The sequence below is a fragment of the Sphaerospermopsis sp. LEGE 00249 genome, from assembly GCF_014299995.1.
Lineage (GTDB): Bacteria > Cyanobacteriota > Cyanobacteriia > Cyanobacteriales > Nostocaceae > Sphaerospermopsis > Sphaerospermopsis kisseleviana.
Map to the genome: position 1 here is coordinate 1 of NZ_JACJUZ010000044.1, position 42,198 is coordinate 42,198.

Annotated in this window: 36 protein-coding genes; 19 read left to right on the top strand and 17 right to left on the bottom strand. The window is 37.8% G+C overall.

Annotated features, from left to right (window positions below; genetic code table 11):
- Positions 1–18: 18 nt before the first annotated feature.
- On the bottom strand, positions 19–987 hold the full coding sequence (gene glsA, locus H5968_RS15590; RefSeq protein WP_370569778.1) for a glutaminase A: 969 nt from the start codon (positions 985–987) through the stop codon (positions 19–21).
- Positions 988–1,794: 807 nt separating this feature from the next.
- Between glsA and H5968_RS15595 the strand changes: the two genes are divergently transcribed.
- The 3 genes from H5968_RS15595 (at position 1,795) to H5968_RS15605 (ending at position 5,538) form a co-directional block, all read left to right on the top strand.
- The gene (locus H5968_RS15595) at positions 1,795–2,901 is read left to right on the top strand and encodes a septal ring lytic transglycosylase RlpA family protein (protein WP_187040680.1); all 1,107 of its coding nucleotides are present in this window, start codon (positions 1,795–1,797) and stop codon (positions 2,899–2,901) included.
- Between the two features lie 129 nt (positions 2,902–3,030).
- Positions 3,031–4,650, top strand: a complete 1,620-nt coding sequence (locus H5968_RS15600; RefSeq protein ID WP_187040681.1) for a bifunctional pantoate--beta-alanine ligase/(d)CMP kinase — start codon at positions 3,031–3,033, stop codon at positions 4,648–4,650.
- A gap of 288 nt (positions 4,651–4,938) precedes the next feature.
- Positions 4,939–5,538: a superoxide dismutase gene (locus tag H5968_RS15605; RefSeq protein ID WP_187040682.1), complete on the top strand. Its 600-nt coding sequence runs from the start codon at positions 4,939–4,941 to the stop codon at positions 5,536–5,538.
- A gap of 158 nt (positions 5,539–5,696) precedes the next feature.
- Here the strand turns inward: H5968_RS15605 and H5968_RS15610 are convergent, their stop codons facing one another.
- Positions 5,697–5,849, bottom strand: coding sequence for a hypothetical protein (locus H5968_RS15610; protein ID WP_187040683.1), 153 nt, complete (start codon positions 5,847–5,849; stop codon positions 5,697–5,699).
- Positions 5,850–6,110: 261 nt separating this feature from the next.
- Between H5968_RS15610 and H5968_RS15615 the strand changes: the two genes are divergently transcribed.
- Entirely contained in the window at positions 6,111–8,882 is a 2,772-nt protein-coding gene (locus H5968_RS15615) for an efflux RND transporter permease subunit (RefSeq protein ID WP_187040684.1), read from the top strand.
- Positions 8,883–9,426: 544 nt separating this feature from the next.
- Entirely contained in the window at positions 9,427–12,885 is a 3,459-nt protein-coding gene (locus H5968_RS15620) for a class I SAM-dependent DNA methyltransferase (protein WP_187040685.1), read from the top strand.
- A 388-nt stretch (positions 12,886–13,273) separates the two neighbouring features.
- Here H5968_RS15620 and H5968_RS15625 read toward each other — a convergent pair whose 3' ends face one another.
- Together H5968_RS15625 and H5968_RS15630 are read right to left on the bottom strand one after the other, a co-directional pair.
- Positions 13,274–13,921 (bottom strand): MAE_28990/MAE_18760 family HEPN-like nuclease, encoded by a 648-nt coding sequence (locus H5968_RS15625; protein WP_187040686.1) that lies wholly within the window; start codon positions 13,919–13,921, stop codon positions 13,274–13,276.
- On the bottom strand, positions 13,918–15,027 hold the full coding sequence (locus tag H5968_RS15630; RefSeq protein WP_187040687.1) for a DUF262 domain-containing protein: 1,110 nt from the start codon (positions 15,025–15,027) through the stop codon (positions 13,918–13,920). The genes H5968_RS15625 and H5968_RS15630 overlap by 4 nt, the downstream gene beginning before the upstream one ends.
- Before the next feature lie 155 nt (positions 15,028–15,182).
- Between H5968_RS15630 and hpnA the strand changes: the two genes are divergently transcribed.
- From hpnA to H5968_RS15650, 4 genes are all read left to right on the top strand, one after another.
- The gene (hpnA, locus tag H5968_RS15635; RefSeq protein ID WP_187040688.1) at positions 15,183–16,166 is read left to right on the top strand and encodes a hopanoid-associated sugar epimerase; all 984 of its coding nucleotides are present in this window, start codon (positions 15,183–15,185) and stop codon (positions 16,164–16,166) included.
- Positions 16,167–16,233: 67 nt separating this feature from the next.
- Entirely contained in the window at positions 16,234–17,250 is a 1,017-nt protein-coding gene (hpnH, locus tag H5968_RS15640) for an adenosyl-hopene transferase HpnH (RefSeq protein WP_187040689.1), read from the top strand.
- 219 nt (positions 17,251–17,469) lie between these two features.
- A complete protein-coding gene (locus H5968_RS15645; RefSeq protein ID WP_096571866.1) occupies positions 17,470–17,940 on the top strand; it encodes a DUF29 domain-containing protein in 471 nt (156 codons plus the stop codon).
- 53 nt (positions 17,941–17,993) lie between these two features.
- On the top strand, positions 17,994–18,365 hold the full coding sequence (locus H5968_RS15650) for a DUF2237 family protein (protein WP_187040690.1): 372 nt from the start codon (positions 17,994–17,996) through the stop codon (positions 18,363–18,365).
- A gap of 450 nt (positions 18,366–18,815) precedes the next feature.
- Here H5968_RS15650 and crtO read toward each other — a convergent pair whose 3' ends face one another.
- Together crtO and H5968_RS15660 are read right to left on the bottom strand one after the other, a co-directional pair.
- Entirely contained in the window at positions 18,816–20,519 is a 1,704-nt protein-coding gene (crtO, locus tag H5968_RS15655; RefSeq protein ID WP_187040704.1) for a beta-carotene ketolase CrtO, read from the bottom strand.
- A 109-nt stretch (positions 20,520–20,628) separates the two neighbouring features.
- A complete protein-coding gene (locus H5968_RS15660; RefSeq protein ID WP_187040691.1) occupies positions 20,629–21,402 on the bottom strand; it encodes a DUF2993 domain-containing protein in 774 nt (257 codons plus the stop codon).
- Between the two features lie 286 nt (positions 21,403–21,688).
- On the opposite strand from H5968_RS15660, the gene H5968_RS15665 reads away from it, so the two are divergent.
- Both H5968_RS15665 and lepB read left to right on the top strand, forming a co-directional pair.
- Positions 21,689–21,859: a nucleotide exchange factor GrpE gene (locus tag H5968_RS15665; RefSeq protein WP_370569779.1), complete on the top strand. Its 171-nt coding sequence runs from the start codon at positions 21,689–21,691 to the stop codon at positions 21,857–21,859.
- A 121-nt stretch (positions 21,860–21,980) separates the two neighbouring features.
- Complete coding sequence (gene lepB / locus H5968_RS15670; protein WP_096571861.1) at positions 21,981–22,556, top strand: signal peptidase I; 576 nt, start codon at positions 21,981–21,983, stop codon at positions 22,554–22,556.
- Between the two features lie 221 nt (positions 22,557–22,777).
- Here lepB and H5968_RS15675 read toward each other — a convergent pair whose 3' ends face one another.
- The 3 genes from H5968_RS15675 to H5968_RS15685 form a co-directional block, all read right to left on the bottom strand.
- Positions 22,778–23,308 (bottom strand): ComEA family DNA-binding protein, encoded by a 531-nt coding sequence (locus tag H5968_RS15675; RefSeq protein WP_187040692.1) that lies wholly within the window; start codon positions 23,306–23,308, stop codon positions 22,778–22,780.
- Between the two features lie 45 nt (positions 23,309–23,353).
- Positions 23,354–23,728, bottom strand: a complete 375-nt coding sequence (locus H5968_RS15680; protein ID WP_096572842.1) for an NINE protein — start codon at positions 23,726–23,728, stop codon at positions 23,354–23,356.
- 224 nt (positions 23,729–23,952) lie between these two features.
- A complete protein-coding gene (locus tag H5968_RS15685; RefSeq protein ID WP_187040693.1) occupies positions 23,953–26,433 on the bottom strand; it encodes a vWA domain-containing protein in 2,481 nt (826 codons plus the stop codon).
- Positions 26,434–26,829: 396 nt separating this feature from the next.
- Between H5968_RS15685 and H5968_RS15690 the strand changes: the two genes are divergently transcribed.
- From H5968_RS15690 to H5968_RS15700, 3 genes are all read left to right on the top strand, one after another.
- The gene (locus H5968_RS15690) at positions 26,830–27,090 is read left to right on the top strand and encodes a type II toxin-antitoxin system HicB family antitoxin (RefSeq protein WP_222620697.1); all 261 of its coding nucleotides are present in this window, start codon (positions 26,830–26,832) and stop codon (positions 27,088–27,090) included.
- A gap of 32 nt (positions 27,091–27,122) precedes the next feature.
- A complete protein-coding gene (locus tag H5968_RS25785; protein ID WP_370569777.1) occupies positions 27,123–27,281 on the top strand; it encodes a type II toxin-antitoxin system HicA family toxin in 159 nt (52 codons plus the stop codon).
- A gap of 117 nt (positions 27,282–27,398) precedes the next feature.
- Positions 27,399–28,907 (top strand): UbiD family decarboxylase, encoded by a 1,509-nt coding sequence (locus H5968_RS15700; protein WP_187040694.1) that lies wholly within the window; start codon positions 27,399–27,401, stop codon positions 28,905–28,907.
- Positions 28,908–28,980: 73 nt separating this feature from the next.
- Here the strand turns inward: H5968_RS15700 and H5968_RS15705 are convergent, their stop codons facing one another.
- The 6 genes from H5968_RS15705 to H5968_RS15730 all read right to left on the bottom strand — a co-directional run bounded on the left by H5968_RS15705 (position 28,981) and on the right by H5968_RS15730 (position 36,071).
- Positions 28,981–29,976, bottom strand: a complete 996-nt coding sequence (locus H5968_RS15705) for a hypothetical protein (RefSeq protein ID WP_187040695.1) — start codon at positions 29,974–29,976, stop codon at positions 28,981–28,983.
- Positions 29,977–29,986: 10 nt separating this feature from the next.
- Positions 29,987–30,232 carry a hypothetical protein gene (locus tag H5968_RS15710; RefSeq protein WP_096571856.1) on the bottom strand — a complete coding sequence of 82 codons (246 nt, stop codon included), beginning with the start codon at positions 30,230–30,232 and terminating at the stop codon, positions 29,987–29,989.
- A 625-nt stretch (positions 30,233–30,857) separates the two neighbouring features.
- Entirely contained in the window at positions 30,858–32,759 is a 1,902-nt protein-coding gene (dnaK, locus tag H5968_RS15715; RefSeq protein WP_187040696.1) for a molecular chaperone DnaK, read from the bottom strand.
- 280 nt (positions 32,760–33,039) lie between these two features.
- On the bottom strand, positions 33,040–33,534 hold the full coding sequence (locus H5968_RS15720) for an Hsp20/alpha crystallin family protein (RefSeq protein WP_187040697.1): 495 nt from the start codon (positions 33,532–33,534) through the stop codon (positions 33,040–33,042).
- A 522-nt stretch (positions 33,535–34,056) separates the two neighbouring features.
- Positions 34,057–34,785: a thioesterase II family protein gene (locus tag H5968_RS15725; RefSeq protein WP_187040698.1), complete on the bottom strand. Its 729-nt coding sequence runs from the start codon at positions 34,783–34,785 to the stop codon at positions 34,057–34,059.
- A 149-nt stretch (positions 34,786–34,934) separates the two neighbouring features.
- Positions 34,935–36,071: a cob(I)yrinic acid a,c-diamide adenosyltransferase gene (locus tag H5968_RS15730; RefSeq protein WP_137666083.1), complete on the bottom strand. Its 1,137-nt coding sequence runs from the start codon at positions 36,069–36,071 to the stop codon at positions 34,935–34,937.
- A 360-nt stretch (positions 36,072–36,431) separates the two neighbouring features.
- On the opposite strand from H5968_RS15730, the gene fraC reads away from it, so the two are divergent.
- From fraC to H5968_RS15745, 3 genes are all read left to right on the top strand, one after another.
- A complete protein-coding gene (fraC, locus tag H5968_RS15735; RefSeq protein ID WP_187040699.1) occupies positions 36,432–36,980 on the top strand; it encodes a filament integrity protein FraC in 549 nt (182 codons plus the stop codon).
- 66 nt (positions 36,981–37,046) lie between these two features.
- The gene (gene fraD / locus H5968_RS15740; RefSeq protein ID WP_187040700.1) at positions 37,047–38,057 is read left to right on the top strand and encodes a septal junction protein FraD; all 1,011 of its coding nucleotides are present in this window, start codon (positions 37,047–37,049) and stop codon (positions 38,055–38,057) included.
- A 53-nt stretch (positions 38,058–38,110) separates the two neighbouring features.
- On the top strand, positions 38,111–38,890 hold the full coding sequence (locus H5968_RS15745) for an ABC transporter permease (protein ID WP_187040707.1): 780 nt from the start codon (positions 38,111–38,113) through the stop codon (positions 38,888–38,890).
- On the opposite strand, the gene H5968_RS15750 is transcribed toward H5968_RS15745, so the two are convergent.
- Together H5968_RS15750 and H5968_RS15755 are read right to left on the bottom strand one after the other, a co-directional pair.
- Complete coding sequence (locus H5968_RS15750) at positions 38,828–38,977, bottom strand: hypothetical protein (RefSeq protein WP_187040701.1); 150 nt, start codon at positions 38,975–38,977, stop codon at positions 38,828–38,830. The genes H5968_RS15745 and H5968_RS15750 overlap by 63 nt on opposite strands.
- Before the next feature lie 17 nt (positions 38,978–38,994).
- Entirely contained in the window at positions 38,995–39,882 is an 888-nt protein-coding gene (locus tag H5968_RS15755) for a carbohydrate ABC transporter permease (RefSeq protein WP_187040708.1), read from the bottom strand.
- A gap of 46 nt (positions 39,883–39,928) precedes the next feature.
- On the opposite strand from H5968_RS15755, the gene purN reads away from it, so the two are divergent.
- Both purN and H5968_RS15765 read left to right on the top strand, forming a co-directional pair.
- The gene (purN, locus tag H5968_RS15760) at positions 39,929–40,576 is read left to right on the top strand and encodes a phosphoribosylglycinamide formyltransferase (RefSeq protein WP_187040702.1); all 648 of its coding nucleotides are present in this window, start codon (positions 39,929–39,931) and stop codon (positions 40,574–40,576) included.
- A gap of 151 nt (positions 40,577–40,727) precedes the next feature.
- Complete coding sequence (locus H5968_RS15765) at positions 40,728–42,179, top strand: phosphoglucomutase/phosphomannomutase family protein (RefSeq protein ID WP_187040703.1); 1,452 nt, start codon at positions 40,728–40,730, stop codon at positions 42,177–42,179.
- Positions 42,180–42,198: the final 19 nt, after the last annotated feature.

Here is a 42,198-nt window from a genome sequence, read left to right on the forward strand (position 1 = left end):
CCAGTCCCCAGTCCCTAATCACATTCCTTTACACTCAAACAAATGTAACCCCAAGCGTTGAGATAGTTCCTCACACACCTTCACCCCCCGCACACTGTTAGCACGCCCATCTAGCAGGGGTGAAAACACTCCAATTCCCATCTGACCAGGAACAACGGCGATAATTCCGCCAGAAACGCCGCTTTTCGCTGGAATTCCTACTTTATACGCCCATTCACCTGCAAAGTTATACATCCCACAGGTATACATCACACTCAATATATCTTTGATATAACAACTGTCTACCGCTTTTTCCTTGGTAATCGGGTTCACTCCTTTATTAGCGAGAGTAGCAGCCATCACCGCCAAATCTCGACAATTTACCATCACAGAACATTGTTGAAAATATAAATCTAGTGCTTCTTCAATATTTTGGTCAATCATGCCAAAATTTAGCATAAGATGGGCAGTAGCGCGGTTGCGGTGTCCTGTACTGCGTTCGGAAGTAAATACCGAAATATCTACAAATACATCTCGTCCAATATAACGCCTATACATTTCTAATAAGCGATTAAGGCGTTCTGTTGCTCCATTACCTTTAATTAAACTGGTAGTGGCTATAGCTCCTGCGTTTACCATCGGGTTATAGGGTCGCTTTGATTGTTCATCAAGAATAATCGCGTTAAATGCGTCTCCAGTCGGTTCTACTCCTACCCTAGTTAACACATAATCCCGTCCATGATCTTCTAAAGCTTGTCCATAAATAAACACCTTGGAAATCGACTGGATAGTAAATAGCTGTTGATAATCACCAACTTCATAAATCTGACCATCTACAGTAGCAATACAGATGCTAAATAAGTTGGGGTTTACTTTTGCTAGTTCGGGAATGTAGTTTGCGACTGTACCCTCTTGCAGTGATTTGTACTGGGAATGCAAATCCTTGAGAACTTCTAAAAATGGTGATGAACCTGTTTCTCGATCTTGTGAGTTTGCCATAAGGCTGATAACTTGCAAATAAATATGGTAGTTGATTGATTAGTTGTGTTTATCTGCTAAAAGTAGTTTTTTATACTTAAAAAAGTCTACTTTACAAACTGACAACCTTTTCTCTATTTTCCCATCATTACTTTTTTTGATGAAACCAATGCTTATTACTAAAAATAGATATTTGTCAACCTGAAAATTACTTAACAATCAATTTTAAACAAATACTATATTTACCAATATTTTTAAATAGCCTTTGTATTATATTTTATTCGACTCTGAAAATAATCTGAAAATAAAAAACGTATTTTTTTCAGAAAAATCATTGATTATTCATAGTTTTTTTGGTTAATTTCTTCAAATCGAGCAAATATCAATTATAAATATAAATACTGATAATTAAGATATTAAGTTCTAATAAATACTAAAAATATTGAAAATTTGAGTTATATATGTTACTATGATTACAAAGCTGATATCAAACAATCAAGGTATTAAGAACTTGAGCGAAAATCAACTTCATATTTCATGTTCATAAAAAATTATTCATATCCCGAAAAAAAATGTTACAAATCCAAAAACCTGATTTGCAAAAGGTTTTGACTGATCAAACCCAATAAGAATTGAGGAAACCAGCGCAAGACTTACGCTAAAACCCTGATCCCCAAGCCCAAAAGTTCATGTTACTCTGTTGCAGTTATAAACAAAAAGTGAAAGCGGAACGAGTTCGAGTTTCAGGTTCATTCACCAACACAGGTGAAAAAGCCATGAACCACAAAACTCGAATTACAAAACTTTAAGTTCTAGAGTCGCTTTAAAATCGGAAGCATGAATCAAAGACATTTGTGGACTACTGTCGCTGTGTTTCTGTCTGTTTTGAGTGTACCCGCAGTGGGTCGTACTCAAACCACCAAGGGAAACTCTCCAACTACCCAAGCATCTGCCGTAGCTGATGCAGTGAAAGTGGGAGAGTACCAATCCCCGACACAGGAAAATACCTTAGATGCTGTGAACACACAAATTCATCCTCACAGCGTTGAAGGTCGTCAAGCGGCAACCCTTTACATCCGAAATATTCCCGTTCTTACCTTTCTGGGTTCTAACCCAGTCAAGAGTGCGGAAACAAAAGTGGGAACAATTGGAAATAGCCAAGGCGTTAAATCTTATATCCCTGCCGCCAGTAACTCAGCTAAGGTAGCCAGTGTAGGAAGTGTGATGGATGTGAGCAAATCTCCTAGCTCCATTATTGCCGATGACCCAGTACACAGAGCCAGTTTAGTAGCCTCCAAAATCAACCAGTTGATGCGGGAGGATGCAGACGCAAGCAAAATTATCGTCAGCTGGAAAACAGGGGAAAAATCTCCAGTGAATCATAATAAAGCCCAAGACAAAGGCTTCTCTGTTGAACAGCAACCTGATAGCTACACCATCAAAATCAACGGTAAAGAATTGGTGGAAATCAATGAATCCACCCAACTAGCAAATACTACAAATAATCTAGCACAAGATGCATTACAAGCAACCAATCGCCTGCGGAGACTCATAGGCCAAGCATCTCCCATCAGCGAAATTGCCAACTTACCACCACGTACCACCATTTCCATGCCCAAGCTACCGCAACAAGTTGCCGGTCGCATCAAACTCAACTTCCAGGGTATAGCTTCTTGGTACGGTTATGATTGGGCAGGTAGGAAAACTGCCAACGGTGAGAGATATAATCCCGAAGGAATGACAGCAGCCCATCGTAGTTTACCTATGGGAACAAAAGTTCGTGTGACTAACACCCGGAATGGTAAGTCTGTAGTTGTGCGAATTAATGATCGTGGTCCATATATCGGTGGTCGAGTTATTGACCTTTCTCTGGGTGCAGCCCGGATATTAGGAATGATGAGCAGTGGACTTGCTCCCGTTCGTATTGAGGTGTTGGGAAGATAACACCCTTTCACAGTAAAAACTCTTTTTCGCTCTTCACTATTGTTTGATACCCCTAGTTCATTCATCTCTCACCCCAATTTTAGATATAAACTAACGGGGGAGAGGATAGAGAAGAACTAGGGGTATTTTGTGCGCTTGCTGACAACAGTTGCAGCTTTACGCTGCTATTTAAATCAACGTCGCTGGGAAAGTAATATTAAACTTTCAGACGAGCTATTATTTGATGATCAGACTACTTGGTATCCTACAAAAATTGGTTTAGTCCCCACTATGGGCGGACTGCATCAAGGTCATTTAAGCCTAATGGAACGAGCTAGGCAAGAAAATTCTACTGTGATTGTTAGTATTTTTGTCAATCCCCTACAATTTGGACCAAATGAGGATTATCAACGCTATCCTCGGACTTTAGAGCAAGATCGAAAATTGTGTGAACAAGCGGGAGTTGATGCGATTTTTGCCCCTACTCCGGAAGAAATGGGAATTGCTCAGAAGAATATACAAGAAAATCAAGTGACACAAGTAATCCCTCCATCTGGTATGATAAGTAGCTTGTGTGGTAGATATCGGCCGGGTCATTTTCAAGGTGTGGCGACAATTGTCACCAAGCTTTTTAATTTGGTACAGCCTGATCGAGCTTACTTTGGTGAAAAAGATGGCCAGCAACTAGCAGTTATTAAACGTCTGGTGGCTGATTTAAATTTGCCAGTAGAAATTGTTGCTTGTCCAACGGTGCGGGAAGCGTCTGGCTTGGCTTTGAGTTCTCGTAATCAATATTTGACTGCAACGGAAAAAGATCAGGCAACAGTGTTATTTAAAGGCTTGCAGCAAGCTGAAGCGGCGTTTCGTGCTGGCGTTCGCAACAGCAGCCAGCTGATAGCATTGGTGTGGGAAGAAATCGCAAAAGTCAGCACTATCTATGTGGAATATATTGAATTGGTTGAACCGACTACATTGATGTTTCTAAGAAAAATTGAGGAGGAAGGAATGCTGGCGATCGCAGCCCGTCTAGGTTCTACACGTTTGATTGATAATACCATCTTGCGCGATGTTTACAACGGGCTACGCCAACCGATTATCGCCATTGATGGTCCTGCTGGTGCGGGTAAGTCTACCGTGGCTCGCCAAGTGGCAAACCAACTAGGGTTAGTTTATTTAGATACTGGTGCAATGTACCGTGCTATCACTTGGTTAGTGCTGGAAAACGGCATTGATATTGATGATGAATGCAGTATTGCTGAATTAGCCAACCAGTGTAAAATAGAACTTACTCCTAGTCAAAATATACAATTTCCCGTACAGGTATGGATTAATGGTATTGATGTCACTCAAGAAATTCGGAGCATTGAGGTGACATCAAAAGTATCAGCGATCGCCGCGCAAAATACAGTCCGCAAAGCCCTGGTTCAACAACAACAAAGCTGGGGGAAAAAGGGTGGTTTAGTAGCTGAAGGCCGAGACATTGGTACTCATGTTTTCCCAGATGCAGAAGTGAAAATCTTCTTAACTGCTTCTGTGAGTGAACGCGCCCGTCGTCGTCAGCAGGACTTTACAAAACAAGGGCAACCGGAAGTAAGTTTAGAACAACTCGAACGGGATATTGCTGAACGAGATTATAAAGATAGCACTCGCAAAATTTCCCCATTGCGAAAAGCCGCCGATGCAGTGGAAGTGCAAACCGATGGACTTACTCCTGGTGAGGTGGCAGCGCGAATTGTTAATTATTACCAGGATCGTTTGTCTCAACGGTAATTACCGCAGAATTCAGGATTCAGGAGTTCACAATAATTTGTGATTTCCCAATCACCAATTACCCATTACCAATTACCCATTACCAATTACCAGCCCCAACTAGAGAACTAGCAATCTGGGTTATTACTAAAGTGCAGTGGTTTAAGGTTCACTTTGGTAGTAGAATAGCCATGTTAAGTTTTGTGTCCCAATATCAAGGATATAAAACTGACTCAATACAAAACCTGAAATTTTCTGGTTTTTGGCAATAGCTTTAACTGGAAAACAATAAAGAGAGGACTTGAAAACATGGCATTTACACAGCTTCCCCTACCCTACGACTTTAATGCTTTAGAGCAATATGGCATGAAAGGTGAAACCTTTGAGTATCACTATGGTAAGCATCACAAAGCTTATGTAGACAACCTCAATAAACTCACCGATGGTACAGAACTTGCTGATAAGTCCCTCGAAGAAGTAATTCAAATTTCCTTCAAAGATCCTGCCAAAGCTGGCATTTTCAACAACGCGGCTCAAGTTTGGAACCACACCTTCTTTTGGAACTCACTCAAACCCGCAGGTGGTGGCGCTCCCACAGGTGAACTAGCCGAGAGAATTAATAAAGACTTTGGCAGTTTCGACAAATTCAAAGAAGAATTTTCTACTGCGGCTGCAACCCAGTTTGGTAGCGGTTGGGCTTGGTTAGTTGATGACGGTGGTACACTCAAAGTCATGAAAACACCCAACGCAGAAAACCCCCTAGCTCATGGTAAAAAGGCACTGCTCACCATCGACGTTTGGGAACACGCTTATTACATCGACTTCAGAAATGCACGTCCAGCATTCATCAAAAATTTCTTGGATAACTTGGTTAACTGGGAATTTGCTGCGTCAAATCTAGCTGCTTAATTAAGAATAAAGCTTTTAGGGAAAATCCCCATGCTTAACCAGCAGGGGATTTTTAATTTAATTTGCGCTCTCACCCCCCTGATTTCTCAAGGCTTTATTGCCAAATTTGACAGATGCGAGTTTAATGTGTTTATACTTGCTCCTCGTGTTCCTGATCTCTAACTATTGGCGCAAGCAGAACCAGGACAACTACCAGAACAAGGAAGGCTACGGGGACAAGGAGGAATGAACATAAGAGGGTAAAAAAATTCCTCTTGTGCTGCTGCTGTAGCTGTTTTACCATCTTCACTTCCTATTCCTAATCCTTTCAAGTGATTCTGTGGATGTTGCTAGGAAACTGGAAGCCGTGTTGAGAAACTGTCCACATTGGTGATTGGGGACTGGGGACTTATAACTACAACTTTAGAAATATTCAACTTATTGAACATCAGCATTTTGATATAGGCGATCGCTCATATTGCCAGATCCACAACAATGAGAATATAGCGATTTGCAAAACTGACTAAAAGGTGGACGGTTAATGTAGCATAACTAAATGATTGTGTCAGCCACGCGATGATCTAATTTCCAAGATGGTACAGACTAACTCAAAATCCGCACGCGAAATTTTTAATATCTCCAGATGGGCAATTAAATTTTCGTGGTTGACGGTGTGTTTTTGGATCGGGGTGACAATAGCGGGTATTCTGGCTTTTAGTTCTCTCAAATACGCCCTATTCCCTGATATTACTTTTCCCGTGGTGGTGGTTAATGCTCAAGCACCCCTCACTTCGGCTTTAGAGACAGAAGAAAAGTTAACTAAACCCATAGAAGAAAGCCTCAAGTCCCTGGCAGGTCTGGAAAATATCCGTTCTTCCAGCTATCCGGGGCAAACTGCTGTAAGCTTGTTGTTTGCAGTGAGTACAAATTTAGAAACTTCTACGGAAAATACCACAACTGCACTCAAGGATTTAAAACTGCCTGAAGGAGCTAATTATCAGATTATTCCTTTAAACCTGAATGAGTCATCAGTCATTAGTTATGCCATTGAAAGCGAGTCTGGCAGTTTGGATGATTTGCAGAAATTGGCAGATGAGAAAATTGTCCCTGCGATCGCCAAATTACCAGGAGTTCTCAAAGTCTCACTGCTAGGCACTCCACCAAAATCACCTCCTCTCAATCCTACCAATGCCACTGCGGCCTTACCTCAAGGGGGCGGAAATTTAGTCAGATTTAATGGTCAAGATGTACTAGCTTTTCAAGTCATTAAACGTGGTAATGCTAATACTTTAGAAGTTGTCAGTCGCGTAGAACAGGAAGTAGAAAACCTGCGCTCTACTTTCAAAGATGTCAAATTTACCCTAGCCGCTACCCAAGCAGAATATATCCGCAAAGCTACCCAGTCAACCATAGATGCGTTGATGGAAGCGATCATTTTAGCAATTGTCGTCATTTTCCCATTTTTATGGAGTTGGCGAGCAACTTTAATTTCTGCTTTAGCTATTCCCACATCTTTGTTAGCAACGTTTATTGTGATGGCCTTTTTCGGCTTTAACTTAGAAACAATTACGTTGTTAGCTTTGGCTTTGGTTATTGGTAGTGTGATTGATGATGCCATTATTGATGTGGAAAATATCTTACGGCATATTGAAGAAGGGCAAAGTCCCCGTGAAGCTGCACACTCAGCTACCGATGAAATTGGTTTAACGGTTGTTGCTACTACTGCTACTGCTGTGGCGGTTTTCTTACCTATTGGTTTGATGGGTGGAGTTGTTGGGCAGTTTTTCAAGCCTTTTGGGATTACTGTTTCGGCTTCTTATATTGCTTCTACATTGGTGGCGCGGACTTTATCGCCAGTTTTATCTATTTATTGGCTCAAACCTGTTAAGAAAAGAGAATTGAACCACGAAGAGCGCAAAGAACACGAAGGGAAGAAGGTTTCAGAGAGTTCTTGGGTGGGTTTGGCAAATATTGGGGTTTATTTTACTGAAGCTTATCGCAATTTATTAGCTTGGTCTTTGAATCACCGAAAAATAGTTATTGCTTTAGCTGTACTCAGTTTTGTTGCTGGTATTGCCCTAGTTCCTTTTATTCCCAAGGGTTTTATTCCTAAGTTAGATCGGGGTGAATTTAATATTACCTATACTGCACCTTTACCGCAAATCCCTGATTTAGCAGCTTTACAGCAGTTAAGAAGCAGGGGTGGTTCGACTTCGCTCACCAAGCAGGTAGAAGACAGAAGGGAAATAACGTCCCAGTCCCCCATACCTATTCCTAACCCTCTTAATGACTCTTTAGAGGTGGCAAAAAAACTGGAAGCGGAGGTAAGAAAATACCCAGATGTGGAAACTGTGTTCACTACGGTTGGTTCTCGTGGAGGTGAACCAAATAAGGGTAATCTCTATGTCAAGTTGAAGGCAAACCGCACAATTAAAACCGCAGAATTACAAGATCAATTGCGGCAAAGTTTACCTCAACTTCCTGGTGTGTCTACCAGTGTGGAAGATATTCAATTTGTGGATACTGGTGGGGAAAAACCTTTACAAATAGCACTTCGTGGTAATGATCTGAAAACTTTGAATCAAGCGGCTAAAAAAATTAAAGATCGGATTACTAAAATCCCTGGTTTTGCAGATGTGACAGTTACAGGTGAAACAAATAATTCAGATCAAGTTTTTCAGATTGAACGACTCAACCAACAACGGGTAGCTTATGTCAGTGCTAATTTGGGTCAAGATTTAACTTTGGGTAATGCTACAGATAAAATTGTGGCTGAAGCTCAAGATATTTTACCTGCTGATATTTCTTTAGATTTAGGTGGAGATTCTGCTAAACAAAATGAGGTTTTTAGTAGTTTTATTTCCACTTTGATTTTATCAGCTTTGTGTATTATCGTTGTCTTGATTTTACTGTTTAAAAGTTGGGTAGATCCTTTAGTGATTGGTGCTTCTTTACCTTTAGCTGTGGTGGGAGCAATGTTAGCTTTACTCTTGACTAAGAGTGATTTTGGCATGATTTCTTTGATTGGTTTTGTGTTTTTACTAGGACTTGCTAATAAAAATGCGATTGTTTTGGTAGATTACATTAATCAATTACGTCTCTCAGGTTTGGAACGCACGGAAGCTATTCTTAAAGCTGGACCTGTGAGACTCAGACCGATTATGATGACTACTGTCTCTACTATTTTAGGGATGTTACCAATTGCTTTGGGTTTTGGTGCAGGTTCTGAGTTGCGATCGCCTATGGCCGTTGCTATTGCAGGTGGTTTGGTGACTTCTACTATTCTCAGTTTAATTGTTGTTCCTGTTGTCTATGCCATTTTAGATGATTGGTTTCCCAGAAAGAAGGTGACAGGTGACAGGTGACAGTTGACAGTTGACAGAGTTAGATCCTCGATTTTTTCAAGAAGTCGGGGATCTAATTGATATGATTAAGGGATTTACAGGATGTTGGTTTGTGTTATAATTTTGTTGTCTGAATCAGGATGTCCAGGATTTTAGGATTTACAGGATTTTAGTTTTTTCAATTTCTTAGCACATCAAAAAAATTAAAAAAAATTAAATTTTGAAAAAAAATTCGTTTTTTGGGGTTCACCCCGTTGACTTTTTTGTCTAGACTTGATATTTTTATAATGGGAATGTGTGCCTTACAAAAAATTTTGCTTACACTCCATTATATTAATATGACTATCATACCACGTTTACCCCGACGGCAACACCTAAAAAAAAGATTTTTTGAAGAAAAACTTATTAATTTTTAATTTTCAATAATTCAAACTTATGAATTGGGTAAAACTTCAGTTTTTTTCTTTTACTACATCCTGAAAATCCTCAAATCCTGGATATCCTGATTCAGACAAAAATCCTGTAAAATCCTAATTCATAACAGTAATTAATATTCTAGACTACCATGAAAAGTGAAGATCATCAACGAGTAGAAATATTCCTCAAAAAGTGGAAAGGTTCACAGGGTAACGAGAGAGCAAATTATCAGGGTTTCTTTTTAGAACTTTGTGATGCTTTGGCGGTAGAACGTCCAGCACTCAAAGGAAGTATAACAGGCGATCGCTATTGTTTTGATAAAGACATCAAGATATTTAACAAAGATGGAGAAACTACCAACTTTGCAGACTTCTACAAAGAAGGACATTTTTTAATAGAAGCTAAACAAGGGGGAAATACAGCTAAACGGGGTACTGCTAAACGAGGGACAAAAACCTACGATATCGCAATGGAAAAAGCTTTTTATCAAGCTCAAAGTTATACACCTTTTCTACCAAGTAAACCTCCCTTTTTAATTACCTGTGATATTGGTTCACATTTTGAAATGTGGATGAGTTTTAGTGGTAACTATGGTGGTTATGGTGCGCGGGAAAAAATTGATCTTGATCAGCTTTTAGATGAAAAAGTATTTAATCGTTTCGTTGCGATATTTAATGATCCGCAAACTTTAAACCCGGAAAAATATCGAGCGCGGGTAACAAGAGAAGTTGCAGATACCTTAGCTAAATTAGCACGGTGGTTAGAAAAACAAGGACACCAACCCCAAGAAGTGGCTAATTTTCTCATGCGCTGCATTTTTACCATGTTTGCAGAAGATGTAAAATTATTGAAAGGAGAAGTTTTCACTAAAGCATTAAAAGAACGCTGGTTAGTTGAACCGAAGACGTTTAAGACAGATATTGAAAGCCTTTGGGATATCATGAATACTGGGGGTAGATTTAACTTTGATGAAATTCCCCAATTTAATGGTAGTTTTTTTGCTGATGCGACAGCTTTTGATTTACCCAAAGAACAGTTAGAAGTGCTGTATGAAGCTGCAAATAAAGATTGGACAGAGGTAGAACCGGCGATTTTTGGCACATTATTAGAAAGAGCTTTAGATAGTAAAGAACGTAAAAGTTTAGGAGCGCATTACACACCCCGATCCTATGTTGAGCGGTTGGTGCGTCCCGTAGTTATAGAACCTTTACGGGAGGAATGGTTATTAGTTGAATCGGAAGTTGATCGATTTTTAACTCTGAAAGAAAAACAGCAAAAACCGACAAAAGCACAAATAGAAAAAGCTGAAAATGAGATTCGGGCATTTTTAGAGAAATTACAACAAATTCGGATTCTTGATCCTGCTTGTGGTTCGGGTAACTTTTTGTATGTGACTTTAGACTTGCTGAAAACATTGGAACAGGAAGTACAAATGCGCTTGCTGGATGTTTTGGGGAAGGTGACAACGAATTTATTAGAAGAATTTGATCCGCGTTTAGCAGGAAGAAAACAGGTAAACCCATCGCAATTTTTAGGGATTGAAATTAATCCTAGAGCGGCCGCTATTGCAGAGTTAGTAATTTGGATTGGTTATTTACAATGGCATTTTAAACGCTATGGAAGTACACCACCACCAGAACCGATTTTACAGGATTTTCATAATATTGAATTTCGGGATGCGGTGTTAGATTATGATGGGAGGGAATTAGATATTGATCCAAAAACGGGTCAAGTGAAAACTCGTTGGGGTGGAAAAATGATCAAGCATCCTGTGACGGGTGAAGATGTTCCAGATCCGAGTGATCAAATTCCTATTTATCGTTATCTTAATCCTCGTCCTGCTATATGGCCAGATGCAGATTATATTGTTTCTAATCCTCCTTTTATTGGAAATAAAAGGATGAGAGAAGTTTTAGAAGATGGATATGTAGCAACTTTAAGAAATACATACACAAATGTACCTGATACGGTTGATTTTGTCATGTATTGGTGGGAGCAAGCAGCAAATTTAATCAGCAATAAAAAAGTTAAAAGTTTTGGATTTATTACTACAAACAGCATTACTCAATCATTTAATCGAGAAATTTTAAATAATTATCTTTCAAATCAAAAAATTTCTTTATCTTTTGCAATTCCTGATCATCCTTGGATAGATGAAAAAGATGGTGCTGCGGTACGTATTGCGATGACAGTTGGTGTTCCAGAAATTGAATTTCCAGGAAACTTATTAAAAACAAAAACTGAAGAGATAAAAGAAGACGGAATTTCAATCATTGAATTTGATAATGTTCGGGGTTTAATTCATCCTGATTTAACAATTGGAGCAAACATTACAGCAATGAAAGCTCTAAAATCAAATGAAAAAATGTCATTTCAGGGTGTCATACCTTTAGGTACAGGATTTCGGATTGATGAAACTGAATTAAATGATTTAGGTTTAGATATTAATAATTTACCATCTGTTGTCAAACCTTACATGATTGGACGTGATGTGGTTCAACAATTTAAACTCAAGTGGATAATTGATTTCTTTGGATTTTCTAAAGATCAAGCTGCTCAGTTATTCCCTTTGTTGTATCAGAGACTTTTATTAACCGTTAAACCATCAAGAGATACACAAAATAGAAAATCTAATAGAGAAAATTGGTGGTTATTTGGAGAAAAAAGACCAGGATTAAGGAAAGCAATTGAAGGTATAAATAGATTTATTGTCACTCCAGATACTTCTAAATTTAAACCATTTACCTTTGTTGATGCTTCCGTTATTCCTGATGTTCAACTTTATTCTGTTGTTTCAGATGATGCTTGGATATTAGGTGTTTTAGAATCTGCTATTCATCAAACTTGGGTATTTCAGGTTGGACCTACTTTAGAAGATAGACGACGTTGGAAACCATCAATTGTTTTCGATCCTTTCCCCTTCCCAAATCCTACACCAGAACAAAAACAGAAAATCCGAGAATTAGGAGAAAGATTAGACTCCCACCGGAAACGAGTACAAACACAACATCCTGAAATCACAATTACGGGAATGTATAACCTGCTAGAAAAACTCCGTAAAGGAGAAACATTTACCGAAGCAGATAAAACATATAATAATAAAGCTTTAGTTTCCACCCTCAAACAAATTCATGATGAATTAGATAATGCTGTTTTTGATGCTTATGGATGGCAAGATTTAAAAGATAATCAAAAAACAAAAGCAGAAATTGAAGAAATTATCTTAGAACGCTTAGTTACTCTCAATGCTGAACGTGCAGAAGAAGAACGTAACGGTATAGTTCGCTGGTTGCGTCCCGAATATCAAGCACCAAACGAAGTTACTCAAAAAGTGCTAACGGAAGTAATGGAAACAGAAGCAACCGTTATTATTCCCAGCGAACAAAAAACTTTTCCCAAACAACCAAAAGAGCAACTTGCAGCTATCCGCGACTTACTCCGCACCAATACCAGCGAGTGGACTGTGGATCAAATTGCTGCTCAATTCAAAAATGGTGGAAAATACAAAAATGCCATTGCTGAAAATGTGGAAAGATTAGAATGGTTTGGAATTTTAATCTGTCGAGAAACCGGAGCAACCAAACGCTGGCAATATGTGGAAATATAGTAAAATGTCTGAATCAGGATTTACAGGATGTTGGTTTGTGTTATAATTTTGTTGTCTGAATCAGGATGTCCAGGATTTTAGGATTTACAGGATTTTAGTCGTTTCAATTTCTTAGGACATCAAAAAATTAAAAAAAAATTTAATTTTGAAAAAAAATTCGTTTTTTTGGGGTCTAACCCCGTTGACTTTTTCGCTTAGAACTGATATTCTGATAATGGGAATGTGTACCTTCAAAAAAATTTTGCTTACACTCCATTATATTAATATGACTATCATACCACGCTGACAGCGACCTGAACCCTGAAAAAACAAAATTTTTTTTGAAAAAACTTATTAAAAAAAGTTATTTAATAATTAAATCTTATTGATTATGGAAAATATTCGGAACTTATTTGTTCAACATAAAATCTTTATTAACAGCAGCATTTTGTATCTGATTGCTAAACATATCTAACATTGCGATAATTTCCGTATGTAATTCTATGTATTTTTCTCTACTAACCAGTAAATCGTTACCGTGAGCTATTTCATTTCTAGATTTTAAAAGGCTTTCATCTATTAATTTTGACTTAGTAAAATATAATGAAAAATCTAATCCTAAAATATCAGTGATGTCCTTCAAAACTTGAGAAGAAAGATTGGAAGCTGTAGATATTGCTTTTTTGGGTAAAGAACATCTCGTATTTAATTGGGAAAGAAAAAAGTCACAAACAGGTATATATAATGATGGTTTATTGGTGTCTTTGGCATCTTTGAGTTTTTCTTTCATTGCTAAAGCTAGAAAATTACTAGCAAGCTGATCATAACGAAGTCTTTGCATATCAACATATTCCAGATAAGAATTAGCTGCTAATTTAACAAAACCCTCCCAATGAGCATATAAAATACATATTCCACTGCGAATACATACATTATGCCTTTGAGGAGAAACATTTTTTAATTCTATTAAGGATTTTATTTCTGAAAGTTCCTTTTTTCTCCAAGCAAGATCAGTTGCAAGGATATCACTTAGTTGTTCAGCAGTGCGGATGCTCATGAGGGAGAAAATACTCCTCTACCCAGTGGAATAAGATAGGGTAAACGTCTTACAGCATTCACACCTGCACCAGACCACTTTTGATAAGTTGGATCTGACCAAATAGTTTTTATTAACTCTGATATTTTATTTATTGGAGGCAGATTTTGATAATTGTGTCCAATTCCTAATGCTACTACCTCAAATGCGGATAATAGAAACCCGCCAAGAAATCTATCTTGTTCAGATTTATATCTTTTGAAACTATTATCTCCTGTAGTTTGATTCAGGACATCAAATGTTGTCTTGAATGCCATTTCTATCTGGCTATAATCTAATTCTTGCTCAAGAGCCATTTTACGCATTTCTTCTGTTAGAAAAAAACTAACATCGTCACCCAATTTTCTAATATCTTCCTCCGCCTTATCAAATAGAAGAATAAACCGCAATACTAACTCCATGTCATACTGTTCTTCATAAAGCCTATCACTCAAGGCTATACAATTTCTGAATGGTTCATAATTTGCCAGTGATCGCATTAATTCATGGAGTTTTTTATTTAGCATCAACAGGATACAATTTCTCATTTCTTGAGGTGTAGCAATTGTTCCTCCTGTATTAAGTCGCTGAAATAGCTCATATTTAATGATCGCATCACTTTCTTTTTCAACAATATTTACTCCTATTTTTGCTCGCCTAATTAATAAACGTTGTGTTTGAGTTAAGGAGTTTTCAGGATCATTAGGATCATCCCACTTTTTACCTGCTAAGGAAGGTAAGTATGTAGTTTTTTGCAAAGCTACTGGATGTGTATTTTCTTCTTGATTATCTTTTTTTAAAAGACCTGTAAATTCATATATAGTGGATAGTCTTTGAACACCATCTACAACGTCCCAAACACCATCATTTCTTTGACTAACAAAAATGGGAGGAATTGGTATGCCTAACAGAATTGATTCTATAAAAGCAGATTTTTGATGTTCTGACCAGCGAAAAACTCTTTGAAACTCTGGGTTAATATCAATCTCATTACTCTGATAAAGACTCATCCACTCTCCAATAGACATTGAGTAGCCATCAGTTTTAATTTCTTGCCTAGTTTTGTCAATTTCTTCTTGTAGGGGCATAATTACAAGTAATATAAACGTTTGTGTATATAACTATCTTGCTTGGATAATTATAGTTAACATAATATCATTAAACAAAGATGAAAAACCCAAAATCTGAGCTAAGTTACCCAGATACATAGATAATAACATATTGAGGAGTGAGAGGTTATTAAATGCGGGCTTTTGTAACTGGTGGTACAGGTTTTGTAGGTTCTCATGTAGTGCGATCGCTATTAGAATCAGGATACAAAGTTACGGCTTTAGTACGTCGAAGTAGTAACCTGGGAAATTTACGGAGTTTAGAAATAGATATTGTCAAAAGTGATTTAAATGATCCCAATATCTGGAAACAGATGCAAGGTTGTAATTATCTGTTTCATGTAGCTGCCCATTATTCCCTGTGGCAAAAAGACCGCGATTTACTGTATCGTCATAATGTGGAAGGTACAAGGAATATTTTAGCAGCAGCGCAAAAAGCCGGAATTGAACGCACAGTTTATACCAGTTCCGTCGCAGCTATTGGAGTAGGAAAATCGGGTAAAGTTGTGGATGAAAACCATCAGAGTCCAGTAGAGAAGTTAGTGGGAGACTATAAAAAGTCTAAATTCCTAGCTGAACAAGCCGCAAAAGAAGCAGCAAAACAAGGTCAAGATATAGTGATAGTTAATCCTAGCAGTCCTATAGGACCATTGGATATTAAACCCACACCCACCGGAGATATTATTCTGCGGTTTTTGCGACGACAAATGCCGGCTTATGTGGATACAGGTTTAAACTTTATTGATGTGCGAGATGTAGCAAGAGGACATTTACTAGCTTTAGAAAAAGGAAAAACAGGCGATCGCTATATTCTCGGACATCAAAATCTCAGTCTCAAACAACTGCTAGAAATACTATCCGAAATTACAGGAATAAAAGCACCGCAAATATCAGTTCCCGCTTTTTTACCATTGAGTGTTGCTTGGATAGAAGAGAAAATTCTTGCACCTATGGGAAAAACCCCCACAGTTCCTATAGATGGTGTTCGCATGGCACAGCAACCAATGTATTATGATGCTTCCAAGGCCATCCGCGAACTTAGTCTACCTCAGTCTTCTCTGAAGGTAGCACTCAAGGACGCTGTTGATTGGTTTGTTGCTAATGGTTATGTCAAATAAGTTCGTAGTCAGCACTTAAGTGCTGACTACAAACGATGAGGTGTTATCAAGAGAGGAGAATAGTTAAATGGCGATTAATGTACAACAAGCTATAGACATTGGTAAGTATTTAGTGACGCAACGTCTGTTAGGACGTAAACGCTTCCCTCTGGTTTTAATGTTAGAACCTTTATTTAGATGTAACTTAGCTTGTTCTGGTTGTGGAAAAATCCAACATCCTACAGAAGTTCTCAAACAAAATTTGACCCCAGAACAGTGTTTTGCAGCTGTGGAAGAATGTGGCGCACCTGTGGTTTCTATTCCTGGAGGAGAACCGTTATTACATCCACAAATTGATGAAATTGTTAAAGGTTTAGTAGAACGCAAGAAATATGTTTACTTGTGTACCAATGGTTTGTTGTTAGAAAAGAGTCTCCATAAATTTCAACCTTCTCCTTATCTAACTTTCAGTGTTCATCTTGATGGAATGCGGGAATGGCATGATAAATGTGTAGACAGAAAAGGCGTTTTTGATGTTGCTGTGCAAGCGATCCGCGCTGCTAAATCTCAAGGTTTTCGTGTGACTACAAACTCGACTATTTTTGAAGGTTGTGATGTCAAAGAAATGCAGGAATTTTTTGATTTTCTCGATACTTTAAAAGTTGATGGAATGATGATTTCCCCTGGTTACAGTTATGAATGGGCACCAGATCAAGATCATTTTCTGCAAAAAGAACAAACCCGCGCTTTATTTAGAGAAATTCTTGCACCTTACACATCTGGGAAGAAAAACTGGAACTTTAATCACAACCCATTATTTTTAGATTTTCTCATTGGAGAAAAAGACTATGAATGTACTCCTTGGGGTAGTCCTAGTTATAGTGTTTTGGGTTGGCAAAAACCTTGTTATTTGTTGAATGAAGGTTATTATCAAACTTTCCAAGAATTGTTAGATGAGACTGATTGGAGTAAGTACGGACGCGCTAGTGGTAATCCTAAATGTGCTGATTGTATGGTGCATTGTGGTTATGAACCAACCGCAGCGATGGATGCGATGCAACCGCAAAATATAGCTCGTTCTTTGACTACTGTTTTTGGTAGATGATAAGTTGAGAATGTCAGAATCAGGATGAATAAGATTATAGGATTTACAGGATGAAGGATGAATTTATTAATACTGAATCTTGTTAATCTGAAAAAATAGTCAATCCTGATTTTGACAATAGAAATTTTATGAATCAGTTTATGAATCAGAATTAGGAGCATTAAAGGAGCAATATGATAAAATAAGAAAGGATGCACAGGATGAAAAAACAGGAATACCATGAAGACCCAAGAACTCCAAATTTTACAAACTCTTTATGGACAAGATTTTTTTGCTTGGGTAGAACAGACCGCAGAAATTTTGCGATCGCAACAGTGGGAAGCATTAGATTTAGAAAATTTAATTGAGGAAGTGGTAGATTTGGGTAAGAGTCAACAGCGAGCGTTACAGAGTGCTTTAAGGTTGGTGTTATCACACCTGCTAAAGTGGAAATATCAGCCTGAACGTCGTAGTAAAAGTTGGCAAGTAACCATTACCCGTGAACGATTGAATTTAGATGAATTATTGGCAGAAAGTCCCAGTTTACGACGGTTTTTAACTGATGATGAATGGATAAACGCTACTTATCAAAGAGCGCGAAAAGAGGCAATGGTCGAAACTGGTTTATCAGAGGAGAAATTTGCGATCGCTTGTCCTTTTGCTCTCAATCAAATTTTAGACCTAGACTTTTATCCTCACTCTGACGAATAATTACTTAAAAAATCAGTTACATATATATCTGAAAACCTACACAATCTCCAAAAATGACAGAAGCTAAAAACGTACTCGGTACAAAATTAGAACTTTGCTGCACATCTCCCATGACTGGATATTACCGCGATGGTTTTTGTAACACAGGAGGGCAAGATTTTGGGATGCACGTTGTTTGCGCTCAAGTAACAGCAGAATTTTTAGAATATACAAAATCCCAAGGCAATGATTTAAGCACACCTGTACCTTATTTTAATTTTCCTGGTTTAAAACCTGGAGATTGTTGGTGTTTATGTGCTGCCAGATGGCAAGAAGCTTTAGAAGCGGGTGTTGCACCTGCTGTTGTTTTGGAAGCTACCCACTCTAGAGCTTTGGAAGTTTGTAATTTAGAAGATTTACAAAAGCATCGGGTAATTCGTAATTAGCTTTTTTTCCATTCAATAGATATAGATCCCCAACCTCTTTGATCTTTGAAAAGTCGGGGATCAGGTTATTATTTAATTAGGGGTTGCTGAGAAAGTCTTTCCGTGAGGGCATAGGAGTCAGGAGTCAGGAGTCAGGAGTCAGGAGGAGATTTGAAAATTTCTTTGCCATCTCTTGAAATCCCAAAAAATGCACACTTTTTCCGGTATACCCTTCAAAACCCTTGCACTAATTTCTGTGTTTATCAGCCTCTAACCTTTGATATATCAAGGTTTTAGGTACTATGATCCTCAAAAAGCTTGCACTTTGTGAGTGTTTGCAGAATTTCAAAATAAAAAAAACTCCTTGAACTCCTGACTCCTTGATAGCGACTTGTACTGAGCCTGTCAAAGTAAGCGTGGCGTTAACCATACTCCTGGCCCCTCACAGATAACTTTTTCAGCAAACCCTACTTAACTAATACCAAATACAGAACCAACGGTAGACTTAATTGAATTTCCAGCATCCTTTAAAGTCTGAGTAATTGGGTGTTTGGACTGCAAAAATACTCTCGCACAATTACGTCCTGGCATTCCTGAAATTGAACCACCGGGATGAGTACCTGCACCTGTTAAAAACAGGTTATCAATGGGAGTTTTATAATTTGCTAATTCTGGTAAAGGTCTAAAAAATACCATTTGATCTAATGTCATATCAATATGGTAATAATTGCCTTTATAAGCCCCTAATCTTTCTCCTAATTCTGCTGGACTTTCTACCCTTCTAGCGATAGTTGCATTTTTCACATTGGGAGCGTAAGTTGCTAGTTTATCAACTACTTTATCTGCAACTTTATTTTTCAATTCATCAGTCCAACCTGTACCTTTTAAACCTGTACCTTCTGCTCCAGAAATTTGATAAGGGGCAAAAAATTCAATCCAAACTGTATGTTTTCCTGGTGGTGCTAAAGTCCGATCAAGAAAGCTAGGCATCACTAAATACATTGAGGGATCACTATCAGGAATTTCTCCGATTGTACATTTACTATGCGCCTGTTCTACATGATTCATGGAATCTGCAATTAAAATTGAACCAATGAGATATTCGTCTTTATGTTCATGGTAAGGAAAACGCAAGGGTTCATCTAATGCTAAATCTATCTTTAAGATAGTTTCATTATTATTAACTATGCGCCTTTCTAATCTGTCTCGTAATTCTGGATCAGCATCATCTACTTCTTGAGCATCTATCAATTGTAAAAATAATCTTTTGGCATCAATATTAGAAATTACTCCATATTTTGCCCGATATTCTTCACCATTGGCAACCCGTACACCTACGGCTTTACCATCATCAATTAAGACTTTTTCTACTTGCTGATCTGTGAGAATTTCGCCGCCTTTTGCTGTTACCAAATTTACTAATGCTTTGACTAATGCACCTGTTCCTCCACGGGGTCTAGTCATTCCTGGATGATGACGCATAGACATCATCATTACACCTATAGCCAGGTTTTTCTGTGATGGTGGCGCTCCTAGTTCTGATGCTAGTCTAGAAAGTGGTGCTTTGAGAAATTCTTCATCAAACCATTCATTTAAAATATCTTCTGCACTGGTGAGCATTGTTCGCACAAAATCTAAACTTTTTTGGGTAGAACCAATGACAGAAAATAAATCTTTGAATTTTTGCAGGTTGTAGTTACCGAATATATCTATAATTGATTTGGGTGGAGCGTTGAACATGGGCATCATGGCGTTAATTGCCCGTTGCCAATAATGTGTAAACTCGGCATATTTTTTAGCATCTCTTTCATTATACCTGGCTATTTCTGCACAGGTTTTTTCTAATGATTTATGGGCTAAAAAATATTTCCCATCGGGATGGGGACAAAAAACAACTGGGTCACATTCTAGATATTCTAATCCATATTTTTCTAGTTCTAATTCCTGAACAACTGGACCGAGATGAATAAATTCATGGTCAATAGCACAGAGGTTAAATTTAAACCCTGGTGCTTTGTCTGGGATACATTCTTCTGTTGTGGCCGCACCACCGGGAACAGAACGTTTTTCTAGTAGCAGGACGCTATAACCTGCTTTGAGTAAATAAGCAGCACACACTAAACCATTGTGTCCTGCGCCAATAATTACAACATCATATTCTTTCATGTTTTTTATTTGATCATAAACTTCTATAAGGAGTCAGGAGTCGTAGGGGCAAAGTAGGAGCGTTTTGTAGGATTCTGTATTTTGAATCCTCACTGGGAATATAAGACTGCTGTGCAACTTAATTAAGATTTTGTAAGGTTTCTTCTGAAGGAAGTTGTTTAACATGGGCTGCGAGCATGAGTATTAATTGACCCTTTTTGACTTGCATATCTTTAATATAAAATATCATATCTTCCCATTCAAAGTATGGTAAATTGAGAATTTCTTTAACTTTTTGCATGGCTGCGGTAATTAATTCTATTCTAATTCCTTCACCTTGGGTACAACGAAAACTCTCTAACATGGCAGGTTTTGTTTGGGTGCGGGGATGAGCTATAGCATGATATCCTAAAATGTGACTGTTTCCCTGTTCTTTGAGCCAAATTTTACCTTGAAATTCTAAGGTCTCATCAGCAGGTAGAAAAACCTGCATTTCTTGGGGTTCAAATTTGACAACTTTTCCATCTACATCTAGCTGGAATTTTTGCACTAAGCTGCGAATTATTTCTGAAGTTAAAGCTAAGTTAATATCAGTTTCTTCCATGACAACATGGGCGATCGCATTTACTGGTTCATTAAGTTTAATCTGCCCAAATATGGCACTAAAAGGATTGACAGCAATGCTATCTGTTTGCAGTTTAATTTCTTGAACACGGATTTTTTCTTTAATCACTAATCCTTGACCAGCTATAGCAACCCCGTCTACTTTTCCCTGAATTATTTTACCAATATCTGTTTGTATGTCTACATCTATTTTTTCTGATTCATCTAATTCTTCAGTTAATCTGCTTTGGGCTGCCTGAGCTAATAATTTTTCTTCAAACTTTTTTTGTACAAACGGCTGTTCAGGCATAAAAATTTTTATTCTCACAATGTGTTATTACTTGCTAATCTAGCCTCTGAATCATCAAAAGAGTATCTATAGTCAGACATAAACTCATTAGTAGATTTAATCAAGGAGTCAGGAGTCAGGAGTAGGGGTTTAGCACTGCTAAACCCTTACAGGATTCAGGAGTCAGGATCAAGAATATTCATTCCTATTCTCTGTTCCCTCTTTACTGTCACCTGTCACCTACTTAAAACTACGGCTTTTGTGGGGTGGGCATCCTGCTCGCCCTAGTTGTGCTTTATAGTTACTTATAGAATTAGAAAGTCAAGAACCAGATTTTAACCTATGTCGTGTAGTAGATCGAGAAGAAAGAACTGATGTGCCAGATCAAACAATTACAAAAATAGTCCGTCGTGGTTTTCGTTGGGGTGAAAAAATTATCCGTCCGACAGAAGTAATTACGGCGAAGCCTGTCGTCTAATGGCGAGTCTGCGAATGTAGAATCCCCTCGCCTTTAGGCAGGGGAGTGTCAATGGTATGGGTTCGTACAGAACCAAAATTACTAATAATTATACCTTGAGAGTCACAATCATCAAAATACTATGAAGCCGCAAGAAAGTAATATTACAGAAACTTCCACATCTGCAAAAACATGGCGTGGTTGGCAAGAAAACCTGACTTTAATAGCGATCGCACTAACTTTAGCATTACTAATCAGGACATTTATCGCCGAACCCCGATTAATACCATCAGAATCAATGTACCCCACCTTACACATAGGCGATCGCTTAGTAGTGGAAAAAGTATCTTACCGTTTTCATCCTCCCGAAACAGGCGATATTGTCGTTTTTCAAACACCACCAGAATTACAACGTCGTGGATATGACAAAAACCAAGCCTTTATCAAGCGTATTATTGGTAGGCCAGGAGAGGTAATTAGTGTAGCGAATGGTAAAGTTTACCTCAACGGTCAGCCTTTACAAGAAGATTACATTGCCGAACCACCAAATCAGCCATTTCCAACCGTAAAAATCCCAGAAGATGAATTTTTCGTGATGGGAGACAACCGCAACGATAGTAATGACTCCCGATACTGGGGCTTTTTACCTCAGCAAAATCTCATTGGCCGTGCTACCTTTCGCTTCTGGCCTTTAGACCGTATCGGGTTAATTTTGTGATTGGGGACTGGTGACTGGGGACTGGTGACTGGGGACTGGTGACTGGTGACTGGGGACTGGGGACTGGGGAAGAAAATTTTAGATTTTAGATTTTAGATTTTAGATTGGAGATCACAAAAACAATCCAAAATCCAAAATCCAAAATCCAAAATCCAAAATAAAAAACTCCTGCCTTCTGCCTCCTGCCTTCTGCCTCCTGCCTCCTGCCTCCTACCTCCTACCTAAAACCGCAGATAATACATTAATTGAGCGATCGCCTCACCTGACAGTCCTAACCGTTGCTGAAAATCAACCAAGTTACGGTAATAACCAGCAGTGAGGCGATTTTGCACTACCGCTTCAGCTAGAGACAAATCTATCAATGGAATTTTCGCCAGACTCTCTACCGTTGCGGTATTGGGATTTACTTGCGTAGTATTAGCGAGAGATCCATCATCATAGTAGCTAAAATTTAACAGTGGTTTCAGTGGTTCTAGCCTTTGTACAGGAACACTCAAAGCCGCTGCTATATCTTCAATACAATAAAATTTAACACCTGAACGTGATAGTTCTACGAGCGATCGCCCTTGATGAATAGATAACCCTGGTAAACGTAGCCAATCATCTACAGTCGCTTGATTAGCATCAATACGCATCCCCAGTTGTGCGGCCATCTGAATTTCTGCCCCAGATTGTAGACGATAATAGGGATCATTGAGCAGTTTAGCTCGGAGTTTTTGTAATTTGAGATTTAAAGGTAGCCAGTTTATCATGGTATTGTAAAACTTCGCCGAATTTATAGACAAATATTAATTACATCAAGAAATCTGGTCTAACATCTGACGGCGCTTTTGCTCAAATTCATACTCAGAAATTAAGCCATCTTGGCGCAAAGCATCTAACTCACGTAAGGCATTAGCTACCGATTCTACTTGATTACTGACCTGTGGTGAAACTTTAACTGCCGACTTCCCAAAATTAAAGTTTCGGTCAAAAGCTTCTTCATCTTGCGCTAAATACCAAACCCCTTCTATAGCACTAGCTACTTTGGGAATTGGTGTCCAAGATAACAATACATACAAAATTCCCCATAATGGCTGTCCCAAGTAAAATTTATGTAAACCTGAAATTGTTAGTGTGCCAGAAAAGGCTAAAATAGCAGCAATGCTTCTACTCTTCCGTTTCGTTAATATCATCCTTCTCAAGCTCCAACTACTAAAATTATAAAAATCAGACATCTATAATAGTAAATTACTAAATTCCTGGAATCAATTGATCAAGTTATCTGTGAGGGTCCAGAAGTATGGTTACGCATCCTCAATCCCTTGATTTTTTTCAGATTTATTCAACAACCCCTAATTAGCGATCGCTCTCCCATTGGAGTCATCCCACAAAATCGCATTGCTCCCGAAATTACCTAACTCACACTCACAGATTTTTTACTGTAATATTCATTTTCTGCATACACACTAATTACAGTATCACCAACTACGAAAAATGTCCCTTCTTGCTCAGATTTGGAAAACTGCAAATCAGGATATTTACTACTAATTTCATCCGCAGTCATCGCTTGAGTGTTCATGTCATCAGGTAACAAACCCGTCGCACCAATATAAAATACTAAAGGTGAAATTTTCTCTCGATAAACTTTTTCTGTATAACTCTCTAACTTCTGTTTTGCTGTTGTCATCCCGTCGATAATTTCCTGTTTATCCACAGGTGTACCTGCGTGTTTTGCTTGTAGTAATAAAGCCAAAATTCCAGCACCAACCAAGTTTAAAATTTTTGCAAATTTACCCGTTGTTTCTATTCCCAGAAAATCATCAAAAACAGCTTTCATTAAATCATCTGCTTTTGTAAATTTATTCCTAGAAGCAACAGCTTTACTACGAAAAGCAATATTTTCCTGAAAAGCTAATTCAAAAGTTGGTTTCTTGAAAATTTCCCCAGTTTCTGAATCATAAACTTCATATCTTTTATCAAGAAATTGATTAGCAGAAGACAATTTATTAAAATTCACAATTTCTAAACTGCCAATATCAATCTTATAACTCACCCTTGAATCTACAGTACCATCAGATAAAGCTGCTTTCAAATCTGTATATTCGTTAGTGGTGGGAAAATTCAGATACAGACTTTTAGAAAGATAATGTTTTTTCAATTCTTCAATTTGTGCAGGAATAAATACATCTGACTCTTCCCGTAAATGAGCAGATAAAATACTCGTTAAAGTTTTAATTTCTGCCAGTTGAGTAAATAAACCTTCCACACTGCTATAATTACCTTCAAAACTGACTAAAGGTAAATCTGCTAATTGCAAAGTATATTCTTTTTGAAAATCAAATTCCTCCCTATCAATAACCCCTACCGCTTGCAATTCATCAAATGCTTTTTTACTGCTAATTTTCACTTTTAAAGTCTTAACATTAATTTCTCCATCACTGACAATGGTATAATTATTAAAAGTCGTTAAATCATTTAATAACACACCTGCAACTTCAGTAATTGGGGTTTTATCTTCCGCTTTTACCAGCTTCACTTTTTGCGTAAGCAGCATATTAATAGTTGCGGTATTGCGGTTAATATCAAAAGTTCCCATCTGCACATAATCACCTGGTTCAATATATTCTATTTCTAACCAAGGTTTGATTAATTCTCCATTTTCTCCCCTTGTACCATTAACCCGCTTAATACCCTTTCTTTGATAAGTTTCTTTCAGATGTTTGAGGTTAATAATGATATGTTGATGATGTTTTGATAAAATATCAATCAATGCCAAAACGGAAATTTTATCATTAACTTTGACATAATCTAAAATTTCATGTTCAGCTAAAACATGAGGATAAAAAATGGCAATTTCTAAATCTTTGGTAAAATCAGCAATGTCTTCATTAGTTAAAGCTTTTGCGTGTCTTGCGGTTAAGGTTGCATTGAAGGTACTCGCAAGCGCGTATTTCGCAGTATTCAAATTTCCATCAGCTAAATTTGCCTTAGCAAAAATATAAACAGATGGATCATTTTGTGCCACCGGAACATCTGTTAATTGTTCATAAGCTGCTTTGGTAATTTGCTTATATTTATAGATGTAAGCTTCGTCTTCTGGTTTTAAACCAAAAACTTTTAATGTTTGGTTTGTACCATTAATTTTTTCAGCAGTGGGAGAAAAGAAAACTTGATAACTGTAGTCACTAGCTAAGGTTTCTTCTATGACTATTCCCGTCGCTTCTTTTAACACATTTACAGTGTTATAAAGAGCATCATAAACTTCCTTAATATTCCCAGCTTGGATACAAACACCAGAAACAGAATTAGCGATTTTAGCGAGGAATTTAAAATCAGAAGAGGAAGAATAAGCAATGGTGTTAACAAAAACTTCCTTGTTTTTCAAATCATTACAAATTCCCTCTATTGCCTTAGATTCAGAATTAAAACTGCTATCATTAGCATAGCCATCACTGTGTAAAGTAATTGCAGTTAATTCATCAGGATGAATCAATTCATTAGCTAATTTCAAAGATTGAGAAATACAAGTTAAATAAGTAGCACGAATAGCTTTGATATCAGCCATGTAATCTAAATCTGGCTGCATTACCTCCTGAATCGGTACACGCTGAAAATGACAGGTTAAGTCACCTTTGGAAGAATAGGAAATCAACGTTACCACTAATTCTGAGTTGCTGTATTCATCCAGTGTCAAAAGTTTGATTAATGTTTCTTTTAAAGCCTCAATATCATAATACATTGAACCGGAACGATCAATAATCATGATACTATGAGCAATCATTTTTTTAGGAATAGCATCAGGCTTAATTTCCAGTTTTATTTTCTCAGTTAAATAAAAAGCTTTTTCCTTACCTGCGAGATTATAAACAGCAAACTTGGTTTTTTGACTTGTCATAATTTTGCCGATGGTAATTTTACAAGGAATATTGTCCAGGATCAATCACAGGATAAATTAATTTATACCTGATTGGGGTGATGTTGTAATATGTTGTAAAGAATCTAATTAGAGATGTTTTGATTGTTTCTATATCATATATAGTACATAAATACTATAAAAATGTCAAGGTCAGGGTAAAAATCTTTATATTTCTTAATTTTTGCTTGTCAGCAAAGTGAGAAATGTTTTACTAAATATCTTAAATGTAATGATGCTAACTAAAACTGCATTTAGATACCCGACTTCTTTGATAAATTAACATTCTTTACCAAAGATTCAATTAGGAAGTCGGGTATCTTTCGTTTGTGTTATAATAAAAATCCGACATAATTAACCTGCCAGAAAACTATAGCAATGACAAACAAAACCATGAAAAATAAAGAATTTTATGTAGTAATTAAAAGAGATGAAGATGGTATGTATATTGGTGAAGTGCCTCAACTGAAAGCCTGTTATAGTCAAGGAGAAACCATTGATGAATTGATCACTAATATTAAAGAAGTAATTGAAATGTGTTTAGAGGAATTAGAAGAAGAGTCAATAACAGAATTTATAGGAGTAAGCAAAGTAGTTTTATCATCACTAAATTACCAGCAATTACAGGAGAAGAATTAATTACCGCATTACAAAAAATAGGTTTTTATATAGTGAGACAAAAAGGTAGTCATGTCAGAATGAAACATCAAGATGATCGAGTTGTTTCTATTCCTTGTCATAGTGGTAAAACCATTGGTAAAGGTCTATTATTAAAAATAATGCGAGATGTAGATTTAACAAAAGATGAACTAATCGAACTTTTAGACTGACACCTAATTAAAGTATCTGCGTTTAATTTTGCCAATCCTAATTTATTCAGTACAAACAAACTACCCAAATATCAAGTTAAGATCAAGGAGACTTTACACTTCTTAACTCTGAGGGATATGGCGCGAGATTTACGGGGATTTATTAAAATTCTGGAAGAAAGAGGACAATTAAAGCGAATTTCGGCTTTAGTAGACTCTGAACTAGAAATTGCGGAAATTTCTAACCGAATGCTGCAAAAAGGTGGTCCAGGTTTAATCTTTGAAAATGTCAAAGGTGCATCTTTCCCCGTTGCAGTGAATTTGATGGGGACGGTGGAAAGGATATGCTGGGCTATGAACATGGAAAAACCAGAGGAGTTGGAAACTTTGGGGAGGAAGTTAAGTATGCTTCAGCAACCCAAACCCCCGAAAAAGATTTCCCAAGCGATAGACTTTGGTAAGGTGCTGTTTGATGTTGTCAAAGCGAAACCGGGAAGGGATTTTTTCCCTGCTTGTCAACAGGTGGTTGTGGAAGGTGATGATTTAGATTTAACTAAGTTGCCTTTAATACGTCCTTATCCGGGAGATGCCGGAAAGATAATTACACTGGGATTGGTAATTACCAAGGATTGTGAAACAGGTACTCCTAATGTGGGTGTGTATCGCCTACAACTGCAATCTGAAAACACCATGACCGTACACTGGTTATCGGTGCGGGGTGGTGCGAGACATTTACGCAAAGCGGCAGAACGTGGTAAAAAATTAGAAGTGGCGATCGCCCTTGGAGTCGATCCTTTAATCATTATGGCAGCAGCCACACCCATTCCCGTAGATTTATCAGAATGGTTATTTGCGGGACTTTATGGCGGTTCTGGGGTACAATTAGCCAAGTGTAAAACAGTAGATTTAGAAGTACCCGCAGATTCAGAATTTGTTTTAGAAGGAACTATCACCCCAGGGGAAGTTTTACCCGACGGTCCCTTTGGCGATCACATGGGATATTATGGCGGTGTGGAAGATTCGCCTTTAGTGCGGTTTCAGTGTATGACACACCGCAAAGACCCGATTTATCTTACCACCTTTAGCGGTCGTCCACCCAAAGAAGAAGCAATGATGGCGATCGCCCTTAACCGCATCTATACCCCAATTTTACGGCAACAAGTATCAGAAATAGTTGACTTCTTCCTGCCAATGGAAGCATTAAGTTACAAAGCAGCAATTATTTCTATTGATAAAGCATACCCTGGACAAGCAAGACGAGCAGCTTTAGCTTTTTGGAGTGCCTTACCCCAATTCACATATACTAAATTTGTGATAGTTGTGGATAAAGATATCAACATTCGTGATCCGCGTCAAGTTGTCTGGGCAATTAGTTCCAAAGTTGACCCAACCAGGGATGTATTTATATTACCAAATACCCCCTTTGACACCTTAGATTTTGCGAGTGAAAAACTTGGTTTAGGGGGGAGAATGGGCATAGATGCAACCACCAAAATTCCCCCAGAAACAGAACATGAATGGGGCGCACCTTTAGAATCTGATCCTGATGTTGCCGCAATGGTAGAAAGACGCTGGGCAGAATACGGATTAGCAGATTTAAAACTAGGAGAAGTTGACCCCAATTTGTTTGGTTATGATATGAGATAGCTGACTGGGGACAGAAGGCAGGAGGCAGGAGGCAGGGGAAGATGAATAACCCCAATGCCTAATGCCCAATGCCCTACATCCTTTTAGATATCATCCTTGCATCCCAGGTATAGAAACCAATTTGGTTAGGAACTCTAGAAAATCTACCTGTGCGATGACCTCTAGATAATTCATTGAGAACCTTATTTTTTACCTCTCTCATGTCCCGATCATCAAGTTCTCCATAGATACCATTAATGACTTCATTCACACCAAAAACCCGCCCTCTATGTTCACCTAAAAAAGATGTCAAAGCATCAATTAAAAATTGACCCTCATATTTTTTGAGCATGGGAATATCATTGGAGTGTGTTACAGCCACAGGCTTTTTTCTTCTACTTTTACTACGAGTAGATGAGCCATTATGATGATTGGGATCTAACAAACTTAAAGCCAGAGTATAACAACCAGGTTCGTTAGGAATAGCCGACCAATAACCCCTTTCTCTACCTTGAGTCAGAGAAGATTGAACCCTACCTTTGACGATTTTAAAGATAGTAGATTCTAACTCACCATAGAGCGATCGCACAATAAAATCTATATGGCAAACAGTCCCAGCATATTCATGCAATAAAATCCTTAAAGCTTCCATTCGACTCAAGGATTTATATTCAGGAAGCATGGGAATTTCTGCCCCCTTCGTAAAATGTTCATAACTATCCCCAGACGTATTTCTCAGATCAGAAACTGCAAATTTCCTAACCCCATTACTTGAACCATTTGTTTTCCATTCTTGAGAGTGAGAAGGTTCTGACTCTACAGACTCCAACAAGTCTAAATCAGACTGATGATCTGATGCTAAAAATAAACGAGAACTTTGTTGATCACCAGTTGCTAATTCTGAAATTCGTTCCTGTTCATCACCATAGGACCAAGGAGATAATAAAGCTTCTACATGATCCAATTGCGATCGCGCTTCAATAAATAGCCGTTGGTACTCTTGTGCCAGACCAGCATAATAGTCTCGTAATTCCAACAATGGTCTAATAAATACCTCTGAAGGAGGTTGTAATTGTTCTTGGTTGTTCATATTACTTCAATTATTCTAATTCAATGTCACTTTTGTAATTCATCGCATGAGGCTTGAGTTTTCTAGGATCATGAGCAGATTTTTTCGGAGGTTGAGGAGGACGGCAACTTTCACAATATAAAGGTCTAGGTCCAAAGGTTTCCCGTTTTGTCGCTTGATTACATTCTTTACAAACAAAATGAAAAACACGAGTGTGAATCTGTCTTTTATGCGCTCTAACAGTATATTCTCTCACATCAATGATCTTGGTAGCCATAATTTAAGAATTGCCCAGTTCTGTACTCTTAATATAGCTATTCAAGCAAACAAAACAATTTCAGTGTGTGTTTTACTGCAAGTTTTATTCAAATCCTTAAAATAAAGTCAAATAGGATAAACATTTGTATAGTTAAGAATAAACAGCAAAGCCATCTCAACTTCTGAGATTGTGCCGCTAATCTCCCCTTTCCTGAAGATGACATTTGATATTTAATTTAAGTCTTTCTATTTGTTCATCTCTATCTACTGATCATCTGGATAACTTTGCATAAATTTGATAGTCAAACCATCCTCCTCATGGATGAAATCACCTAATGAATTTGTTCATCTGTTGTAATTTATGATTCATTAGGGCTTGCTGAATAAATGTGAAAATATTACAAGTAAAGGGTCTTAGCCTGCTGGAAGTTAAAAAAGTGCAAGACTTTACGAGGTGGGATCTCAAAAACCTTGCATTTAATTTCTACACAAAGGAAAAATCGCTCTCATCGAACTCTTCAAACTGTTCCCTGTCTCCACGACAAGACTTTTTCAGCAAACCCTATTTATTTTGTTTGAGAAATAGATCCCTAACTTGTGGTCGGGGATCTCCTTGATCTTCTGACTCCTGACTCCTTGATATCCTATGATTGGGACTCCACAAAATCAGCATCAATCACATCTTCACCCCGACCACCTTGTGCTTCTCGACTGCTTCCATCAGGACTTACATCTGGTCTTCCCGCTTGGGCATAAACCGCACTACCAATTTGCATCAAAATTTGCTGTAATTCACTGCTAAGAGACTTGATCCGATCAAAATTATCTTGATTGATAGCTTCCCGCAAATCTTTGACTAACTCATCAACTCGACTTCTATCACCAGCACTGACTTTATCACCCAAGTCTCTGAGTTCTTTTTCAGCTTGATAAACTAAAGAATCAGCTAAATTCTTAGTATCAATTTGTTCACGTCTTTTTCTATCTTCCTGTGCATGAGCTTCCGCATCCCGCACCATTTTTTCTACATCTCGTTTATCAAGAGTAGAAGCACCAGTAATAGAAATTGACTGCTGTTTATTAGTGGCTTTATCCTTAGCGGTCACGGAAAGAATACCATTAGCATCAATATCAAAGGTAACTTCAATTTGTGGTACACCTCTGGGTGCTGGAGGAATACCATCTAAACGGAAAGTACCCAAACTTTTATTATCTTTTGCTAACTCTCTTTCACCTTGTAAAACGTGAATTTCCACATTACTTTGACCATCAGCCGCAGTAGAAAAAATCTCCGATTTCTTCACAGGAATAGTTGTATTACGGCCAATGATTTTAGTCATCACACCTCCCAGAGTTTCCACACCTAAAGATAAAGGAGTGACATCAAGCAGTAAAATATCTTTAACTTCACCTGATAAAACACCCGCTTGAATAGCAGCACCTACCGCTACAACTTCATCAGGATTCACACCTTGACAGGGATCTTTACCTGTCATTCTTCTCACTAATTCTTGCACAGCAGGAATACGAGTAGAACCACCAACTAAAACAATTTCATCAAGTTGGGCATTTGTCAGTTTTGCGTCTTGCAATGCTTGTTGTACTGGTTGACGACAACGATCTAAAAGATCCGCCGTCATCTCCTCAAACTTAGCCCTTGTTAATGTCATATCCAAATGTTTAGGACCTGCTTGGGTAGCCGTAATAAAGGGCAAATTGATATTAGTTTGAGTGGCGCTAGAAAGTTCAATTTTTGCCTTTTCTGCTGCTTCCGTTAATCTTTGTAATGCCTGTTTATCTTTCCTTAAATCAATACCTTCATTAGTTTGAAATTCATGTGCTAACCAATCAACAATCTTTTTATCAAAGTCATCACCACCTAAATGAGTATCCCCACTGGTAGATTTAACTTCAAACACACCATCCCCAACTTCCAAAATAGAAACATCAAAAGTACCGCCACCAAGGTCAAATACTAAAATAGTTTCATTTTGTTTCTTATCCAAACCATAAGCTAATGCTGCTGCTGTTGGTTCATTGATAATGCGGAGAACTTCTAAACCAGCAATTTTACCTGCATCTTTAGTAGCTTGGCGTTGGGAATCATTAAAATAAGCAGGAACAGTAATTACTGCTTGAGTAACTTTTTCTCCTAAATATTTACTAGCATCATCAACTAACTTTCTCAGAACTTGGGCAGAAATTTCTTCTGGTGCAAATTGTTTATTAACTGCGGGACAACTGAGTTTTACATTACCATTACTATCACGCAGTGTCCTATAGGAAACTTCCGTTGCTTCATGGGTAATTTCTTCATGTTTGCGACCAATGAACCTTTTCACAGAATAAAAAGTATTTTCTGGGTTCATTACCGCTTGTCGTCTAGCAATTTGACCTACCAAACGTTCACCAGTTTTAGTGTAAGCTACCACAGAAGGAGTGATGCGTTGACCTTCAGAATTAGCTATTACTAAAGGTTGCCCACCTTCCATCACAGCAACACAAGAATTAGTAGTTCCTAAATCAATTCCTACTACCTTTGCCATAGTTTCCCCCTGGACTTGAGTAGAAGTTTTTCAGAAGTGCTATTCTCTCGTTCCCAGTCTGAGACTGGGAATGCTATTACAGAGTCTCTGACTCTGCTATCACTAAAGGCAGAAATTTCAATAATTCATTCCCATACAAAGTATGGGAACGAGAAAATGAGATGTAAACTGAATGTGGGATGGGCATCTTGCCCGTCACAGGCTAGAAGTCTGTGCCACAGGTGTTCATATCTCAAATGAAAATGCTATAGCTGACTGCTTATAGCTAATAGCTTAAAAATTAACCGAGATTAACTTTGAAAGCTTTTTGTTTTTCAGGTTCTGTTTTCGGCAAGTTCAAACGCAAAATACCATCTTTATATTCTGCTTGAACTTCTTCATGTTTGACAGTAGAAGGTAAAGGAATTATCCTTTGAAACTTACCATAACGAAATTCTGAACGAGTGTAACCTTCTCTTTCAGTTGTGGTTTCAGACTTCCTTTCACCAGTAATAGAAACAGCTTCAGGAGTTACTTCAACATTCACATCTTTGGCTTCTAAACCAGGCAGTTCTAATTTCAATTTATAGGCATCATCAGTTTCTTCGAGTTCAGCAGCAGGGATAAAAGTTAACCCTCCTCTTTCACCTCCATCACCTGGTATCATTCTTTCAAACAAACGATTCATCCGCCTTTGTAAAGTATCAATTTCGCGGAAAGGATCCCAACGTTCAAGTTCGCGGAAGGGTTCTAAACGTTCAAGATCGCGGATAGGGTCCCAACGAACTAATGCCATAACTATCTCCTATACAATGCTGTATTTGGCTTGCGGAGGCTTAATTTTCAGCTTCACAGATGGCAAACAATACTCGTATATTTTTTTAATTTTTTATTGCGTGAAGCTTTATCTTTTGCTTCCTAATTAAACAATAACACCAAGATTTAAATTTAGTAGGTTCGGTTTTATAGCTATAGAAATCGCAATAGCCGTACCTGCTACATTGTTTCACAATTTGTTACAAGTATGTCCATAAAAAATGCACCTTATGTTAGTTGTAAATATCTCAACATTACCCTCAGTTATCAATTGACAATTGACAATTGATAATTGATAATTAATTGTTTAATTCCAGCTTTAAAACCTCTCTTTTCCATGGAAAAAGCCAAAAATGCCGCTTTTTTAAGCCTCTTCCTTTAAGGAAGAGGTAATTGTCCATTATTGAAGGCTATGCAGCAGTCAAACTTCTATCAAAAAAACAAAAAATAAAAATCCCTCTTAGGTAGAGTTATAAAGTAAAAAAAATATATTCATTCTAACTTATGAGATATATTGAGATATATATTGTAGTAAAACTTTTTCATGTTCACGAATAAAAAAGTGATCACCAGAAAACTTATGTAAAGAAAAAGCTGCTGTCGTCTGTTCTTGCCATGCTTCTAATTCATAATCAGTAAATGCGGGATCTTGCAGTCCACCAAAAACACTAATGGGAAAATCAAAAGGTGGTTGATGGGTGTAAACATAAGTTTCTAAAACTGTAAAATCAGCCCGGAGAATAGGCAGAAAAAGTTGGATCAATTCTTCATTTCCTATGACACCATCAGGAGTACCATTAAAATTGCAAATTGCTTGCCAAAATTCATCATCTGGTAAATTGTAAATTTTTCTTTTTGTGGGTGTAACTTGGGGAGCATTGCGAGCAGAAACAAATAAATGTAATGGTGTTAAATTATAATCTGAGCGCAGTAAACGAGCTAATTCAAAACCAACGAGTCCACCCATACTATGTCCAAAAATAGCAAAGGGTTTATCTAAAAATGGGATGAGATTTTTCGCTATTTCTTCAACTAAAGGCTGCATTTTTGTGTAGGGAGGAAATTTCATTTGTTTTCCCCTACCAGGAATTTCTATAGGACAGACTTCAATGGTTGGGGGTAAATGACTAGGCCAGGTGCGAAATATTATGGCGCTACCTCCTGCGTAGGGTAAGCAAAATAGGCGCATTTTTGCTTGGGGGTTGGGTTGGGGAAAGGTTGTTGTTCCCATTTTCCTGTATTGTTATTTTTCTCGGTTTTAGGATATCAGGAAAGGGATGTTTTTTCTCACGCAGAGGCGCTGAGGAGGAGGAAAAATACACAAAAATATAATTTTATGTAGGTGTAATTCATGAATTATCCCTACACGAATAAAACTTCTTAAAAATCAACTCCCCGCTTCAATTCCACACCTTGATTAGCATAATGTTTATGACAATAAACCTCAGAATGAATACTTGCTAAATCAAAATAAGCAGGTTGATTTTGACAACGACCAGTAATAATAACTTCCGTATCTTTTGGTTTACGCAGCAAAGCCTGTACAATTGGTTCAACAGGGAGTAATTCTAAATCAACGGTGGGATTAAGTTCATCGAGGATGATAGTTTTATACACACCAGAAGCGATCGCTGTTTTGGCAATTTCCCAACCTCTTTCCGCTTCTACATAATCTAATTCTTGCCGAGAATTACGCCACACGATCGCATCCCTTCCACAGCGTAAATGATCCACTACTTCAGGATAAGACTGCTGCAAAGCGGCGATCGCTGCATCTTCAGTATATCCACTACCACCCTTCAACCACTGCATAATTAATACACGGGTAGAACCAGGATGATTAATCCCCCTACCTATTGCCTGTAAAGCCTTGCCTAAAGCACTAGTAGACTTACCTTTGCCAGCGCCAGTATAAATTTCTATACCTTCAATCAATAATTCTTTGGCTGTGGGGTGGTGTTGGGGTTTCATTTCCGAGTGCAGATCTGCAATATCCAGTAATTGTTGCGGTGCTGCCCGACCTGTGGTAATAATTTCTAATTCCTGGGGTTTAGATTTTAAAGTGTTTACCACCTCATCCACAGGAAGCAAACCCAAATCTAAAACAGGGTTAATTTCATCTAAAACCACAACAGAATATAAACCAGAGGCGATCGCACCTTTAGCTACATCCCAACCCCGTGCTGCTTCTGCGCGATCAAAAGGGGTAATTTCATCATGGCCGAAATATTCCGCTCTACCAGTGCGAACCTGATCAATTAAATGGGGAAAACCACGCTGCAAAGCGGCGATCGCTCCATCCTCATCATAATCACGTTCTGGACCCTTCAAAAACCGCAACAGTAACACACGATCAAAATTACTCTCAGCATTGATACCTAGCCCAATAGAGCGCAGAACCACCCCTAAAGCTGCTTGGGACTTACCTTTACCCGCACCATCATAAACATGAATTTGACCCGTGAGGCGTTCAGAACGCGCTTGTGCTGTGCGAATACCGATGCCATTTCTTGTCATTTTTGGAAAACTTTAAAAAAGCTGTAACGTGGCTGTTTCTGATCTTACCGAACCTCAGGAAGTATTACCAACTAATTCACCAACAGTCAGCAGTCAGTAGTCAAAACCTAAAACCCACGTAGGTAAATTTTGTCTGTGTAGCCACGACTTCGACTCCCTGGCACAATTAGAGAAAAAATGGTCAAAAAAATGAGATAATTTCCCCCATCATCCGTATAATCTCAGTTATCTTTCATGGTACATCAAGAAATTGATTCATTCAATGTTATACTCAATCCTACGTTTTTAAACGTGGTTTCCTCCTGCCTCCTATCTCCTGCGTCCTGAAAAATTTCAAACTTTATCATTTATAGAAGCTTTATGTCAGACGAATTAACATTACCGAGAATTTTACCCCTTGGGGCAATTTTGTTTGAAACTTTATTTTTACTAATTGCCATTCCCCTAGAAGGGTACCTTCTCAATAGATCACTCAAATTTGACAAAAAAACCAGCATTTTTTACGCCATAGCTATGAACGTTTTTTCCAGTGTCATTGGCTGGAATGTATTTTTTATGGTCGAACCAATATTAGCTGTAGGTATCAAGTCAGAATTGATTAGTTATATATTTTTTAATACCTTTAAAAGCGCCAGCATACAGAATTCTCTAATTCTCATTGGCTTTCTGGTTTTCTTTGGTACATTTTTAGTCAAGTTTGCATTGTTAAAACTGTTGATTATTACCTTAGATGAAGGGGGTAAAAAACAAGAAAGCACAGACACCACTCAGCGCCAAAAAATCCTTATTAGCGAAAGAATTAAATTACAAAATACCAGCTTAATTACTACTACTTTAATCGCCAATTCCTTGAGTTATACCGCTATTTCATTAATTTTAGTCATTCGTGGTTTTGTGATTAGGAATTAAATTGAGAAATTGAGAAACTAAGTGAAAACATCAGCCAGGTAAAAATAGCTAAAAATAGGTGCAAATATGAATTCATCATTGTTTAAAGAAGTAATACAGCTATTTAAATTTGTTCAAGATTTATTTTTGGGCATTCAAAAACTTGTCATGCCTCCCAAAGCTTTTTCTTGGCAGACATTTATCTATTTAAGCCTTTTCGCGTGGGTAAATTCATATTTTGCCACAGGACTAATCAAAGATATAATTGCCTTAACAGGTTGGGGATTTTTAATTGCAGGTACAGCTTGGTATACCACCGATGGTCCTGCAAGAGTTCCAGGAACTTTTATGCCAGTAGGTGCATTAATCACTGGGTTTTTAGTCAGTATATTTGCTTTTGGACATCAGGAAAATGTAGTTACACCTAGAACTATAGTTCTTTGGCCGACAATTGCAGCTATAATTACCGCCATCCCAGAATTTTTCTCAGGAACAGGTACATCAACAAAAGCTACCCTTCCCAAGTTAGAAGCACGCCAAAAAATCATTATTTTACTTGCTTGGTCGATGTTGATAAGTTGCTGGATTCAGTTTTACTTTGTTATAGATAAATGGTTAAAAGAATATCCCAGTTTATCCGCAGATAATTTTCAACGCAGCGCCTTTGTAATTAAACTAGAACCAAAATCAAAAAGACCAGAAAACGGTAATATGATTTTAAATAAAATTCAACCGCTAATAGAAGAACAAATATCCAGAAGAACTTGGTCAGAAGTAGAAAGATGGTTACTAGAAGCTAACCAACAAGTAGGCAATTTGGGTAAAAGAATGATTAACCAAAACCTCAGCGAATACGAAGAAAAAGGACTCTGGAAAATAGAACCGCGTGTAGTTAATATCAAATCTGGTTACAGATTAGATATTCTGAGTATTTGGCAAGGACCAACTGCTAATGGTAGGGGATTTTATCTGCAAAAATCTTGTCAAATTCAGCCAGTATCAACTGTTAAAAGTCCAGAAAATAAAAATGCAGTAGCATCCATTAAATGCGAACGCAACAGCAGATTTTTCCTTGGTTCACCACCACCACAACAGTAGATTTATTTATCAATTACCAATTACCAATTACCAATTACCCATTACCAAAAAATATGAACGCAGTCAGAACATTTGTAATGGCAAAAAACGTATTTCAGGAAGTGATACGCGATCGCATCCTGTACATTATCGGTTTTTATGCAATTATCCTCGCTGTTGCCAACCGGGCAATTTTTGAATTTGCAGCTACAACCCAAGACAAAATCTTTTTAGATGTGGGTTTAGCAGTAATGAATGTCATTGGTTTAATTGTTGCAGTCTTTATTGGCACAGGACTTGTCAACAAAGAAATTGAAAAACGGACTATTTTCATGTTAATTGCTAAACCTATCAGCCGTAGTGAATTTATCACCAGTAAATACTTAGGTTTATCAGGTGTGTTGGGTGTACTTCTAGCATCCATGACATTTATTTATTTGGTATTTTTGCAACTTGGTAAAATGTCCTATCCCCTACCCAGCATTCTTTTAGCCATACTTTTCTTATTTTTACAATTAACTTTAATTACGGCTGTAGCTGTCACATTAGGAGTTTTTACCAGTTCCTTAATAGCCACAGCTTTAACATTTGCCGTCTATTTAATGGGCAATATTACCAAAGATTTAGTCGCATTAGGTCGCCTCAGTGAAAACACTGCGGTAGAAAGAATTACCCAAGGTTTATATCTCATACTCCCAGATTTATCTCGCTTAGATTTAAAAAATGATGCCGTTTATGGACTGCAAGCAATACCGGATACTATAACACTATTAAGTAATGCTGGTTATGGCTTACTTTACAGTTTCATGTTGTTGGCGATCGCCATTTTGATCTTCTTGAAAAAAGAGTTTTAAAGGTGATTGGTGACTGGTGATTGGTGATTGGTGACTGGTGATTGGTGATTGGTGATTGGGTAGTAATTGATAATCATGAATCATCAATTATCAATTATCAATTGTCAATTATCTCCCCAGGTTTGTAACTGCAAATAAACTAACACCAAAGTCACCACTAATAACACAGTAGCAACTGCGGCGGCGTAACCAAAATCAAATTGACCAAAAGCTTCTTGATAAGTGTAATAAACTAACAAATTAGTAGAATTTAAAGGACCGCCTCCTGTAATCACATAAACAGGTTCAAAACTTCGTAATGTAAAAATTCCCGTGGTGACAGTCGCAAAGATTAAAGTAGGTCTTAATCCTGGTAAAGTAATATGCCAAAATTTCTGCCAACCATTTGCACCATCTAATTCTGCTGCGTCATAAAGACTAGGAGGAATAGCTTGCAACCCAGCCAAAAAAACCACCATATTAAAACCTATTTGTTTCCAAATACTAAATAAAATTATCACAGGCATTGCCCAAAAAGTATCACCTAACCAAGATATGGGTGCAACACCAAAAAAATCTAAAAATCCATTCACAGGACCAGTATTTTGAAACAACCAACGAAAACCTAAACCAGCCGCAACCAGTGAGATAATAGAAGGGAGAAAATAGGCACTTCGCAAAAGTCCCCGCAAAGCTAAAGAACGATCTAATAATACCGCTAATCCCAAAGGAATCACCAAACTGGGAACAAGACTACCAAAAGTAAAATAAACAGTGTTAAACAGAACTTGCCAAAAATCAGAGTTTAGCAACAACCGCCAATAATTTTTAAAACCTACCCAATAAATACCCGATGAAGTAAAACTACCAGCAGTAAAACTGAGATAAAACAAATAGGCAATAGGCCAAATTATAAATAAACCTAACAAAATCAGTGCTGGTGTGAGAAAAACCCAAGCCGCAGCAGTATCATTATCTAGTAGTTCCGAAGGAGAAAAACGGGATGGTTTCATGATAATCTTAGACATTCACAGTATATTCATAATTTTATGAGAGTTTATGAGTCAATATTACCCCATTGATGGCACACCTAGTCTAGTTTCTCCTGATATTTCTCTGGAAAATTCACAACCTAGCAACGTTTTGAAACTGGGAGTAATGGCTTCAGGAAATGGTAGCAATTTTGAAGTAGTTGCCCAAGCTATCCAAGCAGGGAAACTCAACGCCCAAATTCAAGTTTTAATTTACAATAATCCCACAGCAAAAGCCGCAGAAAGGGCAGCAAATCACGGAGTAAAGGCTGTATTATTAAATCATCGTGACTATAAAAAGCGCGAAGATTTAGACAGAGAAATTGTCAAAACTTTTAATCAACATGATGTAGAATTAGTGATTATGGCTGGCTGGATGCGTTTGGTAACACAGGAATTAATTGATGCTTTTCCTGATAAAATTATTAATATTCATCCCAGCTTGTTACCGAGTTTCAAAGGTGTGCGGGCCGTAGAACAAGCATTAGAAACCGGAGTTAAAATAACTGGTTGTACTGTACATTTACTGCGTTTAGAAATGGATAGCGGACCAATCATCATGCAGGCCGCAGTCCCAGTATTACCAAATGATACAGCAGAAACCCTACACGCAAGAATCCAAATTCAGGAACACCGTATTTTACCATTAGCCATTGCTTCCCTCGCTGACAGGTGACAGGTGACAGTTGACAGTTGACAGTTGACAGGTGACAGTTGACAGGGGGAATTATATTTTACCAATTACCAATTACCAATCACCAATCACCAATCACCAATCACCGCTATAAATGCTACAATCCTCTGTTAGAAAATTTTAGGATATCTCCATGTCAGTTTTAACTAACCCCATAAAGTTTGGTACTGATGGCTGGCGGGGTGTTATCGGTGATGAATTTACCTTTGAACGCCTAGCTATAGTTGCCCCAGTCGCAGCTAAAGTATTATATAATACCTACTATTCCACAGTCAGTAGCCGTACCATCATTGTCGGTTACGATCGCCGTTTTATGGCAGAAAATTTTGCCCGTGTTGTCGCTGATGCTGTCAAAGCCGTTGGTTTTGATGTCCTGTTTAGCGAAACCTACGCACCCACTCCCGCTTTTAGTTGGGCTGCAAAAGACCTCAATGCTTTAGGCGCTTTAGTCATCACCGCTAGTCATAATCCTGGATCATATTTAGGTTTAAAAGTCAAGAGTGCTTTTGGTGGTTCTGTGCCTCCAGAAGTTACCAAAGAAATAGAAGCACTATTAACAGAAGCAGTACCAACCGCAACAACTCCGGGCAAAGAAGAGACATTTGATCCCTGGCCTAGTTATTGTCAAGCATTAGAAAAAAAAGTAAATATTGACAAAATTCGTCAAGCAATATCATCAGGTAAATTAACATTATTTGCCGATGTCATGCACGGTGCGGCTGCTAGTGGTTTGGGTAGATTATTAGGTGAAAAAGTTAAAGAAATTAACAGCAACCGAGATCCTTTATTTGCAGGAGGTGCGCCCGAACCTTTACCAAAATATCTTTCCCTTTTATTTACAGAAATCAAAAATCATGGGGAAGAAAATAACAATAATAACTCAGGTTTAACAGTAGGTTTAGTATTTGATGGAGATTGCGATCGCATTGCCGCAGTAGATAAAAATGCTAATTTCCTCAGTTCGCAAATCTTAATTCCCATCTTAATAGATCACCTCAAAACCAGACGCAATTTTACAGGGGAAATCGTTAAAACCGTTAGCGGTTCTGATTTAATTCCCCGTGTTGCGAACTTATTGAATTTACCTGTATTTGAAACCGCCGTTGGTTATAAATACATTGCCGATAGAATGTTAGCCACAGAAGTATTATTAGGTGGTGAAGAATCAGGTGGTATTGGTTATGGTAGCCATATTCCTGAAAGAGATGCTTTACTATCAGCATTGTATGTATTAGAAGCAGTAGTAGAATCGGGTTTAGATTTAGGTGATTATTATCAACAATTGCAGAAAAGAACTAATTTTTCCTCAGCTTATGATCGGATAGATTTACCCTTAGCGAGTATGGAAGTAAGAGGAAAATTATTACAACAATTACAAACCCAACCTTTAACAGAAATAGCAGGTAAAAAAGTCATTGATTGTAATACAATAGATGGTTATAAATTCCGTCTTGCTGATCAAAGTTGGTTAATGATTAGGTTTAGTGGCACTGAACCAGTATTACGCCTTTATTGCGAAGCACCAACTTTAGAACAAGTCCATCAAACCCTAAATTGGGCTAAAACTTGGGCTGAATCAAATTAGGGGACTGGGGACTGGGGAC

What these genes read in the sequence shown, in the direction of transcription:
- H5968_RS15725 (WP_187040698.1), bottom strand. Translation starts at nt 34,785, where the DNA reads ATGGGAACAACAACCTTTCCCCAACCCAACCCCCAAGCAAAAATGCGC.
- H5968_RS15660 (WP_187040691.1), bottom strand. Translation starts at nt 21,402, where the DNA reads ATGCCTGAACAGCCGTTTGTACAAAAAAAGTTTGAAGAAAAATTATTA.
- H5968_RS15690 (WP_222620697.1), top strand. Translation starts at nt 26,830, where the DNA reads ATGACAAACAAAACCATGAAAAATAAAGAATTTTATGTAGTAATTAAA.
- fraC (WP_187040699.1), top strand. Translation starts at nt 36,432, where the DNA reads ATGTCAGACGAATTAACATTACCGAGAATTTTACCCCTTGGGGCAATT.
- H5968_RS15620 (WP_187040685.1), top strand. Translation starts at nt 9,427, where the DNA reads ATGAAAAGTGAAGATCATCAACGAGTAGAAATATTCCTCAAAAAGTGG.
- H5968_RS15650 (WP_187040690.1), top strand. Translation starts at nt 17,994, where the DNA reads ATGACAGAAGCTAAAAACGTACTCGGTACAAAATTAGAACTTTGCTGC.
- fraD (WP_187040700.1), top strand. Translation starts at nt 37,047, where the DNA reads ATGAATTCATCATTGTTTAAAGAAGTAATACAGCTATTTAAATTTGTT.
- hpnA (WP_187040688.1), top strand. Translation starts at nt 15,183, where the DNA reads ATGCGGGCTTTTGTAACTGGTGGTACAGGTTTTGTAGGTTCTCATGTA.
- H5968_RS15645 (WP_096571866.1), top strand. Translation starts at nt 17,470, where the DNA reads ATGAAGACCCAAGAACTCCAAATTTTACAAACTCTTTATGGACAAGAT.
- H5968_RS15730 (WP_137666083.1), bottom strand. Translation starts at nt 36,071, where the DNA reads ATGACAAGAAATGGCATCGGTATTCGCACAGCACAAGCGCGTTCTGAA.
- dnaK (WP_187040696.1), bottom strand. Translation starts at nt 32,759, where the DNA reads ATGGCAAAGGTAGTAGGAATTGATTTAGGAACTACTAATTCTTGTGTT.
- purN (WP_187040702.1), top strand. Translation starts at nt 39,929, where the DNA reads ATGAGTCAATATTACCCCATTGATGGCACACCTAGTCTAGTTTCTCCT.
- H5968_RS15765 (WP_187040703.1), top strand. Translation starts at nt 40,728, where the DNA reads ATGTCAGTTTTAACTAACCCCATAAAGTTTGGTACTGATGGCTGGCGG.
- H5968_RS15720 (WP_187040697.1), bottom strand. Translation starts at nt 33,534, where the DNA reads ATGGCATTAGTTCGTTGGGACCCTATCCGCGATCTTGAACGTTTAGAA.
- H5968_RS15685 (WP_187040693.1), bottom strand. Translation starts at nt 26,433, where the DNA reads ATGACAAGTCAAAAAACCAAGTTTGCTGTTTATAATCTCGCAGGTAAG.
- H5968_RS15705 (WP_187040695.1), bottom strand. Translation starts at nt 29,976, where the DNA reads ATGAACAACCAAGAACAATTACAACCTCCTTCAGAGGTATTTATTAGA.
- H5968_RS15745 (WP_187040707.1), top strand. Translation starts at nt 38,111, where the DNA reads ATGAACGCAGTCAGAACATTTGTAATGGCAAAAAACGTATTTCAGGAA.
- H5968_RS15605 (WP_187040682.1), top strand. Translation starts at nt 4,939, where the DNA reads ATGGCATTTACACAGCTTCCCCTACCCTACGACTTTAATGCTTTAGAG.
- H5968_RS15595 (WP_187040680.1), top strand. Translation starts at nt 1,795, where the DNA reads ATGAATCAAAGACATTTGTGGACTACTGTCGCTGTGTTTCTGTCTGTT.
- H5968_RS15630 (WP_187040687.1), bottom strand. Translation starts at nt 15,027, where the DNA reads ATGCCCCTACAAGAAGAAATTGACAAAACTAGGCAAGAAATTAAAACT.
- H5968_RS15675 (WP_187040692.1), bottom strand. Translation starts at nt 23,308, where the DNA reads ATGATAAACTGGCTACCTTTAAATCTCAAATTACAAAAACTCCGAGCT.
- H5968_RS15755 (WP_187040708.1), bottom strand. Translation starts at nt 39,882, where the DNA reads ATGAAACCATCCCGTTTTTCTCCTTCGGAACTACTAGATAATGATACT.
- H5968_RS15625 (WP_187040686.1), bottom strand. Translation starts at nt 13,921, where the DNA reads ATGAGCATCCGCACTGCTGAACAACTAAGTGATATCCTTGCAACTGAT.
- lepB (WP_096571861.1), top strand. Translation starts at nt 21,981, where the DNA reads ATGAAGCCGCAAGAAAGTAATATTACAGAAACTTCCACATCTGCAAAA.
- H5968_RS15615 (WP_187040684.1), top strand. Translation starts at nt 6,111, where the DNA reads ATGGTACAGACTAACTCAAAATCCGCACGCGAAATTTTTAATATCTCC.
- H5968_RS15710 (WP_096571856.1), bottom strand. Translation starts at nt 30,232, where the DNA reads ATGGCTACCAAGATCATTGATGTGAGAGAATATACTGTTAGAGCGCAT.
- H5968_RS15700 (WP_187040694.1), top strand. Translation starts at nt 27,399, where the DNA reads ATGGCGCGAGATTTACGGGGATTTATTAAAATTCTGGAAGAAAGAGGA.
- hpnH (WP_187040689.1), top strand. Translation starts at nt 16,234, where the DNA reads ATGGCGATTAATGTACAACAAGCTATAGACATTGGTAAGTATTTAGTG.